We start from the raw sequence: 57,671 nt of genomic DNA, 5'->3' as shown, positions 1-57,671 counted from the left end.
GCACGAGAGGCCTGGCGCCCGTTGCCACGATGACAGCATCAGGGGCAAACTCCTTCACATCTTCCACCGTCGCCTCTTTGTCAAACAAGAACTCGACCCCCGCCTTTTTAGCCCTGTAATTCAGGTGGACGAGCCACTTCGTCATCTCCTGCTTGCCGGGTGATACGACCGCCATGTTAAGCTGGCCCCCGATTGTATCGTCAGCTTCCCAGACGGTGACGCTGTGCCCCCGCTCCGCAGCGGTGACAGCCGCATACATTCCTCCGGGGCCCGCCCCGATAATCAGCGTCTTCTTCGGCTTTTGGGCCGGTACCGCCGGATAATCATACTCCCTGCCCACGAGGGGATTGATATGGCAGCGGCACTGCGGGCTCTGGGCCGATCTGGTGATACAGCTGCCGCCGCAGCTTCCACAGGGGGTGATATCATCAAAGCGGTTCTCGTAAGCCTTGTTGCACAGGTCCGGATCCGCAAGCAGCGGCCGTCCTATGGATACGCCGTCCACGATTCCCCTCTCCACGATATCGGCCGCATACCTGATATCGTTGATCTTCCCTACCGCATAGACGGGTATGCCGACCACTTTCTTGATTTCAGCAGCCTCATAGATGTTCATGCCGATGCGTTTGCTCTGGCTTGGAATGATGTATTCCAGCCCTTCATACTGGGTCCCTCCGGACACTTCCAGCAGATTCACGCCCGCCGCCTCAAACTTCGGTGCCAGATAGAGCATATCTTCCAGAGAGTTTCCTCCCTCGGCCCGTTCGTCCCCCGAGATTCTCAGGAACACCGGATAATCTGCGCTGACATTTCTTCTGACCTCTTCTATCACTTCGATGATGAACCTGGCCCGGTTGTCAAGACAGCCTCCGTACTCATCCATACGTTTGTTGCGAAGCGGAGACAGAAAAGCCCCGGGAAGCATATATGCATGCGCACAGTGCAGGGAGATGCCCCCGCATCCGGCTTCTTCCGCACGCCGTGCAGCCGCTCCGAACTGCCGTATGACCGTATGTATCTCATCAATGCTTATGGAACGGCTCACATGGCAGTTGGCATTCGTATTCACAGACGGGCCAAGCGGCGGTATCTTCCGGAACCCGCAGATAGATTCCGGACCTGGATGGATAATCTGCGGAATGAGCGTACTGCCGGCAGCGCTTACCCTGTCTGCAAATTCCTTAAACTGAGGCACAAGGCTGTCTGAGTCAAGGCATGTCGTATTACCGATGTACTGGTAATTACGGTCTACCGTAACAGCGTCTATGACGACATAACCCGTTCCGCCTTCCGCCCGGCGGACAAATATGTCCGCCAGCTTCTTCGGCACCGTACCGTCTTCCGCCTCGTAATCCATGCTCATAGGAGCCATGCCTACCCGGTTCTTAAGGGTCAGGGAACCGACCTTAAGCGGGGAAAATAGTTTGGAATCTTTCATATCCATGTAAAAATACCTCTTTTCTTTAATTCTTCTGATGTATTCTCGGCAGCATCCGAACTGCGACAATACCTGCTGCTACGCAGCCAAGCTCGATGATGGTAAGCGTCTTGATTGATGACACTGCCGCCAGCAAAGTAGCCGCCCCCTCGCTGGCTCCTCCGGCAACGGCCTCCGTCATGCGGCTTGTCACGCCGTTCGTGAACAGTGGCACGAATACGGCGACGCCAAACGGCGCCGATATGTCACGGAACAGTCCATATGTACCAGTGCCTGAACCGGCGACCTCGTTCGACAGTCCCGACAGTGCCACCTTCATGAAGATAGTCGCATTGCCTCCCAGTCCGACACCAAGAATACCAAGCGCTGCCGCAAATGCGGCAACCGAAGACCCCTCTGTAAAGAAATACATGATGCCGCAGCCGATACCTGTCAGCAGCAGGGAGAAGGTAAGAACGGTCCTTGGCTCCTTCTTGTCTGCCATCGGCCCTATAATCACGGAACCTAACGACATGCCGATGTACATGATAGAGATTGCAAAGCTGGATATGATGACATTATCCGGCTGCGTATAGCGTACGAATACGATGACATTCGTCATGTTTGCCTGCATAAGGCCCTGGGTCAGGAAAAGTATGATGACCGGCAGGATAAATGCCTTGCGTGCCATGAACGTTCCATTGAATATAGGGTTGCCCGCTTTCCTCTCCACAAAGATAAGGCAGAGCAGAGATACCGCTGCAACAGCCGCAACGCAGATAAACTGCACGGAGCCCCATCCGATATTCTGTCCGAAGGACGGTACGCACAGAAGCAAGCTGAAGAATATGAGGACAAGAACAGAACCGACACGGTCAAAGTCCGTCAGTTTCCTCTTCTGGAACGCTGTCTTCTTAATCATAAACATACAGATGAAAAATACGGCCGCACAGAGCGTCACGCATACCCACATCATCACACGCCAGCCAGCCGCATTCATGATGAGGCCGCCGCACGTAGGTCCGATGACGACAGCACCGCTTGATATGAGCATATAGACCGCAAAGCCTTTTCCCGTCTCCTCCGGCGGATACTCTGTGACGATGTATGCCATGACTACCGGCGAGATTGCGGCAGTTCCGATACCTACGATAAACCGTGCCGCCAGCATGAAGGCCAGCGAAGTGGCAACTGCAGTCAGAGCATTTCCTGCCGTGAATATCAGGATGCCGAGCAGCAATGTCGTGCGCCGTCCAAGAACGTCGCCAAGCTTGCCCAGGATAGGCGCGCAGGCTGCGGTGGACATCGCCAGTGCCAGTGAAATCCATGTCGTATTACTGTAATCAATCCCGATATCCGCGACAAATGCCGGGCCCAGAACGGCTGTAAATCCACCGATAAGGCTGACAAGAAGTGCGGCTACCGCATATGGGATAAAACCCTTCTTATAGTTCGATTTGGTTGCAGTATTCATAATCTCTCTCCTTTAGCATATATGACCAGTATGTAGTACCACTGGGGACCGGTGCTATTCATCCTTCATATGAGGAATCACTTCCTTCAGACGGTAGCGCTTTATCGTCGTGTCCCTGTCAAATTCATTCGTGATGCCTTTTGCATACAATCCGTCTATCTCCTCGTCCGTATATCCCAAATCTCTCAGGATATCTCTGTTATCCATGCCGAACAGCGGAGCCCCTCTCCAAATTTTGGAAGGATTGTTCTTGAACTTATTGATAAGCCCGAGTCCAGTGACATGCCCAAGCATCGGGTCATCCCATTCCGTAATCGTCTCGCGCGCCTTCCAGTGCGGATCGCTGATACAGTCCTCCAGCTCATACACTCTCTGGCATGGAATCTGGTTCTCCTGCATGACAGCCTCGACTTCTTCCATCGTGTGTTCTGCGACATAGGCTTCCATCGCTGCTTCCATACGGCGTCCTACCGGAGAATCAATCAGCCAGCCCGTGAATCCCTCCGGGAAGTCCGGATCCCCTGAACCTGGCACCGGCAGACCGATAATCGGAAAGCCCCGCTTACACACTTCCGCCCCTGTCATGCCGATGAATATGGTCCTATTATCCTTGCATGTATAGAAGCTGAAAAGCGCTGCCTGCCCGTCTTTATTGCCGGTCCTTGGTACTTTGACGCCATCCGTTGCATACTGCATCACCCGTCCGTCCATTATGCGGGCAAGCGCCTCGTACTGGGCGATATCTACAGATTCTCCTTTTCCGGTCAGAATCGTGCTCACATAGCATGCCAGCATCGCCCAGCACGTAGTCAGGCCACACGCAAAGTCGCTCAGGTACGGGTTGATCTTCAGCGCCTCTGTCGTCCCGTTCAGAGACATGTATCCGCTGAACGCCTGCCCAACCGCGTCATAAGAAGCACGTGTCACATAGCTTGGGTCGCCTGTCTGCCCGTACCCTGATACGTGTACGATAGCAATCTTAGGATTGACTTTCCAGATCTCTTCATCGGAAAGTCCAAGCCGGTCATACTGCCCGCCTTTGGAAGATTCCACCCATATATCCGCCCATTGAATCAGCTTCAGGAATATGTCTCGGCCTTCCTCGGATTTGATGTCAGCTACCATAGAAAGCTGATTCCTATGATTTTGAGGATAACCATACCAGCCCCGCTGGTTGTCAGGTTTCTTGGGACCTTCAAAGTGGATGACGGTGGCACCACATTCAGCTAGGAGGCCTCCGCCCAGAGGTCCTGCTATGTTAGACCCGCTATCAAGTATTTTCAGCCCTGCAAGGGCGCCAAATTTTGGAAAATCTTTTAATCCAGCCATCTTTTTATCTCTCCTTTTCTTTGATTATTTCGTTTTATGCATGTTCATCGTTATATTGATCTTCGGGTCACGGAAAAAGTGTTCTTCGTATACGCGCAGATATCCCGTCTCGAGAATGTACCATTTCCCGTCCACCTTCTCATACTTATCCGTATAGAACGCTCCGCCGTTGACTCCTGCTCCTGCATATTTGCTTCCTTCGGTAAAGATAAGCTTATCTTCCAGATACCATTTTCCGGTCGCGGTAGTATCGCTGTCTATCGTAATTTCCGGCGTATGCCCCATGTGCATGCTGATCTCCTCTTTCGGCATTGTTTTCTTGAAATAATCTGTGACCTCCTTGGGCCCGTGAAACACGAGCTTGCCATCGGAGTAAGAGGTCACGATGTTTGGAGATAATGTCGTCTCCAATTCATCCCAAAATTTGCCGTCAAGGCAGCGGAAATACTGGCCTTTCAATTTTTTGATCTCTTCAATATCTTTTAATCTCTGAATCTCTTTTTCCATTGCTTCTAATCTTTCTTCTATACTCATATCGGTCATCCTTTCTTTTTTCATTCTTGCTATGGCTTTGGCCGTTACAGTTACAGTGACATTGCCGTTTCATATCCTTCGAAGGCGGCTTCTCTTGCGTCTCTGGCAGCCGCGGCATCTCCGATGACCTGCACCGGAATGCCGGACGCCTCGCACTTCGTTTTCAGTTCCTCGCATGGACGAGATGTGATTCCAGTGCAGATGACCACTGCATCGCATTCCAGCGTCCCCTGGCTTACCTCCTTTGTCTTCCTGTCGGTGATCTCGTAATTTACCTTTCCCGCCTCCAGGCTTGTCACTAGCGCTCCTGACATCTTGGCAATCTTGTAATGCTTGAATTCCGGGTTCATGAACATCCTTCTGAGCATATTCAGTCCGGTTCCAACACCCTTCTTCTCCATGGCAGTGACCTGGACCCCTCTGGACGCGAGCAGCTCTGCAACTTCCACTCCTACGAGTCCGCAACCGATTACCGCCACATGGCCGGAAGGCTTGGCTTCTCCTCTGAGCACTTCATACTGGGAATATACATTCGGACCGTCGATGCCTGGAATGGCCGGCGCTACATACTCTGAACCGGTGGCGATGATGACATGGTCCGGAGCAAATTCCTCTATCAGTTCCGGAGTCACAGCCGTATTCAGGTGGAACTCGATGCCGAGACGTCCAATCTCCTCTGCTTCCCATTTTGCAGCGGCGGCCCAGTCCTGTTTCATCGGTGAGACACCTGCCAGCGTGAACTGCCCTGCAAGCGCACCTGAAGCTTCAAAGATAACCGGCTCATGGCCCCGTTTCTTGAGAACCTCTGCGGCAAGGAGTCCTGCCATCCCTCCTCCTGCAATCATCACCTTCTTCGGCGCATCCGTCTTCGGAAGCCCCTTATACTCCAGGCAGAGCATAGGATTCCTCGTACATGTGATGTGCCTCATCTTCGGATTGATAACGGCATCGTAACATCCCTGGTCGCAGCCGATACAGTGTCGTATCAGTTCTTCCCTCCCTTCTCGTACTTTTGTCACCCACTCGGGGTCAACGAGCTGCGCACGCCCGATGGCTACAAGGTCAAACTTGCCTTCCTCAATCACTTTATTCGCCATCTCTCCGGTATTGATGCGTCCGACGCCGACTACAGGAATCTTGATCTGCTTCTTTATATTGTAGATATTCTCTATATTGAAGCCATGGGGCAGGTTGAATGGAGGGACCTCATATACGGTTGCAAAGGACATGGCGTTTCCACGTGAGATATCTGCCACGTCTACACCAAGATCCGCACTCCTGTTGATGAACTCGACAATCTCTTCCTCTGTCATGACTTGTTCCATCAGCTCATCGATACAGCCGACACGCATGAAGAACGGCATATCATCCGGTATGTTCTCACGAATCGCCTTGATGACTTCAAAGCAGAACCTGCTGCGGTTCTCAAAGTTACCGCCATACTCGTCGGTCCGCTTGTTCATTCCCGGGCTCAGGAATTCATGAGGCAGATAGCTGTGGGCCGCATGGAACTCCACCGCGTCAAATCCGGCCTGTACGGCAAGCCTTGCCCCGCGTCCAAATTCTTTCACGATTTCATGGATGCGCTCTACCGTGAGCGTATCCGGAGACTCCAATGCATTCGTCTCATCGAAGAACATCTGAGGGCTGAACCCTCCGTGCCACAGCTGGATTCCCATCTTTCCGCCCACTTCATGTACCGCGTCGGTCAGCTTCTTCAGCTGACTGACATGATGGTCATTGTAGAGTCCCATGTACATGTAGGCATGAGGCGCAGGACATAAAGCGACACATTCGAATATGTTGAGTGCGCATCCGGCTTTTGCCCTTGCAACATGGTAGGCAATCATGTCGTCCCCTACATCGTGCTTGTTTTTTGTCATCTTCGTGTTCATGCCAGGCAATATGATTCTGTTCTTAAGCTCCAGCCCCCTGACCTTGAACGGTGAAAATAGTGCTTCGTAACCCATTTTTTAACCTCCTGATATATATGAATTGTTTTAGCAACCTGTGTAATTACCACAGAGGCACTGTTCCCTATCCATGCATTCACACAGTATCCTCTTGCGGTCTGCCTTTCCATTGTCCCCTCTTTTAATCGTCTTGACATACTCGAATGTCCCCGGTATCTTATACGGAGACAGATACTGTCCAAGAAATGACCTGAGCTCCTCTGCAGGAATCTCATCAGCCGCTTCTATCACGGCGTGCAGCCGTCTGCCCCATTCTTCATCCGGGATTCCGATAACAACCGCGTCTATCACTTTGCCGTGTCTTACGAGCGCGGCCTCCACTTCTGCCGCATATACATTTTCCCCGCCGATGACGAGCATATCGCTGCGGCGGTCGGAGAAGTACAGATACCCGTCTTCGTCCACATATCCGATATCCCCTACGCTCCGGAAGCCTCCTTCGCTTACCTTGAGCGGTTCATGATTCATATATTCTGTGATGAAGCATTCCCCCGGAGAAGTCATATAGATATCCCCCAGTTCATAAGGCGGCAGTTCCTTACCGCTTTCATCCCGGATAGATATCTGCCCGCCTCCCACCGGAAGTCCGACGCTTCCCGGGTGTTTTAGCCAGTCATCACCCCGGATGCACGTCATCCCGATTACTTCCGTCATGGAGTACATCTCGTACACTTTTTCCGGTGCCAGCAGTTCTATCCATTTCCGCTTCAGATAAGGTGCACAGTACCCTCCCGTATGGTTCAATACTTTAATCGATTCAAAATCCTCTTTCCCTATGCCGGGCAGCTTGCTGATCCGGTTCATAAGTGTCGGAACCATCTGTATGTATTCTATCTTGTATTCTCTAATCAGCTTTACGATGTTGTCGGGGCAGAGGTTGCGCGTTATCACGAGCGTGTTTCCGGCAAAGAGTCCGTTGAATGCAATCGAATGGGGAGCACCGTGGAACAGCGGCCCTACGAGCAGCTGCCGCATCTCAAAGTCCATACCCGACATCTCAAAAAAGCTCTGGAGCATGCTGTCTGTCATTCCGCTTGGCATATTCTGCCGGATGAACTTCAGCTTCCCGCTCGTCCCCCCGGACAGGGATATCATATTCGGATCAGCCTTCACATCGGGAAGCGTCTTCTCGGAAAACGGTTCCATCACTTTGTACATCTCCCTGGAGCCTACGCAGAACTTTGCATCAGGTACGTCGAAGTCGGCGAAGGCTCCGGACAGGGATATGACTTCACATATCTCTGCAAGCTCCGATTCTGCTGTCTTGCTCGAGATGGGCATATAGCAGCCTCCTGCTTTCCAGACAGCGTACGCGGCTATGATATGCTCGATTGTGTTCGGAAACGCCACCATCACCACAGAGCCTTCTTTAATGCCATGTTCCTTCAGCATCCAGGCAAGCTGATTGGAACGGGTATGCAGCTGCTTCCATGTAATCTCCGAGACTGACCGGTCCTTGTCTATGTAGATAATGGCAGTTGTATAAGCTTTGTGCTTTGAGATATACTGAAGCTGCTTCCCGGGTGTGACAAAATCCGATGTCCCCAGATTAAACTTGTTAAAAAAATCACCCATCAAGTTCATATTTCTCTCTCCTTTGGAGCAAGGTTTTGTTGATTATGACTCTATATATTTAACCCCTCCTCATTTCATTATCTATATCCTCTTAAACCCTTGCCCCTCCTTTGATATAACTTTAACATTTTCATACTGCATGACATTGGATAATAGCGTGATGAATTACAACCTCCAAGATTCACTTTTCCCAATAAAATCTAACTCAACTACGGACAAACCATGTTATAATACTATTAAATTCGCAATTAATCTCCAATTATGCGGCATCTATCAGTAAAATATACTTAAAAAAGGAGAGAAACCGATGAATGAAGCCATAAAACCGAAAGCAATCTGCGGCAGGCCTGTCCATTCTTTTTTTTCAGGGAAGGACAAGTATCTGCGTCTCCAGAAGCACTGCATCAGCGATATTACACCCCCTATATCGGAGAATGAATCTACTTTCATATTAGTTACGGACGGTGGCGGGACGATAACCATCAATGGCGTCACTTTCCCTATGAAACGTGGTTCTTTCGTCTGGCTGCAGTCATATCACACCTTTACTATCAAGGCGGAATCTGTTCAGCCCCTGAAGCTCAACGTATGTGTATATGATTATCCGCTGTCCTCTTTCCTGACTTTTCATGAACCTGCACCTGACACGGTAGACGCAATCATAGATGCACCCCCTATCATCACTCTGGACGGAAACCGGCTGGATAAGATTGAAGGGTTATTTGATGAATTTGAAGAGGAAGATTCCTGCTTTGACCCCGGAAGCTCTCTGATCAAAGTGGCGATACTCGGACAATTTGCCAACTTTTTTATCCATCAGAGCCTGAAGCACCATCGTCCGGATTCCCCGCCCGAGCGTCCGCTTGGCTGGAAAGCCGCCCTATACATAAGCGCACATTTCGCGGAGGACATAACTGCCCAGGGTGTCGCCTCCCACTTCGGCTCGACCGCAGCAGCGCTGAACAGAGAACTGCGGACAATCAGCGGCTACAGCTTCGCCCAGTTCCTCAACCGTGTGAGGGTGAATATTGCCTCTATCGCGCTGCTATATGACGGCATGTCTCTCTCCTATGTGGCCGCCCACAGCGGTTTTCCATCTGATGTGGCATTCTACCGAATCTTTAAAAAATATATGGGGACGACACCTATCGAATACAGGAAGCTGCTGCTCAATGACGGACAGGGCGTGTATCGTGGAATGATTATGAGCACTACGCTGATGGAAGTGCTCAACTACTCTTATTCAAGTTATTCGGAACCGGTAGATATTAAGGAGACCTCCAAAAAGCTATTCATATCAGAAAGCGTAATCCGGGACCTAGTCTATGAAAATTTCAGTTCCCATTACAAGGACCTGGCCATACTGACGCGTATCAGGCATGCGGAGGCTCTCCTTCTCACAACAGGCCTGCCTATCGTGGATATCGCGGTGAATGTCGGCTTTAACTGCAGCCGCTCCTTTACAAGAACGTTCAAGAGAATATACGGTATGGCTCCCAGTGAATATAGAGAAAGGAACCGTGGAGGGAGAAATCAAAATGGGAAAGAAAAATAATATCAACTACCTGCCACTGTTCGCCAGTTCGCCTTATTATTCTAAAAAAGAATTCCAGTTTCCAATAACAGCGGTGAACAAAATAGTGGCTGATACAAGCGTCCTTAAGAACAACAGCGGCATCACCCTTCTGTATGTGAGAGGCGGACAGGGTAAGATTATAATAAATACAAGGGAATACCCTGTCCAAAGAGGCCTGCTTATGGTACTTGGGACATACCACTACTATCAGGTACAGCCGGGCGAGATACCGCTGGAGATTACAAAGTGCCGGCTGAGCTATGACACCTTCCTGTATATGGCGGCAAACCCCTATTACCGGCTATACGAGCTCAGGCTCAATGTGGATCCTATCTCCTGCCTTCTTGAAGGGAGGATGCTGATCCGCACCGAACAGGTTCTTGATGAACTCGTCGCCGTTACCGCAAAACATAAGCACCAGGGTGGGGAGACAGAATTCTTCCTCTGTATGAAGCTGATGGGAATTATGCAGAAGACGCACAATAATGACCTGTGGAAGAAATGAGAATCAAGATATGTTTTCCGTACGTAAAAGCCCCGCGGCCCGGTAATCACCGTGCCGCGGGGCTTTTGTGTTCCGTTATGAAACCGCCGCTCTCTTACAGAAGCTTCAGAAGCCAGGTGACACCCGATATGACACCGTTCAGGTCATCGCATTCTTCTTCCTGGCTCTTTACATAACCTTCAAACATTCGTCTTTTATCCGGATATCGTTCGGACAGTTCCTCCGCCCTTCTTCGAATCATCCTGTTGTTGTAATCGTTTGTCTCATCGGCTTCTGGGCTATCCTGGTACGTCAGTTCTGCAACCAGCTCGACGCCTGCCTCCTGGAAGATGTCCTTCCACTGCGCCTTTGTCAGATACTCATAATTCTGGTATCTCACATCTTTCTGTTCGCCCTCCAGGAAAGCCTCGTCTATCAGGATATATCCATTGCTTCGGACGACCTTCTTCAGCTTGCCTAATGTCTCTGCCGGATTGCCCAATACGTCGCCGACCGCGCCCAGAACCGCAATGTCATATCCAGACAGGCTGCTGACGGACACATTGATATCCTGTACTGCAAATTCACACAGATGCGCTACGCCGAATTCCTTCGCCTTTTCTCTGGCTACTTCTATGAACTCCGGGAGCAGATCGATTCCCTTCGCTCTGACGCCCAGTTCCCTGCACAGAGATACGGTTACCGCACCTTTTCCACAGCCCAGGTCGATCACTTGCGTCTCGCTGCTGGTCTTTATATTTTCCTTGACCAGCCGAATCATATCGGTGGGGCTGCTTCCGAGCTCCCACAGATCCTGCAGCAGATACGGCAGATACGGAATCAGTTCCGTCGTCTCTGCCGTCAGCGCTCCAGCCAGCTTCTGTTCTGTAATGCTATTATCTATACTCATACGTCTTATCCTCCATCTTATATGTTGTCAGTGTCGTTAAAAGTTATACTTATCGAACTGCTAATGTTCAATAAGGCATACTGTTATGCCATGGAGGACCTCGTGCCCGTGCCCGCCTCTAGCAGGGAGGTCTAATAACAGCCATATTTTCACCACCTTTTCTCAATTATCATGCATATCCTCATCCTGCATGCCCACTTGTCTCAGTGCCATCTCCTGCATACTGCCTTAGCCAGAACATGAGGCCCGCAGGCTGTCTGCAGTTAGTGTCGCCCCGCTCTTAATCATATCTGCCGGCGTTCCGGTAAATACGACCTCCCCTCCGCAGTTCCCCCCATCGGGGCCGATGTCGATGATCCAGTCCGCCTGCTTCATCACATCCAGATTGTGTTCGATGACCACGAGGGTATTTCCGCGGGACACAATCAGATCGAACAGCTTCAGCAGATTCTGGATATCGGACATATGAAGCCCTGTCGTCGGTTCATCCATCACGATAATGCTGCCTTTTTTACCCAGGTTCTTAGCCAGCTTGATTCTCTGGCGTTCACCGCCGGACAAGGTGCTAAGAGGCTGGCCTAACGTCAGGTACGACAGCCCTACCTGCTGCATCACTTTCAGCCGTTTCCTGATCTTAACGTCCTCGAACACTTCCAGTGCCTGTGAAGCCGTCAGAGCCAGCAGTTCCACGATATTTTTCCCTTTGTAGGTACAGGCAAGCGCTTCTTCGTTATAGCGCACGCCGCCGCATGTCTCACACTCTGTAACGACAGGATCCATGAAAGCAAGTTCTGTCACGATCACTCCCCTGCCGCCGCACACCGGGCAGGCGCCTTTGGAATTGAAGCTGAATAGCCCCTCCTCCTTGCCGCTTTCTTGTGCCAGCAGCTTACGTATCTCATCAAAGAAACCAAGGAAGGACGCCGGGGTGGAACGGTTCGTCGCTGTAATCGGTCCCTGATCCACCATCACGACACCGCTTTCGTACTGTCTGGCAAATACCTTTGATATCAGGGTGCTCTTTCCCGAACCGGCCACGCCGGTTACAACAGTCATGATGCCAAGCGGTATATCCACGTCCACATTCCTTAGATTGTGCAGGCAGGCTCCACGGACCGGCAGGCTGCCCGCCCTCCGGCGGGGAGTCTGCTTGACTGGAAGAGACTGGCGCATCGCATTCCCCGTCAGGGTTTTGGATTCCAGCAATTCCGGATAAGTGCCGGCAAATACAATCTCTCCGCCTTCTTGTCCTGCATGTGGCCCAACGTCAATCACATAGTCTGCGATTGATATGACATCCTTGTCGTGTTCCACCACAAGGACCGTATTTCCTTTATCACGAAGCTGCCGAAGCAGATTGTTCATACGGTAGACGTCGCGGGGGTGCATCCCTGCACTCGGCTCATCAAAGATATAGGTCATCCCGGTCAGGCTGCTGCCCATGTACCGCACAAGCTTGAGCCGCTGCGCCTCTCCTCCGGACAGCGAAGGGGTCTCGCGGTTGAGGTGGAGGTAGGGAAGCCCGATCTCTATCATTCTGTCCAGCCCTTCCACAAGCGTCTGTACCAGTACGCCTACAGTAGGATCAGCTATCTCGGAAAGGACTTTCCTGAGCTGTGTCAGTTCCATCCCGCACATGTCCGCAATAGAATAGCCGTCTATCGTACAGCTTAATGCTGCTTCGTTCAGCCTCTTGCCGTGGCAGTCGGTGCACTCGATCTCAGCAATCAGGTTCTGAGATTTCTCCCGGGTGTGCCTGCTCTTGCTGCTGATATCCCTGTTCAACAGTGTTTTCGTGTATTTATGATATATGCCGGTCACTTTGGGATGTTCCGGATCTCCCTTTCCATCTCGGGCGCCGTAAAGCAGCAGATTGTATTCCTCGTCTGTATACTCCTTTACCGGCTTGTCCAGATCGAACAGCCCCGACTGGGCATACTGCTTCCAGTACCAGGAACCTGGCTTATACAGGGAATCTTTAATACATCCCTCGTTCCATGATTTTTCCACATCTAGTATAGCTGACATATCGACTTTGGTAATCTTGCCGAGTCCGGAACACGTCTTGCACATTCCGTTCGGATCGTTAAAGGAAAAGTAGGAGGCTGTCCCTGCATAAGGCTTTCCGATTCTTGAAAACAGCAGCCGGAGGCTGGAATACAGGCCGCTGATCGTTCCTACCGTAGAACGGGCATTCCCTCCCAGAGGGGATTGGTCCACGACGACAGCGGCCGTCAGGTTGTCAATCTGTTCTACTGCCGGCTTCGGGTACTTGGGAAGCCTTGACCGCACGAATGCCGGATAAGTGGCATTCATCTGCCGCTGCGACTCTGCCGCGATCGTGTCAAATACGATACTCGATTTGCCGGAGCCGGATACCCCGGTGAATACTGTAATCTTCTCCTTTGGTATATGGAATGTAACATGCTTCAGATTATTCTGAGTAAGACCTCGCACGATAATATCCGTCGTCTGCCTCACTGGATTTTCCATTGCTATTTTCTCCTTTGGTCTTATTTATGCATCTTTTATTTATTATAGCACAGAAAGAGACGCCATTCCTGACATTTCTTGCAATGTTTTGTCTTTCCTCCTTGAGATAATCATACTTAATACTAAAAACACATAAGCCAGCGCATGAGGCGCTGGCTCGGTAATAAAGTAATATAAAAATTAAAACTTATAGTCTAATGTAAATGAAGTATGTATCTTTCACAAATGGCTCCCTGAACTCTTTCACAATCATCTGCACTTACATTTTTAATCAAATCGTCGCATTTAATGATATTATATGACCAATCTATCGTACGCTCCCTATGATTATAAAGATATGAAAGCAGCAGGAAATCAAAAAAATTATCAAAAATTGAAATGCTGAAAGCATTTTCAGTTGCTACAAGAAAACATCTGTCAAACAGCAGAAGCGCTTTAATGCATTCAATTGTATCTGTGGTTTCAATACATTGTTTAGGGCTATCGCGTGCGTGTATCATACGTTCTGTCAAACATCCAATCTTACGCAGGCTGTATCATAGCACAGATGATTCATACGACCATACCTTATGTGATATGGGGAATTCTGATATCATTTATCGCTCTGCTGGTGGCAAGCGCAGTCACAAAGAATCATTACAATAAACAGCACATAGAAAATTAAAGGAGGGTACGCAGCATGGCACTTTTACTTACATATAATCAGGTCAAGGATTTAATCGATATGCAGGATGTGGTTGAATCAGTTGAAAAGACATTTGCGGGATTTGGGGAAAATAAGGTCATAAACCCGACAAAAGTTACGTTGAATCTAGGCGAGTCCGGAGGCTGGCCGCCCTATGAAGGTTTTTTCAATGCAATGCCTGCCTACATTGGATATCAGGATAATGCGGGAATCAAGTGGGTCGGCGGCCTGCTTGGCCATCGGAAAGAGGCTGCATTACCTTTTATATGCGGAATGATTCTTCTTGCTGATCCAAAACTCAGCATTTTCCGTGCTGTTATGGATGGCAAGTACATTACCAATCTTCGTACCGGAGCCCAGACCGCAGTATCCTTAAAATACCTGTTTAAGAATCGAAGGAATATCAGAATCGGTTTGTTTGGCGCAGGAATGCAGGGGCATACGCAGACATTGGCAATCTCAAAAGTATTTAATATCGAAGAACTGCGTGTTTATGATATTTATCGTCCGGCAACGGAAAAATTTGCAGAAAATATGAAAGATGTAGTGAAAGGAAGGATCGTTGTCTGCGACAAGGTGGAAGATGCTGTTGATGCGGACGCGCTAGTTACGGTTACACAAGCACATGAGCCTTTCTTAACCGCAGATATGCTCAAACCGGGGACTGTGATATTTCCTATGGGTTCTTACAGGGAAGTTACAGACGGACTGATTCTAAGCTGTGATGATATCATTGTCGACCATCTCGGGCAGGCATTTCATCGTGGAGCGCTAAGCGCTCTGGCTGCTGAAGGAAAGATATCTGAACATGATATTTCAGCTACAATCGGAGACCTTGTTACAGGAAAAAAAGAAATAAAAGATATTGAAAATAAAAAGGTACTCTGCCTTCCGATTGGCATGGGATGCTTAGATGTGGCTGCCGCTTATGTCGTATACGAGCGTGCGAAAGAGCGTCATATCGGATTTGATTTTGATTTTAGCGGTGAAAGCTACGTTGATGATCTGCCTGAAAAGATGATTACCAATAGATATTAAGATTTTATTCATTCAAAGACTGTACCCACCGTTCATGGTTGGTACAGTCTTTAAACTTTGCTTTTAGCTATGCTACACAATTCATCTGACTAACCATGTCTATCGCATATTCCGAATATATCTCTAAACTATCAAGTACAACAATCTGCACGCCATCAGCCCTCAATGCTTCCAATATACCTGGCAAACAACGTGCCTCATTCACAGTCTTACATTGGTACGCTAGACATCCCTGTTTGTCGAATATTTTTGCCACTATATAAATTTTATTATCTCCCACTAAACTCACCTTCCCAATATTCCAGACGTTCTATAAAATCTTGTTCACTGCAGATTATCTTTGCAGCATACTCCTCATACAGTAGTTTTCCTATTTCAACTTGTTTATATTTGTAGATATATCTATGGCTCCAAATAACAAATAGGTAAGCTTCTCCACACCACAACTGTATTTCTATCGGATATGCCAGATTATCTCTCTGGTAATATAGGTGAATGGCATGATAACCATCATCAACCCTTTTTCCGTTACGCAAATCAACAACTCTAAAATAATCTGGATATTCTTTAGAGTATTCCTCAAACTTCAGTCTATTTGAACCTGAAACCAATCAGATTCCTTTTATCAATACATCAATATAACTCGCACGATATCCCTCTATATCCTCTAATATATTTTGTAACGGTGTTTCTCGTATAGAAATCTGCTTTAAACTTCTCCCTAATCCTTTAATTAACGATATTCTTAGAACTTTCCTACTTTAGCGCTCTCCTCAATCAAAACCATGAAGGCTGGTTTTTCAAGGATTTTAGTGCCATTTGTGAGTTGTATGTGTGCTACTATCCACGTCTGACGACAACTCACGACACCTTACTTTCCACCATATATGGTTTATTATGATTTCTCAATCATCATAATAGAATATTTCATATGCATTCTATCCAATTCCTGAACAGAAAGCATAAGATTCACTTTACTGAAAAAAGGTAACCTATCTTCAATATCTCCTGTTTTCTCATCAATGATTGCATAAACAACTTCATATTCACTTGATTCTGGTTTTTTGTGATAATCAAATACATCTTCTCCAAATTTGCTTTTCACTTTATCCCAGACTTGTTTTCTAAACTCCTGGTCACTTGTAAAAGCTTGTGCCGAAACTCTTCCTTGAGCGAATAAATGACTAAGTTGTGATGATCTACATTTGTTTTTTACATGCACAAACTGCTTATCCCTTGTAAATATATCACATGCTTCAATATGTTTAGGACCATTCAATACAGACACAAGCCTTTTATCCATCAAATAATAATCTTGCTGCTTAGCAACTTCTAAGTTATATTCCCCTTCATTCATCCCCTTGGGACATTTAGGCAAACTTAAATTCGAAATTGGAATGCTAGAAATAAACTCTGTCACTCTAGAATAAAAAGAATTATTGACTTCGTACCAAGTACCTGCATTCAAAATATATGTTTTATCATCATAATACATTTGCGCAATAAGCGCTGAATATACATTACAAATAGCAAATGGATTTTCTCCATTATTCATCCCATATAATTTATCCCTTTTAAGTTTCTTAAATAAATTACTGTTATCATTAATGGAATCAAAATATTCAACGTAATTAATTTCCATTGAATACACATTTGCATCAGTAGTATCTTTTCTTATTCCTGAAAAACAAAAACCTAAAAGGTCATTCCAATTCACTGTGTCAGGTGATGCTATTTGAATTTTAGAATAATCTTTCTTTTTTATAATCTCTGATAATGCAAAGTCCAGTTCTTCCCTTAATACAGAATCCTTTATGGCACGAACATTATCAATCCAATCAAAGCCCTTATCTTTATATGTATTGCTATTATACGCATTCAAATATGATTCTAATTTGATTTTCAATTCATCAGCATCCATACAAACTGATACAACAAATGAGTCTTTTCCACTAACTGTTTTTCCTATATCCTCATTCTGTGGAATACCCGTAACAGCCATCATTATATCATTCGTGACATTTAAGCCAAATTCCTCTTGACTGGTACTATGACTGCTCTGTCTTTGTGTATTAACAACCATATCTTCAATTGTTGCAGCATTTACACTTCTTATTTTCTCTGGACTTATAACATTTAATGCAGTTTTGAAACCAAAATTCTTCTCAATAGCTTCTTCTTTTAAAAATGCTCTCCCATATCCAAAAGATAATGCTAGGATTCTTTCTTGTAGTTTAACCAACATTAGCGCTTTATTAGATGTATTATCATCCAATTCGATATCTTCACTGGAATATTTTTGTAGAAATTCTTTCCATCTAGGAGGTTTATTACTACTATTTGCAATACAAATAACACCATCAAGATTATATTCATCTTTTAATGTCATCATTTTAATAGCACTCCTGTTTTTCAGACAACTATTATAATCTTTTATGTAGTCTTTCATTAAAAATATTGTTAAATTTTGTGTCTTCGCTTCATCTAACATATTGTTTTCCTCTACCCCCCCCCCCCTCATTTAATCTTTTGTATGATATCTAGTAATCTATTTTTCGTTTATGATATGCTATGTCATTGATTCTATATGTACACGCATCTACGCACTCAAACAAAGAAGGCTCAAATATTGCAGTATTATTTCCACCAGCATTCATTACGCTATTATACTCTACCCCTGCATATTCTGTTTCACCATTATACTTTATACTCTTTATGAAATCAGATATATATTGTGTTGGTAAATAGTCCAGCGTACTATCGCTTCTACGCAACGTTTTACCTAGTTCTTCATTTATTTTCATTAAATGTTCCTTATTTATAGCGTGCTCCATAAAATCCAATTCGCCTACAAACGGATTTATTTTATTTATACGCTTCAAATCTACCACTACTATATCTTTTTTCAGTTCGAAAGTACCTACAGAAACATAGTCAAAAGCACTAGCTCTTACCTCATGGATTGTAGTTTCAACACTATCGCTTAAATATAAGCAACTAATTCCTAATGCATTTACACGCCCTTCTGATGCCTTGCTAGAAGGAGGTGCGCCCATTTCCGAAGGTAGAAGTCCCTTTTCCGAAGATATTCTACTCCTATAAAAACGACTTCCTTTTTTGTACGTTTTTCTAATATAAGAACAAAATTTTTCCAGTATTTCTAAATTAATATAGTTGGTGTGAAAACGGTTTTGATTCTTCAATGCATCTACAAAAGCATTCCATGTATGTGTCTTTAATAGAGAGTGCCCATTTAAGTATTCTTCATCATATAATTGTTCTAAACCTATAGGCTGATCAAATAACTCTGGCATATGTTGATACTTCTCTTTACAAATACTTGTTATTATCTTATAAATATCAGCTTCAGAGGTACTTTTGAAAATATTCCAATTTTTCAACAATTCGCTTTTAATTAGTTTCATCTCTGCCCGTGGAAAATAATCTGGTAATAATCTACTAGGTGTAAAAATACTTACAAATTCATCAAATAACCCACTTAAATCATCAAATCTATCCGTATCATATGTATATACATTTTTGCTCTTACAAATTTGGCATTCTCCCAGTACATCATAATTACGGATGATAGAGATAATCTCTTCATCACAAAAACATCTTTCGCAAAAAATCATACCTATTCCTCGTCTAAAAATCTACTAATTAATTCAATATGATGCATGATGGATAGTTTTTTCACAGTTCCCAATCCCGGATAAGCCTCACGATAATACAAATCCTCAAATTCTTTTATAGCTTTTGTATCTAACTTTTGAACCTTATTCCAATTGACCAATTTTTCTACTGCTTCTTTGAATTTTCCGGCCGGGTCTTTTATATCGTCATTTGTATCTGAAACAAAATGTTTAAGACGTAAACTTTTATCATCTGCAAAATATACAATATGTATGGCAACAGCATATGGAGCAAATCCCGAGTCACTATACTCATCCCCTACTACCGAATAGTCAGCAAAACCAACATATCCATCGTCTAGGTAAAATAAATGATCTTCCGAGAATGGTTCATCTACTTTTTGGGCATAATCAATATTACGAGCCATTTTAGTAAATTTATCATCAAGCATAACTCGATTTTGACGGATTTTTCGGCGAAACCCGCTTTCATCTGGAATTAAATTAAATTTGCTACCCATTCCTTCGAATTCAGTAGCATATAAAGAAATTGAATCTTTATCGTTACAAATAGTCATCATCCTATCACTATATTTGGCAATAAAATTTTCCATTTCATTTCGAGAATTTAAACTTAATCGAAATACATACAACAAGGAATTATTTGCAGATATCTCATTATTAAAAGCTTCTACCAAGTTTTTATTTTTTTCATCATCAAGGTCGGAATCAAATGTACCCACTAAAGGATTATTTATAAGCGCCAACAGATGCCCTTTACTTCCATATATACTAATCGTTTTACATAATGTAGATGAGAGTTTTACTGGTTCTATAATCGGAATAATACTTTTACTTAATAAACCTTCTTCACACAGTTCTCTGAGTGCTATCAGCTCAAACTGTCTACCTCTTAATATAGGAAAATACATCAGACACCTCCATATTGTTTATCTAAAAAATTGTTAAGTTTTAGATATTCATTTTCTTTTAAGTCCATAAAATATGATAAGAACTTTAGTTCATAAGGTATTTTTTGAAACAACTCTTTTGCTATATGATTTCTTTTTTTCAGTTCCTTCATAAACATAGCGTACATCTTCTCACTATTTATTTTTAAAAACATTTCTTTGCATGCGCTGTAATATTGAAATTGAGATACTTGTGGAAGAATACCAAATGCATCTAAAATAATATTTTCATATTCGACTTTTCTTAATATTTTAAAAATTATTTCTTTATCTATATCATTATCATATTTTTCCGGTTTTTTTATTGTACTCAAACAACCGTTTTGCTTCAAAACATATATTCCAACAGGCTTTCCAAGCAATTCAATTTTCTTCTCTAATGCTTTTACTTGTTCCATACATGTTACTACAGCCACATAATCAAATGCTTTATAATAATCATCAACTTGACTGTTCAGCCTGTCAAAATTATCCAATTCGGTTTTAATCTCATAAACTACTGCTTTACCATTTATTAATACAAAGTCTGCTTTTGATTTTGCAACTGGAATTTCCGTAAGTGCGGTAGTCGTATTAACACTATGGACTCCTAAAAGTAATTTGTTTAATAACGTATTTTTATAAAAATATTCGTTTCTATAATTTGCTCCAAGTTTACAATATATCTCACTTATTAATTCAGAATTACTCTTATTTATATCTGAGTCAATATACCTTCTGATAACTGATGTATATGTTTTATCATTTTCTTTGTCAATCAAATGGCGAAAAGTATTTCTAGAAAAAAAACGATTTAATATCATAAAATTATTCGAACTCATTACTTTTCACCTCCATCTAAATCAATCAATATTAAAATTGCTATCTCTTTAAATATTACAATATTCCTATATCCTCAAAAAAATCAGCAAAATCAACCTTAAATATCTTTTGCAATACCACTAAATCCGTAACCTTTATATTTCGTTCACCAAGTTCTATCTTAGCGTAAGTAGACCTAGACATATTGCTTCCCATCAATTGCATTTTTGCTGCTAATTCATATTGCGACAGTCCACTAGCTTTTCTTAGTTTTAGTAAATTCTTACCGAAATTTGCATCCTGCAAAATCATTGTCATATTGCCCTCCATCTTAGTTCCTGATTAGGCACATTTTTCTTGATTATACTTCAACACTCATGCTATAACGGTACACAAACAGGAACCAAAGGAGGAAAACTTGAAAAAACAAGAATTTAAGACTCATTTGAAACGAAAGATTTATGAATTACGTCAGTATACCTTACGCAAACTCTTTAAAAATGATTCAGATTAACAAGAATACTGCAAAGAAATGACTGCTACTGAAAGGGTATATAAAACACTAGATTTACCACAGGAGCAACGAAAAATTATTAATAAATACATTTTCCTTAGCTGGTATGGTAAGTGCGGAATATTGAACATTCAGTTATTTAACCGGAATCCTTGATAGCAAAAAAATCACTGATTTGGTTAAGTTAAAAGAAATAGTCCCACGAGATAATTCATTATTCAGAACAGAAGGAATCGTTTAAAACATTATTCTAAAACGCTGTAACTACATTTCTTAAACTTCTGGCAATGCCTTTTTCTATGGCATTCAAGACATACCTTTATCACTAAAGCAAAATCTGTCAACATGGACGAGTATATTTTGAAACTAATCATCGGACATACAATTACCGACATTACAGAAAAATATATACCAACTGCAAAATGGAACAGCTGCAGTCCGAAATAAAAAAAATCAAAAGATAAAGAGATGTACCAGTAAATACCGATACACCTCTAATATACTTTCTATCATAATTCTAATTTGTGAGTTGTTTATATGAGTTACTTGCGAGTTCTATGTGAGTTACACACCGATTCTCACGACATTTCAACACATTTCACAAAGTCTATACTCCTTATAAGAACTGGATTTCTTAGAACTTTCCTGCTTTTGCGCTCTCTTCAATCCCTACCGCAACGGCTACTGTCATTCCGACCATAGGATTGTTGCCTGCCCCGATAAGCCCCATCATCTCTACGTGGGCCGGTACGGAAGAAGATCCTGCAAACTGTGCGTCAGAATGCATTCTGCCAAGCGTATCTGTCATACCGTAAGAAGCCGGGCCGGCAGCCATGTTATCCGGATGAAGCGTACGTCCTGTACCGCCGCCGGATGCGACTGAGAAGTATTTCTTGCCCTGCTCGATACATTCTTTCTTATATGTACCTGCAACCGGGTGCTGGAAGCGTGTCGGGTTTGTAGAGTTGCCTGTGATAGATACGTCAACACCCTCTTTGTGCATGATTGCGACACCTTCCCGCACGTCATTGGCTCCGTAGCAGTTCACTTTGGAACGAAGTCCGTCAGAATATGCAATCCTCTGTACTTCTTTCAGCTCACCTGTGCTGTAGTCATAATCGGTCTGCACATATGTAAATCCGTTGATTCTGGAGATAATCTTAGCCGCGTCTTTTCCAAGTCCGTTCAAGATGACACGAAGCGGTTTCTGGCGGACCTTGTTCGCCTTCTCAGCGATACCGATGGCTCCTTCTGCAGCTGCAAATGATTCATGGCCTGCAAGGAATGCGAAGCAGTCCGTGTCTTCTTCCAGGAGCATCTTTCCTAAGTTGCCGTGCCCGAGTCCAACCTTACGCTGGTCAGCAACCGAACCTGGGATACAGAATGCCTGAAGCCCCTCTCCGATTGCCGCAGCCGCCTCTGCAGCTGTCTTGCAGCCTTTCTTGATTGCGATTGCTGCACCTGTGATATACGCCCAGCACGCATTTTCAAAACAGATCGGCTGGATTCCCTTCACCTGGTTATATACATCAAGCCCGGCATCTTTTGTAATCTTTTCCGCTTCTTCAATTGAAGCAATGCCATAGCTGTTTAATACTTCATTGATTTTATCAATTCTTCTTTCATATGATTCAAATAAAGCCATTTACTTGTCCTCCTGATTTCATCTCTGTTACCTATATGTACTAGTGATAAGCGGTTATCACTCCTTACGTGGGTCTATAATCTTGGCTGCTTCTGCTACTCGTCCATACTGGCCTTTTGCTTTTTCCCATGCATCGTTCGGGGTGTCGCCAGCTTTGATAAAGTCTGTAAGCTTGCCAAGGCTTACGAACTGGTAGCCGATAATCTCATCGTTGTCATCCAACGCGATTCCAGTTACATATCCTTCTGCCATTTCAAGGTAACGAGGACCTTTTGCCAATGTACCGTACATTGTGCCGACCTGGGAACGGAGTCCTTTTCCAAGGTCTTCAAGGCCTGCGCCGACTGGAAGTCCGTCCTCCGAGAAGGCGCTCTGTGTTCTTCCGTATACGATCTGCAGGAACAGTTCTCTCATAGCTGTATTGATTGCATCACAGACAAGGTCCGTGTTCAACGCTTCTAAAATAGTCTTGCCCGGAAGGATTTCAGACGCCATAGCAGCGGAATGTGTCATTCCTGAACATCCGATAGTCTCTACGAGCGCTTCCTGGATAATGCCTTCCTTTACATTCAATGTCAGCTTGCATGTACCCTGCTGAGGAGCACACCAGCCTACACCGTGTGTCAGACCAGAGATATCTTTCACTTCTTTTGCCTGTACCCATTTTGCTTCTTCCGGAATCGGAGCTGGTCCGTGATTTGCACCTTGAGCCACTGGACACATCATTTCTACTTCATGTGAATAAATCATTTTAAAACTCCTTTCAAATATGCATCGTTATATCTTTAACACCACACTGGGTCTATTTTCTCATAATTTTCGACATTCGTCAATTCACAAATTGCCTAATCAATCTCGCCCCAGAAGGCGCTATTTGTCTTATATTCCCTAATGTCACTGAAATCAAACGGCGCCGTGACCCAGGCGTAGCCGAGGTCGTCCGGGTCGTCTGCCTTATAGTTGAAATCGAACCCTATCTCGATTCCATCCGCATCAGCAAAAAAGTTGGCCACATACACGCCGCCTTGGCTGTCGCCTTTGAGCGCGCTCTCCATCTGCTTCCGGCTCAGTTCAGATAGAAACGTATCGTCGTCCGCCTCATCCTTCATCCCTTCCAGCCATTCGTTCATAAAAGCCGCATCCGTATTCACGATATCTTTCACTTCATAGACCGTGCCGTCCCGGAGGCTTATGTTCCTGGCCCTCAGATCCACATAATATGTACTGCTGTCCCCCTGGTAGCTGTAATCCTGGAATATGACGCTGACGAACTCATTGTTGATATAGCTGATCTTGTACTCTACATAACTGACGAGCGCCGGATATTCGGAGGCCAGAACGCCTTCTTTCACACTCTCCGACGGATTCGTATATATCTTATCCACTGTCTCCATGGCACAGTCTTTCAGCGCACCGTTGACCTTTGTACCGAGTTCTTCGTCAAGACCGTTGATCTGGGGATATTTGACCTGGAAATCTACTACCATGGATGTCTTCTCATCGTCTGTATAAGCATACACCTGTTCCTCTGTCTCGTATTTCAAATCGCCGGCCTCATATGCCGGGACGGACTCCAGACCGGACAGCGCTTCTCCATCTCCATAGCTGCCATCATAGTCATCCCAGTTATGCTCTCCCCTGCCATAGCCGTCATAATCATGATTGCCATAATCATCCCCATAATCATGTCTGTCCCTGTCGTCATAGGGCTCTTCATACACGTCGGAATGGCGTTCCCGTATATAGCTGCCGATTCCTCTTACAGCGATAGAAATGCCGAATATGAGAACAGCCAGGAGCAGTACGCTCCCAATGGCTATCCCCACAATCAGAGGCGTCCGGCTCTTTCCCGCGGACGGATATGCAGATCTGTCAATCGCAAGTTCCATAGGGAGGAACCGTATGCCGTTGACAACCTGTTCTTCTCCTGCCGCCTGAAAGCCCAGGCTTTCGTAATGCGCGACTGCACCCGGGGCCGCATTCACGGTAGCCTTATCCACTTTAAGCACGGTTGCACAGTACGCTGCAGCCGCCTCACAGAGGCTTCTTCCGATACCTCTTCCCTGGCTGTTCCGGCATACGAAGAACAGGCTGATATGACCGTCCTTCCGGAAAGCCATGGTTCCTTTCAGCTCATTATCCTCGAACGCGCCGAAGAAGAGAAGCTCTCCTCTGCGGAACATCGGACATATATTATCGTACTTAATAAAACTCCGGAACTCTTCCACGCCTTCCGGGGTATATGACGGCGCTACTTCTTCTGCGAACACTTCCCATACGAGATGAAGTGCCGTCAGAAGCTCCTGCTCCTTCAGAATCCTGATATCCATGAGCCGTACCTCCTTATGAATGGTATTTAAGCAGTTCCTCCCGCAGCAGTGTCAGCGCCCGGACGACAGAATAATCCCGGTTCTTATCACGGCTGCCGGTAAAATAGAATTCCTCCACACGTACATTCCCTTTTACACAGCATCCTACATAGACAAGGCCTACCGGCTTGTCTTTCGTCCCGCCACCGGGTCCCGCGATACCGGTTACGCTGAGCGCCGCATCCGCGCCTGCTGCCTTTGCCGCTCCCGCCGCCATCTCATATGCTGTCTGCGGGCTCACGGCACCGAACTCCATGAGCGTCTCCCGCTTTACATCAAGAATCCGTTCTTTGGCGTCATTGGAATAGGTGATATATCCCTCTTTGTAGACGGCTGACGCCCCTGCCACATTCAGAAGCCGGCCCGCCAGCAGACCTCCGGTACATGACTCTGCCGTCGTCACGAGAAGGTTCTTCTCTTTCAGAAGCTCGACAATGGCTTCTTCCAGCGTCACCTCCTCTTCTGTCGTATATATCTTATCTCCAAACCGTTTGAACAGTTCGTCGACCATCGGCTTCATCAGCTCTTCAGCCTCTTCCCCGCTCTTCGCCCGCGCCGTCACACGGAAGTGGACTTCCCCTGTCTTGGCGTATGGGGCCAGCGTAGGATTCGTCTGCGTGTCCATGAGGTCAGAGACCATCGTCTCCGCCTTGCTCTCTCCGATGGAACAGATTTTAACCATCTTGGAATAGATGCCCTCCGGCTGAAGCTTATTGAGATAGGAAGCAATGTCCCGTTCGAACATGGGCTTGATTTCATTTGGAGGTCCCGGCAGCAGTATGGCGGCCTTTCCATCCTCCTCGATAATCAGCCCGGGCGCCGTGCCGTTATGATTGTCCACTACGATGGCGCCTTCCGGAACCATTGCCTGTTTCCAGTTGTTCGACGTAATCTGGCCGCTGTGTACCTGACGGAAATATTCTTGTATACGCTCTTTCGTATGGGCATCTTCTTTTATCTCCCGTCCAAATACCTTTGCGGCTACTTCTTTTGTAATATCATCCTTCGTCGGTCCGAGGCCGCCGCTTAGGATGACGATATCCGAGCGGGAAAGTGCAAGCCTGATTGCCTCTTCAAGCCTTTCCTCATTATCACCGACCGCACTCTGATGGTAGCAGGACAGCCCGAGCAGCGCACATTTTTCCGCAAGATACGCCGCGTTTGTATTTACGATATTGCCAAGCAGGATTTCCGTCCCTACCGATATCAGTTCTACTGTCATGTTTACATGCCTCCCTGTGTTAATACTTCCTTGTTCTTTGCAACATAATCGACCAGTGACACTACGGTCAATACTAAGGATACCCATATAAGCACAGTTCCAATCATGTCAAACACCCCTCCGAGATCCGCGATGAGCAGGATGATCATGAACATCTGGGACACGGTCTTGAACTTCCCCCAGTAGCTTGCGGCAATGACGATGCCGCTGTCGGACGCGACAAGCCGGAAGCCGCTGATGATGAACTCACGGGCGATGATTACGATTACAATCCACGCGTCCAGCTTGCCGAGCGGGATGAGACATATCATCGCTGAGCAGACAAGCAGCTTGTCCGCCAGAGGGTCCATAAACTTTCCGAAGTTCGTCACAAGGTTCCTCGCCCTCGCAATCTTTCCGTCCAGCAAATCAGTGAGGCTTGCGACGCAGAAAAGTACAAGCGCAATCCACTTGTTGGCGGCCCCTCCTATATCTGTCAGCAAAAACAGGACAAAAAACGGAACCATAATTATTCTGAGTACAGTCAGCTTATTTGGTAAATTCATGATATCAGCTCTCCTATCAAATCATATTCTGAGGCCCCGGTCACTTCCGCCATGGCAAAGTCTCCGGACATCAGTTCTTCTTCCGTATTGATAAATATAAGCCCGTCAACACCCGGGGCATCCTTATACGTCCTTCCGACGTATGCATTCTCATCGGCAACCTTGCCCTCTATCATGACGAGCACCTTCCTGCCAACCATCGCGTCCGCCTGTTCAAAGACGATATCCTGCTGAAGCTCCATCAGTTCGGCCTGGCGGTCCGCCTTCCTCTCTTCCGGAATCTGATCCGGCATTACAGCGGCAGGCGTATCTTCTTCCGGCGAATAGGTAAATACCCCGAGCCGTTCAAATTCCATCTCATCTACAAATTCCATCAATTCCTCATGCTGTGCATCCGTCTCTCCGGGAAATCCTGTGATGAGCGTCGTCCTGAGCGTGATATCAGGGATTTCCTCCCTCAGCTTTTCGATGATCTCCACTAGCTGCTTCTTGCTCGTACGCCTTCCCATCCGTCTTAATATCTCATCGTTGGCATGCTGGATAGGAAGATCCAGATAATGGCAGATTTTCTTTTCTTCCTTTATAACCTGTATGAGCTCATCATAGATTTCTTCCGGATAGCAGTACAGTATCCGGATCCACCGCAGCCCCTCAATCGTGCACAGTTCCCTGATCAGGCGGTGGAGTGACTTTTCGCCGTATATGTCCTTTCCGTAAAGCGTCGTCTCCTGGGCTACGAGAATAAGCTCTTTCACCCCCTGTCCGGCCAGCTCTTCCGCCTCTCTCACCAGACGTTCCATCGGGACGCTGCGGAAATTGCCCCTTATCTTCGGGATGATGCAGTAGGTGCAGTGCTTGTCGCACCCTTCGGCTATCTTAAGGTATGCGTAATGCCCGCCGGTCGAAACGAGACGCTTCGCGTCTACAAGCGGAAGGGCGTCTATGTCTTCCATCTCCATACACGGATGTCCGGCCAGCGCTTCCTTCACGGCTTCTGCTATCTTATCGTAAGAAGCTGTACCTAGTACCGCGTCCACTTCCGGTATCTCCTCTACGATCTCCTTCTGGTAACGCTGTGCTAGACAGCCGGTGACGATAAGCGCCTTCAGCCTTCCCGTCTCCTTATACTCCGCCGCTTCAAGTATCGCCTGGATGCTCTCCTCTTTTGCGTCATGGATGAAGCAGCACGTATTTACGACGATGACATCCGCCTCCGTCTCATCGTCCACGATCTGATAGCCCTCTCTGTCAAGAAGCCCCAGCATCACTTCTGAATCTACGAGGTTCTTATCACAGCCGAGGGAAATAAACAATATGTTCATAGGTAAGGTCTCCTCATTTATAGTCAGAAAGGCAGATACCGCCCGGGCACCTGCCTCATCTATCTCTTTCCTTAGTTGTCTTCCTCTTCACCGACTACGGTGATCTTGCCGCAATTCAGCTCGTCAATCGCGACAGAGAGAGGTTTCTCTCCATTCTTCATATTTACAAGCGGTATGGAGCCGTCGATGATCTCTCTTGCCCGCTTAGCTGTGGCCATGACGATAGAATATCGGCTGTTGACAATCTTTGTCTCGCCTTCTTCTACATCTTTGTTGACCACTTTCATTAAATCTGTGTAAGATGGATGTAACATACACTATTCTCCTTTCAACTCTTCCTTCATATGCTCTATAAATGCTGCATTACGGGAACTTCTCATATGTTCCCCTCTGATAATCTCATGTACATCTTCCACGCATATGTCCAGCTTGTCGTTCACGATAAGATAATCATACTTATCCATGCCTTCCGCCTCTTCACCGGCACGTCTCAGACGGGACTCGATGACCTCCATCGTCTCTGTGCCTCTTCCGACGAGGCGTCTCTTAAGCTCCTCCACAGACGGCGGCGTGACGAACAGAAGCAAGGTGTCCGGCATCTTCTCCTTCACCTTGAGCGCTCCTTGTATCTCAATCTCGAGTATCACGTCTTTCCCGGCCTTAAGCTGTTCTTCTACATATGCCTTCGGTGTTCCGTAATAGTTATTTACGTAACTAGCATACTCTATCAACTCGTCTTGTGCAATCATTTTTTCAAATTCTTCTTTTGTTTTGAAGAAATATTCCCGCCCGTCGGCTTCGCCCGGACGCGGGGCTCTCGTAGTCGCTGAAACAGACAGGGCATAGCAGCTATACTTCTTCAGCAGCTCTTTCATAATCGTCCCCTTGCCGGCCCCGGAAAAACCGGACACCACGGTGAGGATTCCTTTCTTATTCATAGATTACTACCTCTCTATTCGATATTCTGAATCTGCTCACGGACTTTTTCTATCTCTGTCTTAAGATCGATGGCACGGTTGGAGACCTCCAGGTCATTCGCTTTCGAGAGGATTGTATTCGCCTCACGGTTCATCTCCTGGGCTATGAAGTCCAGCTTGCGCCCGATACCTGCCTCTTCTGACTTAAGCGTCTCCTTCATGTGTTCGATATGGCTTTTCAATCTGACTATTTCTTCGTCCGTACATATCTTATCCGCAAAGATAACGACCTCAGCAGCGATACGGCCTTCGTCCATCTGGGCATCCTCCAGCAGCTCCTTAACCTTCTCCTCCAGCTTCTGCCGGTATGCAGCTACGATCTCAGGAGAGCGTTCCTCTATGTATGCGACAAGCCCAAGCATACCGTCCAGCTTGCTTACGATATCTTGCTTCAGATTCTCCCCTTCCAGCGTGCGGGTCTCTACGAACTGCCTTATGGCACCGTCAAGCGCCTGACAAAGTCCATTCCACAATTCCTCTTCATCGACAGCCTGCTCCTCCATGGAAAGCACTTCCGGATAACGTGATAATGTAGATACGCGTATGTCATTCTCCAGCGAGAAAGCCTCCTCCATCTGCTTGAAATATGTGAGGTATTCGCCTGCCAGCGTCTCATTATACTTCAGGGCAACCTGGCTCTCCGAAGAATCTTCATATGTGATAAACAGGTCTACCTTGCCCCTCAGTATCGATTTCTTGAGGAGGCTGCGTATGGAAGTCTCAAAAAAATTCAGTTTCTTCGGCATCCGGATATTCATGTCCAGATAGCGGTGGTTCACACCTTTCATCTCGACGGCGAATCTGCGCTCCCCTTCCATAATCTCACAGCGCCCGAAACCTGTCATACTCTTAATCATGATATAAACCTCTTTTTATATATTCGTCGTATTGTCCTCTGCTAGAACCTCGTAACAATCACCGTTTATTATAATCTATTTGCAAAATTACGTCAATTGTTTCCTTGCCTGTATTTGCCAAGTCCTGTATAATCATCTTAGTGTCTGCCTGCGGGGCAGCGAATCCCCGTACCGCAGAAGCATAACCGATGAAGGAAAGGAAGGATTGACATGGCTTTTGACGGAATAACGATTGCCGCTTTAGTGAAGGAACTGGATGAGAACCTGACAGACGGGCGCATAGCCAAGATAGCCCAGCCGGAAAGCGACGAACTGCTGCTCACGGTTAAGACGCCGGCAGGACAGCGAAGGCTTTACATCTCTGCCAGCGCTTCTCTTCCACTCATATATCTTACTGCCGAAAATAAACCGAGCCCCATGACCGCCCCCGGCTTCTGCATGCTGCTCAGGAAGCATATCGGAGGGGGGAGGATAACCGCCATATGGCAGCCAAAGCTGGAGCGCATCATCCATATTGATATCGAGCATCTGGACGAACTCGGCGACCTGTGCAAAAAGACGCTCATAGTAGAAATCATGGGAAAGCACAGCAACATCATCTTCTGCGACGACAAAGGCATGATAATAGACAGCATCAAGCATGTGTCCGCCCAGATGAGTTCCGTGCGTGAAGTATTGCCGGGACGCCCGTATTTTATACCGGACACGATGGAAAAGCAGGATCCTCTGGATACGGATAAGAGCTCCTTTGCCACCTTATTAAAGAGCAGGCCGGCGCCAATCGGAAAGGCGCTCTATCTATGCTTTACCGGTATCAGCCCCGTTGCGGCGGAAGAAGTGTGCCATCTGGCCGGACTGGACTCGTCCATGACCGCCAGAGACTTGTCGGATGATATGATGACACACCTGTACAGGCAGTTCAGCTATTATTTCGAGCAAGTGCAGAATAAGACCTTTGCACCGGCCATCTATTACAGCGGCAGTGACCCGAAGGACTTCTCCGCCCTTTTGCTCAGCCATTACGGAGCATACCGGCGGCAGGAATACTCCTCTGTCTCTGAACTGCTCGGTACCTATTATGCAGCCAAAAATGCGATGACCCGTATCCGGCAGAAGTCTGCGGATCTGCGACACGTCGTCCAGACCGCGCTGGAGCGCAGCCGCAAAAAGTATGACCTGCAGCAGCGGCAGTTAAGAGATACGGAAAGCCGGGATAAGTTCAAAGTATACGGCGAGCTGATCAACACGTACGGTTATCATCTGCCGGAGGACGCTTCTGAGCTTACCGCCCTCAATTACTACACGAACGAAGATGTGACCATTCCGCTGGATAAGAATCTCACCCCTCAGGAAAATGCCCAGAGGTATTTTAACAAGTACAATAAGCAGAAGCGTACGTTTGAAGCTTTGAGCGGCCTCATAAAGGAGACCGCCGATGACATAAGATACCTGGAATCTATCAGCAATTCCCTCGATATCGCGCAAAATGAGGACGACCTGCTGCAGATCAAGGAAGAGCTGACCCAGTCCGGTTATATACGAAGAAAATATACGAAAAAGAAAATCAGGCTGACAAGCAAGCCCCTGCACTACCTCTCAAGCGACGGCTTCCACATGTATGTAGGGAAAAACAATCTTCAGAACGATGAGCTGACCTTCCACTTTGCGGACGGAAACGACTGGTGGTTCCATGCCAAAGGCGCCCCAGGCTCCCATGTCATCGTGAAAAGCGGGGGAAATGAGCTTCCCGACACTACGTTTGAAGAGGCCGGCAGGCTGGCTGCGTATTACTCCAAAAACCGCGGAAGCGACAAGGTGGAGATTGATTATATAGAAAAGAAACATGTCAAAAAGCCAAATGGAGCAAAGCCGGGCTTCGTAATATATTACACGAACTATTCCCTTGTGATAGATTCCGATATCTCTGCGATTGAGGAAGTGGATTAAATAAGGTCAGAACGTTCATGCATTTTTTCTCTGATGTACGGAGAGGCCGACATAAAACAGGAACCATCCGATACAATGAGCCAAAAGAATGAAAATATCTTTTACCACCGCCGCCCCGCTGCCGGTCGATACGTCCATTATTCCCTCGAATGTCGCCTGCGAGGGGACAAGGTAGCAGACTGCTGAAAGAAGCGGCTGACGGATTCCCACAAGAAAACGTAAGATTGGTACAGCCATAAAGAAAATCATAACAATCTTGATATAAACCACGCCAACCATCAGCCCGCTGGATGTTCTTCCGATGAATAAGCCTATCAGTGCGGCCACAAATGCGGAAAGGACAATGAGCACCAGCATAAGAGCCGCATTTTTTAAAGTTAGCCGGAAGCAGATACAAACCGTAATAACGGAGGACAGGCACCCGCAGATAAAGCCGACAGAGAGCTTCTGCAAGATATATTGGCTGTGGGATATTGGCAATATCTCGTTGATATATGCAACGCCGTCCTCCTTTTCAGAAATCATGTTCATAGCGTTAAAGGTGCATCCCATAAACATTGCGACAATCAATGTAACAGCAATAAACATATCTTGAAATCCAGCCATCACATCGGGCCGTTCTAATATGTGGACCTCTGTCTGCCCGGTGCCATGTCGCTGTTCGTATAGGTCCGGGAGCGTATCCGCCGTTTGGCGGAATATATCCAGCTCGTCGCCGGATAGCATCGTTTTGATGCCGCTTCCATCCGCCTCCACACCGATTAGATTTGTAGACGGCTCTATGACTGCCTCAGTCAGTTCTTCCATCGTTTGATATACCGTCACCGGGCCATACCGTTCCAGCCATGAAACTGTTTGCGTCGGCAAACCGCCTTGCAGAACTCCAAAATGTAACTCCCCCAGCGTAGTGAAGTCAATTGCGCCGACAAAGTTTAAAGCGGCCGCAACGACAATGGGCAATAAAAAGGTCATCAGGCAAAACTTGTCACGCAGCACGCTTTTCAACTGATAGCGTAATCCTTTCATATTCAGCTCTCCTTTCCCATTTCCCTGCGGAACGCGCACTGTACGCCCGCGAATAATACCGCAATTGCAGCCAGACACCCCAGATAGTAGACATAGCTATCCGTGGGAGTTCCAAAGTAAGCATTTTTCAGGCCCATATACATATGATAGAACGGATGATATTGTATCCAATCCAGCTTTACCGCTGTATTAGCAGACAAAAACACCGGGGTAGCCACAAAAATCGCAATCAGAAGATAGCCCAATGTAAACTGTCGGAAATCTTTCAAAAGCAGGGCGCAGGCCAGCCCGGTCAAGGCCATGACCAAGGACAGGAGCGCCGTTTGCAACAGCACCGCTGGCAATATGGCTGCGGTCTCCAATAGTCCAACATTCAGCACGGTGAGAAGTACCGCAAAGACAAGATCCGACAGCAGAAAGATTGCCAGCTTAGACAGGACAAACAGATTCTTACGCAAGGGCACAATAGCATGGACACGGATAACACCCATGTCTTTTTCCTTGAACAGCACAGCCGCAATCCCTAAAAATCCAACAGCCGCAATTTCAAAAAACAGCAGTTCACAGGTAATCTCTTTCCTCGCCTTTTGTTCCGGCGTATTAGAGCCAATCACCTCGGCGCTGTAATTCCCTGACGGCTGCAGGAGAGAAAGCGCGTAGTCAATACGGTGACGGTCTGCATGTTCCGATGCCTCATAGAGTATAAGCTGTGGCTCCCCGGTGCTGGCATCTATGCCCACGCCATCGGTATCTTTGAGCAAGATCGTGTCAAGCGCTTCTTTTGATGAGACTCTCTGAACCAGCGTAGATACTGTTGTCTGCGTTCCGACAGGGTCATATAGGTACACATTGTAAGCTTTCGCTTCCATGAATTTGATATATCCAAAGTTCACGTACAGGGTGTAAAGGGCTAAAAAGCCCAATGACATGAGGAAAAATTTCCCGTAAACCATCATCCGGCAATCTTTTTTGAACAGGGAACAAAGGCTTTTCCACATCAAGACAGCCCCCTTCCCGTATATTTGATAAACATATCCTCCAGCGTCGGCTCCTGTGAATGGACGCTGATAATCTCGTCATGTGCAAAGGGAATGCCCGCCTCTAATTCCGAGGCCTCAATCATCTGTTCTTCTCTCCTCCCCCGGTACAGATAGTCAATCCTCACGCGGTGATTGCTGTTCTGCTCTTTCAGGCTTTTGGGCGTATCCAGTGCCATGATATTGCCATTGGACAGAAAGGCCACCCTGTCACACAGCAGATCGGCATCCAGCATATTGTGGGTAGTCAAAAATACCGTTGTTCCTTTCCTGCGTTCTTCCTCAATGATTCTGCGGAATAAAACAGCACCGGACGGGTCAAGCCCACTGGTCGGTTCGTCCAGGAACAGCAGCCTGGGATTGCTGATCAGCGCCCGCGCCATGCTTGCCCGCTGCCGCATACCCTTTGAGTAGGACGAAACAGGCTTTTTCAAGAAATCCGGCTTAAATTCCAATTCATCCAATACATCCTCGATGCTGCGCACCTGCTCTTTCGGATAGAAAGAAGAAAAATATCTGAGATTGTCAACTGCGCTCAAATTGGCATACAGATATGGAAACTCAAACAATACTCCAATTTTCTGAAAAAACTCCTGCGTATGTGCCGCAGAAATGTCCTGCCCGAACAGGGATACCTTGCCAGCCTGCCCTTTCAAGATTCCGGTCAGGATTTTTTGGGTCGTTGACTTCCCGGAGCCGTTCGGTCCCAGAAAGCCAAAGATTTCTCCATCTTCCACGGAAAAGTTCAGACCTTGCAGCACTTGTTTGTCTTTGCCGTAGGAATACGTCAAATCTTTTACTTCAATCATTCATCCTCACCCCATTTCCCGTGCTGTTCCTTTTTCTTCTCCTGTTCCCGCTTGTTCCACCACTTCACGAACTTGATCTTCAACGGGACAGAGATTGCCAGCACCGCTACAATCACCAGGCACCAGTACCACTCCAAACCTAAAAATGTCATAGGATTCCCTCCTTTATCTGCGAGAGCCGACTGCCCTCTTCTTGAGATGAATTTACGAAAATTAGGTGAAGTCGGTGTGAGCCCGGTGTGAAGCTGGCGTGAAATCCAATAAACAGAAATGGCCCTGCCTTTTAAGTAAAAGCAGAGCCGTTTATAAATACATTTTTAATTGACGGATGGAATAGAAAAATAGAATTGGACCCCATCCGAACAATTTTTCACGCCGAAATCAAATTTCTGCATGGACAGAATTTGCGCGACGATGGCAAGACCCAGACCGGAGCCACTGTATTTGGAATTGCTGTCCCGGTAAAATTTTGTCCACAGTTTTGGCAGGTTCTCCTCGGGAATGGGAGGACTCTGATTATAGATGGAAAAATATAGTGTCCCCGCCTGCTCCATCAAGGTCAGCTTCAAAATACCGTCTGAAATGACATTCTTTTTTGCGTTGACAATCAGATTATCTAGCACCTGCTCCATACGGGACTTATCCGTATAGACATAGACCTTGTGCTCTGGCAGTTCGTAATGCAATTCATAGCAGGCATCCGGCACATCAATCAGCAGCCGCCCGGCGACGGTCTCCAGAAATTCCACGAAGTCAAACCGTTCCGGGTTAAGCCGCGAAGTTCCGGTTTCCAATGCGGATAAATCTAAAAGTGTTGTGATCAGTCCGCTCATTCGTTCTGTTTCCGTTATGATTATCTCCGAATACTTCTGCTTCTTGCCCTCGTCAGGTTCGTCCTGTAATCCCTCGGCGTAGGCGCGGATAACGCCAAGCGGTGTTTTCATCTCATGGGAAAGCTGGTCTGCCAGTTCTTTGCGCTCGGCCAGCAGCTGCCGCTCCTGCTTCACATCTTGTTCAAGCCGCATATTAGCTGCTTCTAGTCGTGCAAGGGCCTCTTGCAGATTATCAGCCATCGTATTGATGCTGAAAGCCAGTTCCCCAAATTCGTCATTGGTGGCAATAGCGCAAGGGACGGAAAAATCCAGCTCCGCCATCTTCCGGGCCGCTTGATTGAGCTTTGAAATGGGCTTTGAAATAAATCGCCCCATTAGGAAATCGACAGCAAGAACAGTGGCAAGTACAAAAAGGAACCAGACGGCAAATGAAACATCAGGATCCATTTCCAGCCTTGTTGCAAGGATGTATGAAAGGATAAGCAGCATACCGGCCAGCTTAGATACCATCAGTATCTTTTTACGGACTGTCCGCAGTGAAAAATTATCATTTAATTTCATACTGTTACCTCGAATTTATAGCCGGAGCGGATGAGGGTAACGATATGTTTCCCTTCGTTGCCTAGTTTCTGCCGCAAGGTTTTGATATGGGTGTCTACTGTCCGGGTGGTTCCCCCGAAGTCATATCCCCATATTCTGTTCAGCAGCTGGTCGCGGGTGAATATCTGTCCCGGGTTTGCCATGAAGAGATACAGCAGTTCATATTCCTTGTGGGTTAGAGCAATCTCCTTTCCGTCTATGAATACTTTGTGGGAGGACGGCACTACCGTTATCTTTCCGAAGTTCAATGCGTCAAGAGGGGCAGAGGAAGAACGGCGGAGCAGGGCGTTTGCCTTAGCAAGCAATACTTTGGGGCTGAAAGGTTTTGTCATGTAGTCGTCGGCCCCATATTCATAGCCTTTCAGCTTATCGTTTTCACCACTTTTGGCCGTCAGCATGATAATAGGCATATTGCTCATTTCCCGTGCCATTTTGCAGACGGAAAAGCCGTCCAGATGGGGCATCATTACGTCCAGTATCATAAAATCCATCGGATTGTTTTTCAATACCATCAAGGCGTCCACACCATCGTCCGCGGTGAAGCAGGTATGTCCGCCCCGCTGCATATACGTGGCAATGATGTCCTGCATATTCTTTTCATCTTCAACAATCAATATATTCGCCATTGAAAATCACTCCTTTCCGCCTTACCGTTACTTATAGCGTCAATCTTACGGCTTTTTTGCTGCTATAGGGATTAGCCGAATTGTAATATCTCGCCCGGAGATACTGGTTTCCGGTCAGGGCGTCTGTGTACCCTTTGTGAAATGTATATGGGTTGTCCATTTCTGCACTTGCCGATGCCTCCCCATATACATCATAGTTATAAGATAACACATTCGTTCCCTGTCTGCCAGTCAGGTTTGCAACCGAACCTCTGCCGTCGTACATGTCCTTGATGTTTCCTGATGTTCCACGTTCTATCAACGACCCTGCGTATAAGAATCTACATCATTGCTATTTCTTGCTCTGTATCTTTTTGCACGAAATCTGTGCCATCCTTTATATTACACCAAACAATCCATTGCTTGAAAGAAAAATACCTTAAACAAGCGTCTAATGCCACTTTTGAGAAACTAATCTAGACCATGCCTGATAACAAATAATCCTCTTTTACAAAACTACACTAAAAAGGCGTACCCGTTAAGAACAAGCCACTTCCGTGGTGTATACATTCTTGACGGGTACGCCCCTTTTATTGTTTAGAGAAGACAAAAGGATATAAGTATAAGTCTACTAATAGAGATCTTGCAAGAAAGAATCACTCAATCCAAGTGTCCTTTTCGCTATCTCAAGTTACGAATCCATCCGTCCAGTTATCCTGATTCACTTCATATGCATCAATATAAAAACAATCATCTGAAAATCGACAGAATCCTTTTTTCATCTTAAATTTCTCTTTAACTTCCTCTGCTTTTTCTCGAGAGCTATATATACCAATAATTTTTGTCTCCTCTGCTTTTATATCTTCGTAAATCTCATATTCATAACTATGTTGAAGTAAGTATACTTTCATCTTGCCACACTCCTCTGTTAAAACTATATTTATATAAAAAATTTACTAACTTGATGACATATTATATATAAATATAATTATTTAATATATACCAGAATCATTTAATTTCTTCCATCTGATCCTCTCTGCTGCTATCCATGTTCCTCTACTCGAATTAATATCCTCTGTTTTTAAGTTTTCCCATTCACTCCAATAAAAGGTCATATTGACTTTAATTAACGAGGCTCCATAAATTATAGCGTCATACTCTTCATCACGTGGCTCTAAATTTAGTTTTTTAATTTTATCAAATTGTACTTGTATTGTACGACAATCTGACATTTGGCTTTGAAAAATAATTTCAACTGTTCGATTCACGTTAATCGGTTGCATCGCTCTATTAACGTCAACATAGCACCCACTAACATAATTCATTTCTTTTATACAACTATCATGAAAATAACAAAATTCTTCCATCAACTCTTTTATATCTTCTTCAGTTTCTATCTCTTTGTAATTCATATCTTGCCTCCTTATTTTCTAACAGCATTATCACCACTCCAGTCCCAGTCATGTCTATGAGGGACTTTATCGGAACCATTATCTGTATGGTTATAATCTATACCTTGCTTACCGTATAGGACTTCCTGCTGCTCTTTACCTTTGGCTTCGGCTTGATTCCATAGTATGCCTTGACCTTGTCGGCTGTTCTGGCAAGCTTTACTATTCAACACCCATGTTATCATCAATTGGAATTACATTTATCTCTGGCTCTCCTTGTGAAATTACTTCAATTACATAATTCAAAGTAATAATTAAGTAATGTTCAAGATTCAGGACATCATACATTTCACCACTTATTTTTTTTACTTCATTTCCAAACTCTCCATCTACTATCTTGTAAATTGTATTTGAAAAATTGTCCTTTTTATACTTAACGATTTGTTCTTCATCAAATATACCTTCTTGCAATAATATTCCCTCATCAAACATTCTTACCGCTGATGCTAAACCAAAATCCATCTTAACAGAATATTCATTACTTTCCAGCAGAATGATTAATCCCTCTTCTTCTCCGTTTTTTAATTCTGCCAAATACTTTCCTTTTGGTATGTATCCTTTATTAATTACTTTCCAATTTTCCATCGTACCTCCACTATTAATATCTAATTTTTATTTTATTATTTCCGGGCAACTGTATTTCAACTGTTGGGCCTCCCGTTTCACTACCGGGTCGATAAATAACAGAATTGCCATCACTATCTATCCCTTGTTTACCTGGACCGTATTTTGTATTTATATCTTTTACATCTTTTAAATCCAAGTTATTAAAATCTTCTTGGGCTTTTTGGTCACCCCCACCTTTTTCATAATTCTTACTTTTGCCTTTTTTCTCTGTTGTATCCTTTGCTCCCTCTAAAAGTTTATCACGTTCTTTCTGGGCTTTTGTTTTCTCTTTAGCTCCACTATCTCCCTTACTCTTCTCCGCCTCTTCCCATTTCTTCTGTGCCTTTTCTACGTCCTCTTCAGACTCGCCTGCCTCTATCGGATTCATCCACCAGACGGTTACGGCTACCACTCCTCCAACTATCACATGTGCGGACCCTGACGCCCGTACGGCCCCGCTCACGACTGCTGCCTTCCCGGAGTTCCACAGCAGATTCCCGACTGCTGATCCGACCAGTACGCCCGCACTTGCCCCGCCTTTCTGCTTCTTGGCTTTCTCCGCTGTCGTGCAGCTCTTTGCCTCATACCTGGCCACCAGCTTGCTGCCTATCCGTACCACGTTGCGCACCGCTTCGCCAAGCCCCATCTGGCTGCTGCGCCCACGGTTCTTCAGATATGCCGAATAGCCTCCGTATTCCGGTCCGGCATAGATGCTTCCGTATCCGCTCTTCCTGTTCTGTGCCTTGCCCACCGTATAGGACTTCCTGCTGCTCTTTACCTTTGGCTTCGGCTTGATTCCATAGTATGCCTTGACCTTGTCGGCTGTTTTGGCAATCTTTTTTGCCACGTTGCTCAGGAAGCCGTGGCCGCTTGGGTCTTTCATGTTCACCGGGTCGTTTCCAGCATAGGTGTACCGGTTCTGCGTCACAGGCTCCAGCAGCTTTCCAAGCTCGCTGTCTTCTGTCAGGAAGCTGCCTGTCTGGGGATTGTAATATCTCGCCCGGAGATACTGGTTTCCGGTCAGGGCATCTGTGTACTCTCCGTTAAATGTATATGGGTTGTCCGTCTCTGCGCTTGCCGATGCCTCCCCATATACATCATAGCTATAAGATAACATATTCGTGCCCTGTCTGCCAGTCAGGTTTGCGACCGATCCTCTGCCATCGTACATGTAATACTCCGTCTTATTTTCTTTCTCCCTGCTCAGACGCTGGCTCCCATACTCGTATACTGCTTTGATGTTTCCTGATGTTCCATACTCTATCAACGACTCCGCGTATTCACGATTCACGTCATTGATATACATGGTCGCCTCATATGTATCCCAGTCTCTTTCCTCTATGCCATAGGGTATCAGTACTGTATCGTACAATTCCTCCTTCCTTTCTTCCCCTGTCTCTGGCAATGTGTCTGTCTTTTCAGGCTCCGGCAGCACTTTTACCGGGTTCTTTACAATTCCTTCTTCATCCGGTTCATCGCCGAGAATATGGACATGCACCCAGCCTGAAATTTTATCCCAATAGCGATGGAGAGCGTCACTGACAGAGAAATCTGTGACAGAGAATCCCTGGGACAGGTTCTGGAAGAAGCCGTAGCAGAATCCAACCTTCTCTTCGCTTTCGGATTCACCGTCCGCCAGATTCAACCTCTTGCCAGAGCGCCCTGATTCAGCGTCCTTGCCCTCCTCCGGGACGTCATTATCCATTTCCTTTTCACTTCCTATGCTGCCCTTTTTAAAGACCGGCTCATTTTCTGACACTATTTTGCGGTTCACGACAAAGATCCGGTTACCGTCTCCGTCATAAAGAGCTGATTGGAGCAGGCTTCTGTTATCTTTTACAGCGCGCAGGCGGTTCTCTGTGTCGTAGCTGTAAGTCAGAATCTCTTCATCCGGTCCAAGTTCCCGTATCAGGTTCCCGTCCATATCATACTCATATGTCGTTATTCCTGCCTTACTGTCACGACTATCCAGAAGCTGGTTCACCGGGCTGAAACGGTTCTCTTTTACAGACTGTTCCAGATGCTTGCCGGCATTCTCTGCACTACGGGTGATACGCACTTTATTTCCTGCCTTATCATATCCATACGTTATCGTTTCGCTCACCGCACCAGAAGCGACTGCACTTTGAAGTTCTCCCCTTTCATTATATCCGTACTCCCACTTTGTCGTGTTGCCGTCCTGCCGGATAATTTCTATCAATATGTTACCACTCAAATCATACATATAGCTATATGCAGATATGACTTTTCCATTGACGTCAAGATTTTCTATACCCGTCAACTGATTCAGCTCATCATAAGTCACGACAGATTCCGTACCGTTTGGACGTTTTATATGAGTCATACAGCCTGACGCGTCATACTTGTATGATGTCTTCTCCCCACTGCGGTCTGTGACAGCAGTAAGGCAATCCAGCTTATCATACGTGTAAGCCACGCTGCTGCCATCGGGATATATGATTTCATTGATATTCCCATAATCGTCATAATGGTATAGGATGATACTTTCGTCTCCACCTTTCACACCGGTAATCCTGCCTGCATCATCATATGTATACACAGAGCTTCCTGCCAGATTCTTCATACTTACCCTTCTGCCATCCTGGTCATAGGCAAAAAGAACTTCTCCTTCATCTTCCTCAGAATATTCTTTCATTGTCAGTTCATCCAGCTTGTTATACTCATACTGTATCGTCCGGCCGGATGCTCTCTTCACCTGTGATAATCTGCCGTTATCATCGTACTTATATGATTCTTTCTGTCCAAGCGCATTCGTCTGAGACGTCATCTGGTCGAGAAGATTATAAGCATATCTGGTGGTATACCCATTGCCGTCCGTGCGGGATACAAGATTATCCCGTCCGTCATACACATACCGAACAGATGCTGCTTCTTCTGTTCCCACACCGACTGCTGCCTCTATGAGACGGTCAGATCGGTCGTAAGCATAAGCGGCTTTCCTCCCGCTTCCGTCCGTCAGCCCGGTCAGATTCCCATTGCCGTCATAAGCAAGCCTTACTTCTCCCCCTTTTGCATCGATGATTTCCGTCAGATTACTGTTTTTATCGTATTCATAACCTGTCTTATGGCCTGCAGCATCCGTCTCTTCCTCGATACGGTTCATGGCATCATATAGATAGTCCGTCGTCTCGCCAAGAGGGTTCGTCTCTGAAGTTTTGTTCCCCGCCTTGTCATACGTATAAGTCGTAATGCGTCTGTCTTTTTTTCCAGCACTTGGATTCTTTCCTCCATATTCCTCCATGTGCTTCAGATTTCCCGCCGCATCATACGCAAGTTCCGTAACCTTTCCGGCTGGTTCTGTTACTTTCCGGATTCTGTCCAAGGCGTCATATTCATATCCGGTCGTATTTCCGAGCGGCGTCACGATGCTGTTCAGGTTACCATGCTCGTCATACGTGTAGGATGTCTTCTGATTCAGAGGATTGCTTGTCTGGGTCAGACGGTGCATCTTATCATAAGCATACTTTACGGTTCTGCCGGATTGGTCGGCCTCACGAACCAGATTGCCGGACCGGTCGTATGTATAAGTCTTCTCCCCGTTCTCCGGCGCCTTCATCTGCGTTATCCGTCCGAGCGCATCGTATGCATAGCCATAGACTGCCTTCCCTGGAAGTGTCCGCTTCACGAGCTGGTCATAGCGGTCATATTCAAAAGTAGTCACATCTCCTTCCGGCGTCCTTTCTTCCAGCACATTTCCATGTGTATCATACTTATAAGTATAGCTCCCTCCCTCCGGCATCGTCTTTTCCGTAACACGGCCCATACAGTCATAGGCATAGGATGTGACGGCCCCCTCCATATCCGTATAGGACGAAAGGCTGCCCGTGCTGTCGTATAAATAGGACGTTCTGCCTCCCTCGGCTGACACAGAGGCCAGAATCCGTCCAATCTCATCATATTCCATCGTAGTAAGATTACCGTTGGCATCTGTCTGCCCGATGACATGCCCGGCCGCGTCATAATCGTATATCTCCGTGCCTCCCTTTGCATCTGTAACGGTCAGCAGATTTCCCGTTTTATCATACGTATAGCTTGTCTCCCCGCCTGACGGATCCTTCTCTGTTAAGAGCCTCCCCGCCTCGTCATACGCATACTCTTCAACGCGCCCTCCTTCTTCTTTCCTGATAAGCTGGCTTTTTTTATCATATGTGTATAAGATGGACTTTCCTTCGGCATCTGTTATGGAGCTTACGTTGCCCATGACATCATAGGTATAGGATGTCTCATTGCCATCGGATTCCGTCAGCCTGACAAGGTTGCCGTATTTATCATAGGTATAAGCCGTCGTCTGTCCAAGCGCATCCGTCTCTGTGAGGATATGGCCGGCCACATCGTATGTATATTCGCTTTTGCCTCCGTTGTTGTCCCATTGCTTCGTCACATTGCCGTTTACATCATAGGCGTACTCTACGGTTAGTCCTTCACTGTCCTCTTCCTTTACAATTTGGTTCAACCTGTTATATGTATATAACGTCCTGCCTCCGTCTGGCGCTACTATGGACGTATAATTGCCATTGGCATCATATGTTATCTCATAACTGCTGCCGGCAGCATTCGTCACTTTAACCGGCAGGCCCTGCACGTTGTATTCATATGCAGTTTTTCTCCCTGAGGCGTCTGTGACGGCCGTCAGTTCTTCGTTCTCGTTATAATCGTAGACCGTTCGGTACCCGAGACTGTCTGTGACAGCAGATAGACGGTTGTAAACGTTATATTCTGTCTTTATCGTATTTCCTTTGCCGTCCGTCTCAGAGGTGAGATTCCCGTTGCCGTCATAACTCCAGATTGTCTCCGCCCCCGTGGCATCTGTCTTCTTAACGGGACGGCCTGCTCCGTCATACTCGTAGTGCGTCTCATTGCCAAGCAGATCTGTCTCACACACGATGTTGCCTGCTCCGTCATAGTCATATCTTTCCGTACCACCATTCGGATAATGGATCCTTGTCAGGCGGCCTGTAGCATCATAATCGAAGGAAGCTGTCACACCTTCCTTGTCTATCTCTGTAAGATTGCCTGCCGCGTCATAAGAGCTCTTGATTACGAGACCATTCACTTCCGTACGCTTTATCTCCTGGCCGAACGCATCGTATTCATATGTCTCTTTCGTACCGTCCGGATATTGCTGTACGAGAAGCCTGCCATCCGACGAATATTCATATGTAATAGATGCGCCGCTTTCATCCGTGTCGGATGCTTTTTTACCGGATACGTAATCATATGTGTAATACATGCTGCTGCCCTTAGCATCTGTCTCTTTTATGACATTGCCAATTGCATCATACTCATACGTAATCGTATTTCCCGCCCCATCACTTTCGCTTGTCAGCCGGTTCCTGCTGTCATATGTCTTGTCCGCCACCTTACCTTTTGCATCCGTTTCCCTGATACAGTTGCCGTTTCCATCATATGCATACGAAAACGAACTTCCTTCTCCATCACTTCCGGATACGAGATTGCCGAGACCGTCATATACGAAAGTTGTCATATTCCCATTGGCATCTTCCGAGGCGATTGCCTGTCCATTTGCATCCAGCATATAAGTTACGGTATTTCCCGCGCCGTCTGTCTCCCGGATTATCCGCCCCTCAACGTCATAACCTGTCAGCACAGTATGCCCGTTCCCGTCAGTCTTTCCAGTCACTTGCCCCATAGCATTATAGGTAAATGACGTCCTGCTGCCAAGCGGATCTGTTATGCTTTTAAGCCACGCCCCTTCATAAGCATAACGGGTCGTATTCCCAATTGCATCTGTCCGGGAAGTGATACGGCCTCTGCTGTCATAGGTACAAGATTCCACTTCTGTGCCTGCCTTCTTGACCGTTGTCAGATTGCCAGCTTTGTCATAACTGTATTCCGTCTTTGTTCCGCCGTAATCCGTCTCACTGAGCAGATGTTGCTTCCCATCATACATATACGTTCTGACAGTTCCGTCATAGAGCGTCTCTTTCGTTATATTCCCGTCGGCATCGTATGCGTAGCTAACCGCATGCCCCATTTCGTCAGTCTCCTGCACGAGCCGGTTCTCGTCATATACTTTTTTCTCTTTTGTCCCATCTGCATGGAGAACAGACGTAGTGCGGAACTGGTCGTCATACGTATAGACTGTTCTATTTCCGTTGCCATCTACAGCGACCGTCTTCCCTTCATCATAGGTGAGAACCACTTCATATCCGTTGGCATCCTTCTGTCGGATGACCCGGCCCTCGCTGTCATAAACATTAGTGGTAATGCAATTATCTTTTCCGTCATACCATGCAGTCATGCAGTGCATATCATCGTACTCATAACGTGTAACCGACCCGCATGCGTCCGTGTAACGAATGAGGTTGTCATCATCGTCATAAGCGTAGGACAGTTTTCCCCCGTTTGGAAGCGCAATTTGAGCCACCTTGCCGTCCTCTGTCATTGCGAATCCGTATACGCTCCCGGCCGGAGACGTCACAGCGGTAAGATTATAGTTCTTATCGTAGGACAGTACAGTAGCATTGCCCTTTTCATCCGTTAACTTTGTCATGCTGCCAAAGCAGTCGAACCGCCGCACTACGTTATCTGTATCTGTTATCTCATATTCGTATACCGGATACTTGACTTTACCTGTACCAAAGTCATACTCTTTCTCTCTTGTCTTAATTCGCTTTAAATCGTAATCATAGCCTTCCGGACAACTATAGACTCCTTCCTCTGTCTCCGCAAAATACAGGGAGCTGCCGTCTCCCCGTGTATATATAAGCGTACCGTCCTCCATTTTGGACAGATATTCGCCGTAAGAGAACTGCCATCCCCGTCCGAACGGGCTTATATATGAGGCACCTTTGGAGTTATAATTCCTTTCTACGGAAAACTCTCCTGCAAAGTCCGGAACAGATGCATCCGTATGTGTCAGATAAAAATTACCTGTATTCAGATTCACAGGTTCAAATCCGAATTCACAATGAAGCCCTCTTCCCATAAGCTGAGCATCTATCTGTGCCTTTGCTTTGTCATCCAGAGGCGGAGGATTGTAAGGCTTCTCGGCGTTCTTCTTTGGATTGCGGATGAACAGCGTATTGTTAGCCGTAAGCAGCATATCCTGTACCCGATTGTCAAAACTAATCTGGCTGAGGGGTATCCCATAATAGCTTGCGATTTTCGGCAACGTGTCATACTGCTTCACCTTATATACTGTGAATCTGTCAGATGATGATTTTTGTCCTGTCTTTCCGTTCTTTGCAGCAGAAGCCTCTATCTGGTACAAGACATTATAGTCCGGATCCACAAATGGATATACCGTCTGCCAGTTCCCCTGCTTGTCCCGGTATCTTGTGGTAGTCTTTGAAAAAGCTCCTTCGAACGCTTCACTGTTCGGATATCGCTTTGTATGTCCCGCCGATACATTGGCACCATACTTTTTAGAAGTATCATTCAATTGGTACGTAACTACGGATTCCGGTGTCGCAAGCCCGTCTGCAAACACACCCTGGAAGGCCAGTCTGCCACTCATGTCACAATCAATCATGGAGCGCAGGTTCACCGTCGTCTTATCAAGGGAGTACGCTGGGTCTACGGGATTCGGATATACCCAGTTAATCTCGATATAAGGCTTCTTGTCAGGCGTAAATGTAGGCTGGACGGAACTGTTGGAGTCCGGGGTGAAAAATGCCGCTCCCCACTGTGTCTCGTCCTGCGCCATCACCATCAGGCCGTACGAAGGCGCGATACCTGTCGACCAGTCGTTCACACTTTGGCGGATATCAAAGCTCTTCCAACCATTTCCTGCTCTTACCGTGGCATTTTCTCCGGCAATTTCCCTGCCGATACCGACAGAATTCTCCCATGAGATTGACGCAGGGGTCCAGTTCTGTTTCAGCCGGTAACAGGCATAAGTTGCAGAACTTGCATAGGCAGAATACTCATACATGTGAAGATACGCACTCTGTACAACCGCCTCCTCCGGTATGAGCTTCTTCATATTATAGTTGAGCTGGAAGAACATCCGTGTCTTGCCCAGATCACCACCCTTTACTCCCGTCACCGCTTCACTGGCATATCCTACGTATCCAAACGCAGAAGCTGCATATTTACCTGTCTTGCTCGTAGTTGTCACGACGGACAGCTTTTCAGCAGGAATTGTGATGGTAGGGTCTATCTTGACCGGATATACTCTTTCTTCAGATGCCAGCCATTCTTCATCTCCTGTCACTGTAAGGACATACCGTCCGCCGGTCTCCTCAAGCTCCATTACGATTCCTGCACTTCCAGACCCTGACGCATCAGTCATTAACGGCGCCGTAAGGTAAAAAAGCACTTCCCTGTCCGGCGCTTTAACTCCTCGTTTCCAGACAGCTATTACGTTGTTTTCCAGAGCAGCTTCATATTCTTCTGTGGAGAAAGCATAGGAAAAACTATGACATGCTTCTTTTTCTCTCAGAATAATATCTTCCTTTACACTGTCACCTCTTACGGTATACTGTATATCTACGTTCTCCGACACATCATTGTATAAGACTGCATTCCCCAGTACAGACGGCCTGCTATAGTCTCCATCCTGCGGAAGAAGCTCTAACTGTTCTCCATTCCCCGCCGTAAGTACAATCCCATTGTTCTCTGTCATTTTAGCCGGAAGCATGATATTCATACTGTTTGCTTTGTTCGTATAGTATGTGGTATCTGTTCGTTCTGTACCCCGGCTGCGGCGGCTCTGCTGTTTTTCTATGAGGGTATTGTCAATCTCCTTAAGCTCTCCCTTTTCATTCCGGTACAAATTCGGTTCCGTCGTGCTGATAAACTTGTAGCTGCCTGTATCCGTCTGAAAGACTTTTCCATATTCAAACATTTCTACCGGGGCGCCGTAACGGGCTTCCAGTTCATCCATCCGTTCATCTTCCAGTTCAGGCTGACGGATGACATCCTGTCCCATCTTTTCATTGCCAGGAAGTGTTTCCTCTGCTTTTCCTGCTTCGGTGTCCGCTTCCGCTTTTCTTTCGGCATACACGTCCGGATTGTCCGGATTTTTATCGTTATCCCTTGCATCACCGGCCCTGTTCTCTTCGATATATTCCTGCTGCTGCCTCTTAATCTCTTCCTTCTGCTGTTCCTCTTTCCACTCAGCCATCTCCTCCTCTGCTTTATCCCGAATCTCTCCGGCAAGTACGAGCACATCCCCGGACAGGACAAGTGATAGAATCATTGCTATAGCCAGGAGGCGCCTCATACATCTTCGGACACTACAATTGCTCAGCTGCTTCATCACCCGCGCCTCCTTTCCTAAATTCACGGTAGACATACCGCCACAGGGCATATGTCACAGCTGCGGAAAGTACAATCCTGAAAGCCAGTGCTGCCAGACTCGTCCCCATCCATTTCAACGCCACCTGTACTATCGTATATACTGCACAGGCCGCAGACGCTTTCGGCATGACAGCTCTAAGTCCCCTCTCGATGCCGGTAATGATATAGAGAAGCAGAATCAATGCACCTGCACGGATTGGCACCTGTATAATCATGCACATGACATCTGACACCGCCTTAATCTGTGCGTTTTCCAGACTGGTCAACCGTCCCATCGCCCATGTGAGCCCGCCAGCCGGCAGGCTCAGCAGAAGCTGGAGAACAAGATAACCTCCTCCCAGGAAACAAAGTCCTCTGGCAGAATCTTTGACAGCTCTCTTCGGCAATACTATAAATACCGCTGCTCCCATGAGTCCGGCTCCTGCCAGATACAGGCTGACGACGATTAAGCCGGAAGACAGAGCAGACTCGCTGTCTGCTATCCGGCTCAGCAGACCATAGGCCATGCAGTGGTTTCCCACACTCCAGAGCAGTAGCCCTGCTGTCATACATAGTTTTTTCTTATTCATGATGCATTTCCTCCTCATACCGTCATGTTATGGATGCAGGCGTTTGTATTCCTGTAATGCATAGCTGTCCGTCATCCCGGCTATAAAGTCCGTTATATTGCGTACGAGTATCTTTCTCTTCTCAAACCGTACGAATTCGTCTTCAGGCAGGTCTATCTCATCCTCCAGCCCTATCTCACCTTCAACGATAGATTGTATCTCTTCCTTCACGATACCAATATTGCCAGTCCCAAGATGGATGGCACTCTCTCTGACCGAGGCATCCTCATGCTGCAGCATATGGCTGTATATCCTCTGCAGCGTCCCCTTGTGGAGCAGCCGCGGATTCCGATAGTAATCCTGAAATAGCGCATAGATGATCTTGTTCCCGGTGTGGTCGAATCTTGCAACTTCCGCACTGGATATCACCCTCCTGTTGATGATCTGTTCCAGATATCTGCACACGTCCCAGTCGGCTTTTGACAGCGTGACGATCTCTTTGTCGATGCTGCCGTCTGCCGGCCTTTCATACTCCTCCATCCTATCCCTGCTGTAGCAGATCGCACCATTGATAAAGTAGTGGACTATCGCCGATACCATCCTGCCTGCCATCAATTCTCTGTCCGATATGTATGTACGTTCGTATGTATCGAACATGGCCTTCTCTTCCCGCAGCTCTTCCCGTATCGCATGATACTTATCCAGATCCAGATGTGCAATCAGCTCTTCCACCGTAATCAGCCCTGAGGAGATTGCATCGTCAACGTCATGCCCTCTCTGGGCAATCTCGTCCGCCAGTGCTACCGCCTGTCCTTCGAGGGTGGAACAGATATAATATCCTTTCTTCCTGCTTGTGAAGCGCTCTTCCAGTTTCAGGTGCGCAACGGTCTCTTTATCGGCAAAGTCGCTGATGCTTATCTCTTCTTTCAGCTTCGTATGCTTCAATACCCCTTCCATCACCTGGCAGCTGATGTTCAATCCTTCATGGGCCACATATTTCTCTTCCAGTTTGTTTAAGACACGCAGCCCCTGGTAATTATGCTTGAATCCGCCGAAACAGCCTGTCCTGCAAGCTATTCCATCATCCGGGAACTCGATGCACGGAAGCGTTCCGGATAAGATCGCCTGCAGCGTCCTCTCTCCCTGATGTCCGAACGGCGTATGCCCGAGGTCGTGCCCGAGCGCTATCGCCTCCGTCAGGTCCAGATTCAGACCAAGCGCATACGCAATGGCTTTGGCAATCTGGTTTACTTCCAACGTGTGTGTCATCCGTGTGCGGTAGTGGTCACCTTTTTGGGCACCGAATATCTGCGCTTTGTCCACCAGCCTGCGGAACGCCTTGCTGTTGACGATCCGTTCCCTGTCCCTCTGGAATGCCGCCCGGTCTCTGTCCGCCTTAATGCGATACCTCCTGACACATTCGTTCTGATGGCAGGCCAGCTCGTGCAGCTCATAAGGCATCTCCTCTTCAGTACCGTCCTGCACGAATTCTTCCTCTTCCTTCTCTCCCTTTGCCTTTCCACTGTTAATCAGCAGATCTTCAAAAGCCCGGATCAATTCTGTAAAATGGTTGATCATGACATAACTGCAGCTTTCATAGTCAGCTTTCAGGTCCAGGTCTAACTTGTCCAAAAGGTTATGAATCATGTTCGAATCTTCAAGATGCAGGAGCATCTTATATGTTATCGTCATGCTTTCCTCTTTGGAATCCACCTCGCAGTAGCCCGCATACAGCTCCTGATTACAGAATCTCCCGTTCTCTTCCTCGTAGCAGATCATGGCCACGATCCCTTCCGTACCATCACGTTCCCCATCGTACTTATCTTTAAAATTCTCGTAGTTCAGCCCATACAGCGTATATTCATTTTCCCTTTCTCTTTCATAGCTTTCCTCTGCCTTATTCAGAATCGCAGCAGCCCCTTTCTTGTTATCCGCATTCTTCTTCAGCTTGATTACATACAACGTGTTCTTCATCTTTCTCCTCCTTTTTCGTCCGCAGAATGTCGAGCTTCGTCCTCTAATATAAAAAAAGCCACAGAACTCGAAGTCCTGTGACATTTTTTACCCTCTTATATTGTCGAAATCTGTACCATTTCATACTAATACCGCCTGCGTGCTTTTACCTATTATAGCATTTAACACATGATACATCCACCATAATATTATAATCAGCTACGCATCCATCTTATTTTGCTTCTTCTTACAGACGCTCGATAACATGCGGTGCCGTCTCTGCCTGAATCCTCTTCCACAGGCTTTTGACAAAAGAGAAGCTTGCCCATACCGCAAATGCATATCCGATGACCAGATCCTTTATGACCCCGCCGCGGACTTCTTCCACGCCGAGGAAGTCCGGAATCATCTGGAATGCTTCTGTCGGCGTGATCCAATAGTCAGCCTTGAGCTCCCGGTAAATGGTTATGCCTAAGGACGCACATTCGGCCGCCGCTATTGCCAGCAATGAGAATATGACACAGAGGATGATTCCCTTCTTCGATACGGTGCCCCCTGCCTTTTCATATCCCTTTACGCTTCCATATACGATCGCATATCCTGCAAGGCCGGCGATAAAGCCGAACTGGCCGATCACAATCCAAAGGGCAGAGCCGAGGACTGCTCCTAAGAGAGCTCCGAGTACGCCAAGCGGAAGATGCTCTCTTCTTCTCCTGCTGCCATCGGTCTGAATCATACCTTCTGCAATCCCGGCATAGCAGCTGCTGCACAGTGGTTCGCTGTGGCTGTCGACCGCGGATATGTCAAGCTGTTCCGTGGACCCACAGACGGCACAGCAGCTATATATCTGCAAGTCCGCACATTTTGCCGTTATATCTTCTAGCAGATGCGTCAGGTTATCCCTGTCCCACTCCTCTTGCGACGCTATATTTACAGTGATGGCATTCTTCATGTTGTATCCTGCATAGTTCACGAAAGGATAGGTCTCTTCCAGGGATTTCACATATGCCAGAAACTGATCCTTATATGTACTCCTCTCCACATCAAGGTATAGCGTTATCTTGTACTGCGCACTCTGCTCCAGCGGAATCACGATTACGGCCGCTCCATTGACAAAGCCGTGTATCACATTATGGGGCCGGCTGACCGCAAGACCGTCCGGCACTACCTTGTCCAGATTCATGTTCTCATCCTCCTGTATTATATGCTGCCTTTATCCAGCTCCTACCGCCTCATCCCGAGCAGATAATCCACGAACTGCTGGGCGGTCCTTCCTGACAGACCGCCGTGGCTCAGCTCCCACCTGTTTGCTTCAAGCAGCAGCTCATCCTCCGGCATATCGATTCCATTACGAAGTGCTATCTGCCTTACGATCTCCTGGAATTCCTTCTTCTCCGGACGGCCGAAGTAGATTGTCACTCCGAATCTGGCCACAAGAGACAGCTTCTCCTGCACCGTATCGTTCGTGTGCAGCTCTTCATCCCGGTCCGCCTTATCCTTGAATGTCTCACGGATCAGATGCCTCCGGTTTGAGGTGGCGTATATGAGCACGTTATCCGGCTTGCGCTCCAGACCTCCTTCGATGACGGCTTTCAGATACTTATACTCTATCTCAAATTCTTCAAAGGAGAGGTCGTCCATATAGATGATGAACTTATAATTGCGGTTCTTTATCTGTGCGATGACGTCATTCAGGTCCTGGAACTGATGCTTGTATATCTCTATCATCCTCAGGCCCTGGTCATAATACTGGTTGAGGATGGCCTTGATGGATGAGGACTTGCCGGTGCCCGCGTCTCCATATAGGAGGCAGTTGTTGGCACGCCGTCCTTCCACGAATGCCTGCGTATTATCTGTCAGCTTCTTTTTAGCGATATCATACCCGACAAGGTCATCCAGATAGACATGGGCAATCTTTGTAATCGGCACAATCTCGGCGCCTTCCGCCGTATGTTCGACGCGGAATGCTTTGTGAAGGCCAAGCTTGCCTACGCCGAACTCCTTGTAGAACTGGGTTACCGTATGTTTGAATTCCCTGCTGCCGGAGACATCGGCCAGCGCTTTTCCCAGACCGCATATGCGGCTGCTGATTCTCGTGTTGAACACATTCCCATGTTCTTCGCCAAGTCCTCTGTAATCCCTTACGAATGCCAGGCAGCCTGCTCCCAGCTCCTTTTCCAGCAATGTGAAGTCATAGTCGAACAGCTCTTTGAATATCGCAAAGTCATGCAGGGCCGCATCGTTGATGCTGCCTTCTACTTCGCCGACAATCTCACAGGACGTGCTGTACGCGTTTTCATCGCTGGCAAGCAGATACGTGAGGTAATCATGCCACAGGTTGCCCTCGAAGCCATGGCTGGCAGCCAGCTCCAGGAGCGCATTCACCACATCGAACAGAAGGCTTCTCATATCTTCTTTGTTGTAATATTCATTGTCATAATTCTCCATAAGGAACGTCATATCATCAAGAATCTGCTGCTGTTCCATATGTTTGTAGAGGATCAATTCATTTGTTCTCATCTCTTTCCTGCTCCTTGCCTAATAATTGCCGAGGATCTTGAGGCTCCGGCTTTCTTCCCTCAGTCCACGGATTGCATTCTTAACCGCTCCGTCGCTTAAGCTGCCCTCAAAATCTACGAAAAAGCGGTATTCCCACGAACGCCCCTCTACCGGTCTTGACTCGATCTTCGTCATATTCAGGTCATTATAGATAAAATGAGACAGCAGATGATACAAGGAACCGCTCTCATGCGCAACCTCAAAGCAGATGCTGATCTTATCCGCATCTTTGCGGAATATCTTCTGGTTCGTTACGACGATGAATCTTGTAAAATTATTTTTCTCATCATTGATTCCGTCCACCAGGACAGAAAGGCCGTGTACCTTAGCCGCATACGCGCTGCAAACCGCAGCCTGCGTCCGGTCCGCGTCCTCCAGGATCTTTTTGGCCGCGATTGCCGTATTCACGACACTGATCTGCTGCCAGTCGGCATGGTCATCCAGGAAACGGGACGTCTGCATGAGCGCCTCTGCCTTGGAATAGACACGCTGTATATCCGCAAGCTCCGTCCCTGGCAGTCCCGCCAACGTGTGTGTTACCGGAAGGATCGTCTCCCCTACGATATAATTCTCGAATTCCACGAGCAGATCATACATCTCGTTCACCGCTCCCGCCGAAGAGTTCTCAATCGGAAGCACGGCGTAGTCGGCAGAGCCTTCTTCTATCGCCTCCATGGCATCCCGGAACGTCCTCACATGAAAGCAGTTGCAGCCTTCTCCAAAATATTGCTGCATGGCTGCCTGCCCGTACGCACCCTCCACGCCCTGGAATACGACACGCGCCGTGCTCTTGTCAAGAGACGCAACCTCTATGAACGGCAGGCGGCCAAGTGCGCCCGCCTTCACAAGCTGCTGGTACTGCAGCTTCCTGCTCATGGACATGAGCTGCTGATAGAGCTCCTGTATCCCTTTCTTATTGAAGTCGCTGCTGACCTTGGCGGCCACGTCTGCCAGCTTGTTCTTTTCCCTCTGACGGTCGAATACCTTCTTTCCTTTCTCGATCTTATACTCGCCGACCTGTTCGCATATGTTCATGCGTCTTTCATACAGTTCCACAATCTGTGCGTCTATCTCATCCAGCTGTTCCCTCAGTTCTGTCAACTCTGCCATATCCATCTATCTCCTTCTTGCAAACTAATCTGTATTATAATACATTTTGTGCATAAAATCTACTGCCCTTTGGCATACTTACAACGTATGAAACATAATTTTCTCTCCTGTGGAACGGCGGGCTGGTGTATGGAGATCCTATTCACCGGCCTCCATTCCTATAAAGAAAAGAATCCCACGCTGATGGGCAGCACGTCGATCTGGATGTTCCCGATATACGGGATGGCCAGTTTCCTCTCGCCCGTCTGCAAAGTCCTGAAAGGCAAAAGCCCGGTCCTTAGAGGAGGTGTATACACATGCTGTATCTTTATCGGAGAATATATCACCGGGTCTGTTTTGCGCAGGATCGATGCCTGTCCGTGGGATTACAGCAAGGCTCCTATGAACATCAACGGCCTCGTCCGCCTCGATTATGCGCCTTTCTGGTTCGGCGCCGGACTGCTGTTTGAAAAAATCCTGTCCAGAAGTTGAAAATCTTTCGTATTTATTATATGATATATGAAAGATTTTCAATATGGGAGGATTATGATATGAATACCAAGGAATGCATCATGACACGAAGAAGCATCCGCAGGTTCAAGCCGGAACGTGTGGAACATTCTCTGTTAGAATCTCTTATATCTACCGCATCCTATTCGCCGTCCTGGAAGAATAGCCAGATTACCCGTTATATCGCAGTCGAAGATCCTTCAATTCTTGATACTATCGCCACTCATTTTACCCCGGAATTTAATTCCAAGATTGTAAAGCAGGCACCAATGCTTATTGCAGTTACTTTTGTAAAAGGTATCTGTGGTTTTGAGCGCGACGGTTCTTATACGACAGATAAGGAAGACCGCTGGCAGATGTTCGATACAGGTATCGCATGCCAGTCCTTCTGTCTAGCCGCTCATGAGGCGGGGCTTGGAACGGTGATTATGGGAATCTGGGACGGTCACGGTATCAGCGGACTGCTGCATATACCTCAGGAGGAGGAGCTTGCCGCCTTGATTGCCGTCGGCTGGCCTGATATCGAACCGGCTGTACCCAGAAGAAAATCTGTGGAAGAATTATTGACATATGTATAAGGAGGTTTTTATGAGACATTTGATGAGTCCACTGGATTTCTCAGTGGAAGAGTTGGATAAACTGATGGATGTGGCTAATGATATAGAGGCCAATCCGGAAAAATATGCGCATGCATGTGAGGGGAAGAAGCTTGCCACTTTGTTCTATGAGCCAAGCACAAGGACAAGGCTGAGCCATGAGGCTGCCATGCTGAATCTGGGCGGCAGCATCCTGGGGTTCTCTACCGCCGATTCCAGCTCTGCCGCTAAGGGGGAAAGCGTGTCAGATACGATCCGTACCATATCATGTTATGCTGACATATGCGCCATGCGCCATCCGAAGGAAGGCGCGCCTATGGTAGCGTGCCGCCACTCTTCCATCCCTGTAATCAACGCAGGAGACGGGGGACACCAGCACCCGACCCAGACGTTGACAGACCTGCTTACCATCCGCTCTTTAAAGGGGCATCTCTCCGGCATGACCATCGGGCTCTGCGGGGATCTGAAGTTCGGACGCACCGTCCACTCGCTTATCCATGCACTTGTCCGATATACGGGAATCAGATTCATCCTGATATCCCCGGAAGAGCTGAGGCTGCCTGGCTACATACGCAATGATGTTCTGGATGCCAAAGATGTACCGTATGAAGAAGTGGTCCGTCTTGAAGATGCTCTTCCCAAACTGGATATCTTGTACATGACACGTGTACAGAAGGAGCGCTTCTTCAATGAGGAAGACTATGTCCGTATGAAGGATTTCTACATCCTGGATGCGAAGAAGATGGAGCTGGCTCCGGACAATATGTTCGTCCTCCATCCGCTTCCGAGAGTGAACGAAATCTCTGTAGAAGTAGACAGCGACCCAAGGGCCGCTTATTTCAGACAGATGCAGTATGGCGTCTACGTGCGGATGGCTCTCATACTTACATTACTGGAAATTGAAGTTTAGGAGGAATTGTAATGGTTGAAAATACATTAAATGTAGGCAGCATATCGGAAGGTTTCGTACTGGACCATATCCAGGCGGGAAGAAGCATGGATATCTATAAGCACCTGAAGCTGGATAAGCTGGACTGCTGTGTCGCTATCATCAAGAATGCGCGCAGCAGCAAGATGGGGAGGAAAGATATCATCAAGATCGAATGTCCGATAGATTTCATAGATCTGGATATCCTCGGCTTTATAGATCACAATATCACGATCAATATCATCAAGGATCAGAAGATCGTGGACAAGAAAGCATTAAAGCTTCCGAAAGAGATTACAAACGTCATCCGATGCAAGAATCCGCGCTGTATCACTTCCATCGAGCAGGAGCTGGACCACATCTTTGTCCTGACAGACCCGGAAAAGGAAATCTACCGATGCAAATACTGCGAAGAGAAATACGACGAGCGTTAGAAATGTGGGTTTAAGTAAACTAGACGCCGATGGGGAGGTATGGGCATCTGCTCCGATGCGTCCGGGAACTGCGACTATCACACAGATTCCTAACCCTGTGGACTGTTCGCCGATAGCGGCTCTCATCCCACAAGCCAAGGAATCTGGTGAGGATTCTCCGTCCCTCCCGCTTATACCTTCGCATCTGTCCCATACCTCCCCATCGGCTATCTACTTTACTGGCATGGGCGGGGGCGACTGTGTAACACGATTGGCTGATGGAAGTGCTTTGTTTGTGTAAGTATAGTGATAGAGGGCTAAGCAAGCTAAGCCCTTTGTCGAAAAGAAATCCTAATACAAGAAGAGCCGGAACCAGGCAGGGGATGTTATCTCAACATCCCCGTACCTGATTCCGGCTCTTCTTGCAGCAACGGCGTGTACGCCTCGCCGCAAATGTTAACAACGAACAAACTCGCCAGCCTGATTCATCTGGACTAGCAAAACTCTTATCATTCATCTGCTCTTTG

The 57,671-nt window shown here is 46.9% G+C and carries 49 protein-coding genes (1 of these 49 running past the window's edge); 9 read left to right on the top strand and 40 right to left on the bottom strand.

The genetic code is table 11. The annotated features are described in order from the left end of the window. The 6 genes in view from HJV72_RS00240 to baiB are tightly spaced (at most 54 nt apart) and all read right to left on the bottom strand, a layout consistent with a single transcriptional unit that may run on beyond the window. On the bottom strand, nt 1-1,444 hold the 5' portion of the coding sequence (locus tag HJV72_RS00240; protein WP_208067767.1) for an NAD(P)/FAD-dependent oxidoreductase. 542 nt of this gene lie to the left of the window's left edge; only the first 1,444 of its 1,986 coding nucleotides appear in the window; the start codon lies at nt 1,442-1,444; its stop codon lies off the left edge, out of view. 19 nt (nt 1,445-1,463) lie between these two features. Next, a complete protein-coding gene (locus HJV72_RS00235) occupies nt 1,464-2,891 on the bottom strand; it encodes an MFS transporter (protein ID WP_208067765.1) in 1,428 nt (475 codons plus the stop codon). A gap of 54 nt (nt 2,892-2,945) precedes the next feature. Further along, on the bottom strand, nt 2,946-4,220 hold the full coding sequence (gene baiF, locus HJV72_RS00230; protein ID WP_208067763.1) for a bile acid CoA-transferase BaiF: 1,275 nt from the start codon (nt 4,218-4,220) through the stop codon (nt 2,946-2,948). Between the two features lie 24 nt (nt 4,221-4,244). Continuing rightward, complete coding sequence (gene baiE / locus HJV72_RS00225) at nt 4,245-4,754, bottom strand: bile acid 7alpha-dehydratase (protein ID WP_208067761.1); 510 nt, start codon at nt 4,752-4,754, stop codon at nt 4,245-4,247. 50 nt (nt 4,755-4,804) lie between these two features. After that, a complete protein-coding gene (gene baiCD, locus HJV72_RS00220) occupies nt 4,805-6,724 on the bottom strand; it encodes a bile acid Fe-S flavoenzyme BaiCD (RefSeq protein WP_208067760.1) in 1,920 nt (639 codons plus the stop codon). A gap of 30 nt (nt 6,725-6,754) precedes the next feature. After that, a complete protein-coding gene (baiB, locus tag HJV72_RS00215) occupies nt 6,755-8,311 on the bottom strand; it encodes a bile acid--CoA ligase BaiB (RefSeq protein WP_208067758.1) in 1,557 nt (518 codons plus the stop codon). A 298-nt stretch (nt 8,312-8,609) separates the two neighbouring features. Between baiB and HJV72_RS00210 the strand changes: the two genes are divergently transcribed. Then, nucleotides 8,610-9,857, top strand: coding sequence for a helix-turn-helix transcriptional regulator (locus tag HJV72_RS00210; protein WP_208067756.1), 1,248 nt, complete (start codon nt 8,610-8,612; stop codon nt 9,855-9,857). Further along, nucleotides 9,841-10,383: a hypothetical protein gene (locus HJV72_RS00205; protein ID WP_208067754.1), complete on the top strand. Its 543-nt coding sequence runs from the start codon at nt 9,841-9,843 to the stop codon at nt 10,381-10,383. The genes HJV72_RS00210 and HJV72_RS00205 overlap by 17 nt, the downstream gene beginning before the upstream one ends. Nucleotides 10,384-10,477: 94 nt before the next feature. Here HJV72_RS00205 and HJV72_RS00200 read toward each other — a convergent pair whose 3' ends face one another. Next, entirely contained in the window at nt 10,478-11,272 is a 795-nt protein-coding gene (locus HJV72_RS00200) for a methyltransferase domain-containing protein (protein WP_208067752.1), read from the bottom strand. 228 nt (nt 11,273-11,500) lie between these two features. Next, nucleotides 11,501-13,765 (bottom strand): ATP-binding cassette domain-containing protein, encoded by a 2,265-nt coding sequence (locus tag HJV72_RS00195; protein WP_208067750.1) that lies wholly within the window; start codon nt 13,763-13,765, stop codon nt 11,501-11,503. 679 nt (nt 13,766-14,444) lie between these two features. Here HJV72_RS00195 and HJV72_RS00190 point away from each other — a divergent pair. Then, nucleotides 14,445-15,488: an ornithine cyclodeaminase family protein gene (locus tag HJV72_RS00190; protein WP_208067748.1), complete on the top strand. Its 1,044-nt coding sequence runs from the start codon at nt 14,445-14,447 to the stop codon at nt 15,486-15,488. A 67-nt stretch (nt 15,489-15,555) separates the two neighbouring features. Here HJV72_RS00190 and HJV72_RS20270 read toward each other — a convergent pair whose 3' ends face one another. From HJV72_RS20270 to HJV72_RS00115, 16 genes are all read right to left on the bottom strand, one after another. Beyond that, nucleotides 15,556-15,744, bottom strand: a complete 189-nt coding sequence (locus tag HJV72_RS20270) for a DUF6718 family protein (RefSeq protein ID WP_334299330.1) — start codon at nt 15,742-15,744, stop codon at nt 15,556-15,558. A 13-nt stretch (nt 15,745-15,757) separates the two neighbouring features. Then, nucleotides 15,758-16,099, bottom strand: coding sequence for a hypothetical protein (locus tag HJV72_RS00185; protein ID WP_208067747.1), 342 nt, complete (start codon nt 16,097-16,099; stop codon nt 15,758-15,760). A 284-nt stretch (nt 16,100-16,383) separates the two neighbouring features. Next, on the bottom strand, nt 16,384-17,979 hold the full coding sequence (locus HJV72_RS00180) for a TIGR04141 family sporadically distributed protein (protein ID WP_208067745.1): 1,596 nt from the start codon (nt 17,977-17,979) through the stop codon (nt 16,384-16,386). Nucleotides 17,980-18,028: 49 nt separating this feature from the next. After that, entirely contained in the window at nt 18,029-19,123 is a 1,095-nt protein-coding gene (locus HJV72_RS00175) for an RES family NAD+ phosphorylase (protein ID WP_208067743.1), read from the bottom strand. A 2-nt stretch (nt 19,124-19,125) separates the two neighbouring features. After that, nucleotides 19,126-20,055, bottom strand: coding sequence for a sce7725 family protein (locus HJV72_RS00170; protein ID WP_208067741.1), 930 nt, complete (start codon nt 20,053-20,055; stop codon nt 19,126-19,128). Further along, entirely contained in the window at nt 20,055-20,855 is an 801-nt protein-coding gene (locus HJV72_RS00165; RefSeq protein WP_243765468.1) for a sce7726 family protein, read from the bottom strand. The genes HJV72_RS00170 and HJV72_RS00165 overlap by 1 nt, the downstream gene beginning before the upstream one ends. Before the next feature lie 115 nt (nt 20,856-20,970). Next, nucleotides 20,971-21,213 carry a helix-turn-helix domain-containing protein gene (locus tag HJV72_RS00160; RefSeq protein WP_208067737.1) on the bottom strand — a complete coding sequence of 81 codons (243 nt, stop codon included), beginning with the start codon at nt 21,211-21,213 and terminating at the stop codon, nt 20,971-20,973. Between the two features lie 830 nt (nt 21,214-22,043). Continuing rightward, entirely contained in the window at nt 22,044-23,054 is a 1,011-nt protein-coding gene (locus tag HJV72_RS00155) for a GGGtGRT protein (RefSeq protein ID WP_066575387.1), read from the bottom strand. A gap of 57 nt (nt 23,055-23,111) precedes the next feature. Next, on the bottom strand, nt 23,112-23,804 hold the full coding sequence (locus HJV72_RS00150) for an iron-sulfur cluster assembly scaffold protein (protein ID WP_049728234.1): 693 nt from the start codon (nt 23,802-23,804) through the stop codon (nt 23,112-23,114). A 95-nt stretch (nt 23,805-23,899) separates the two neighbouring features. Further along, a complete protein-coding gene (locus HJV72_RS00145; RefSeq protein WP_208067735.1) occupies nt 23,900-25,384 on the bottom strand; it encodes a GNAT family N-acetyltransferase in 1,485 nt (494 codons plus the stop codon). Nucleotides 25,385-25,397: 13 nt separating this feature from the next. Next, on the bottom strand, nt 25,398-26,645 hold the full coding sequence (locus tag HJV72_RS00140) for a competence/damage-inducible protein A (protein WP_208067733.1): 1,248 nt from the start codon (nt 26,643-26,645) through the stop codon (nt 25,398-25,400). Nucleotides 26,646-26,647: 2 nt separating this feature from the next. After that, on the bottom strand, nt 26,648-27,190 hold the full coding sequence (gene pgsA, locus HJV72_RS00135; protein ID WP_208067731.1) for a CDP-diacylglycerol--glycerol-3-phosphate 3-phosphatidyltransferase: 543 nt from the start codon (nt 27,188-27,190) through the stop codon (nt 26,648-26,650). Beyond that, a complete protein-coding gene (gene rimO / locus HJV72_RS00130) occupies nt 27,187-28,512 on the bottom strand; it encodes a 30S ribosomal protein S12 methylthiotransferase RimO (RefSeq protein ID WP_208067729.1) in 1,326 nt (441 codons plus the stop codon). Before rimO ends, pgsA begins: the two co-directional genes overlap by 4 nt. Nucleotides 28,513-28,583: 71 nt before the next feature. Continuing rightward, nucleotides 28,584-28,826, bottom strand: a complete 243-nt coding sequence (gene rpoZ / locus HJV72_RS00125) for a DNA-directed RNA polymerase subunit omega (RefSeq protein ID WP_066575373.1) — start codon at nt 28,824-28,826, stop codon at nt 28,584-28,586. A 3-nt stretch (nt 28,827-28,829) separates the two neighbouring features. After that, nucleotides 28,830-29,450: a guanylate kinase gene (gene gmk, locus HJV72_RS00120; RefSeq protein ID WP_208067727.1), complete on the bottom strand. Its 621-nt coding sequence runs from the start codon at nt 29,448-29,450 to the stop codon at nt 28,830-28,832. 14 nt (nt 29,451-29,464) lie between these two features. Beyond that, the gene (locus tag HJV72_RS00115) at nt 29,465-30,346 is read right to left on the bottom strand and encodes a YicC/YloC family endoribonuclease (protein WP_066575363.1); all 882 of its coding nucleotides are present in this window, start codon (nt 30,344-30,346) and stop codon (nt 29,465-29,467) included. 210 nt (nt 30,347-30,556) lie between these two features. On the opposite strand from HJV72_RS00115, the gene HJV72_RS00110 reads away from it, so the two are divergent. Then, nucleotides 30,557-32,293 (top strand): Rqc2 family fibronectin-binding protein, encoded by a 1,737-nt coding sequence (locus HJV72_RS00110; RefSeq protein WP_208067725.1) that lies wholly within the window; start codon nt 30,557-30,559, stop codon nt 32,291-32,293. A gap of 15 nt (nt 32,294-32,308) precedes the next feature. On the opposite strand, the gene HJV72_RS00105 is transcribed toward HJV72_RS00110, so the two are convergent. From HJV72_RS00105 to HJV72_RS00030, 16 genes are all read right to left on the bottom strand, one after another. Next, entirely contained in the window at nt 32,309-33,319 is a 1,011-nt protein-coding gene (locus HJV72_RS00105; RefSeq protein WP_208067724.1) for an ABC transporter permease, read from the bottom strand. A 2-nt stretch (nt 33,320-33,321) separates the two neighbouring features. Further along, nucleotides 33,322-34,317, bottom strand: coding sequence for an ABC transporter permease (locus HJV72_RS00100; RefSeq protein WP_208067721.1), 996 nt, complete (start codon nt 34,315-34,317; stop codon nt 33,322-33,324). After that, nucleotides 34,317-35,165, bottom strand: a complete 849-nt coding sequence (locus HJV72_RS00095; RefSeq protein WP_208067719.1) for an ABC transporter ATP-binding protein — start codon at nt 35,163-35,165, stop codon at nt 34,317-34,319. The genes HJV72_RS00100 and HJV72_RS00095 overlap by 1 nt, the downstream gene beginning before the upstream one ends. After that, the gene (locus HJV72_RS00090) at nt 35,162-35,317 is read right to left on the bottom strand and encodes a hypothetical protein (protein WP_202906669.1); all 156 of its coding nucleotides are present in this window, start codon (nt 35,315-35,317) and stop codon (nt 35,162-35,164) included. Before HJV72_RS00090 ends, HJV72_RS00095 begins: the two co-directional genes overlap by 4 nt. A 165-nt stretch (nt 35,318-35,482) precedes the next feature. Then, the gene (locus HJV72_RS00085) at nt 35,483-36,559 is read right to left on the bottom strand and encodes a HAMP domain-containing sensor histidine kinase (RefSeq protein ID WP_208067717.1); all 1,077 of its coding nucleotides are present in this window, start codon (nt 36,557-36,559) and stop codon (nt 35,483-35,485) included. Further along, nucleotides 36,556-37,224, bottom strand: coding sequence for a response regulator transcription factor (locus HJV72_RS00080; protein WP_208067715.1), 669 nt, complete (start codon nt 37,222-37,224; stop codon nt 36,556-36,558). Before HJV72_RS00080 ends, HJV72_RS00085 begins: the two co-directional genes overlap by 4 nt. Before the next feature lie 31 nt (nt 37,225-37,255). Next, nucleotides 37,256-37,525, bottom strand: coding sequence for a hypothetical protein (locus HJV72_RS00075; protein ID WP_208067713.1), 270 nt, complete (start codon nt 37,523-37,525; stop codon nt 37,256-37,258). A 364-nt stretch (nt 37,526-37,889) separates the two neighbouring features. Further along, complete coding sequence (locus HJV72_RS00070; RefSeq protein ID WP_208067711.1) at nt 37,890-38,114, bottom strand: DUF7336 domain-containing protein; 225 nt, start codon at nt 38,112-38,114, stop codon at nt 37,890-37,892. An 81-nt stretch (nt 38,115-38,195) separates the two neighbouring features. Further along, entirely contained in the window at nt 38,196-38,615 is a 420-nt protein-coding gene (locus tag HJV72_RS00065; protein WP_208067709.1) for a hypothetical protein, read from the bottom strand. A gap of 201 nt (nt 38,616-38,816) precedes the next feature. Beyond that, nucleotides 38,817-39,239: a hypothetical protein gene (locus HJV72_RS00060; RefSeq protein WP_208067707.1), complete on the bottom strand. Its 423-nt coding sequence runs from the start codon at nt 39,237-39,239 to the stop codon at nt 38,817-38,819. A 13-nt stretch (nt 39,240-39,252) separates the two neighbouring features. Then, nucleotides 39,253-48,507, bottom strand: coding sequence for an RHS repeat-associated core domain-containing protein (locus HJV72_RS00055; RefSeq protein WP_208067705.1), 9,255 nt, complete (start codon nt 48,505-48,507; stop codon nt 39,253-39,255). Further along, complete coding sequence (locus HJV72_RS00050; RefSeq protein WP_208067704.1) at nt 48,485-49,117, bottom strand: hypothetical protein; 633 nt, start codon at nt 49,115-49,117, stop codon at nt 48,485-48,487. The genes HJV72_RS00055 and HJV72_RS00050 overlap by 23 nt, the downstream gene beginning before the upstream one ends. A gap of 27 nt (nt 49,118-49,144) precedes the next feature. Further along, the gene (locus tag HJV72_RS00045; RefSeq protein ID WP_208067703.1) at nt 49,145-51,070 is read right to left on the bottom strand and encodes a deoxyguanosinetriphosphate triphosphohydrolase family protein; all 1,926 of its coding nucleotides are present in this window, start codon (nt 51,068-51,070) and stop codon (nt 49,145-49,147) included. Between the two features lie 226 nt (nt 51,071-51,296). Beyond that, nucleotides 51,297-52,232, bottom strand: a complete 936-nt coding sequence (locus HJV72_RS00040) for a hypothetical protein (RefSeq protein WP_208067702.1) — start codon at nt 52,230-52,232, stop codon at nt 51,297-51,299. Nucleotides 52,233-52,273: 41 nt separating this feature from the next. Beyond that, a complete protein-coding gene (locus HJV72_RS00035; RefSeq protein ID WP_208067701.1) occupies nt 52,274-53,569 on the bottom strand; it encodes an ATP-binding protein in 1,296 nt (431 codons plus the stop codon). 18 nt (nt 53,570-53,587) lie between these two features. After that, a complete protein-coding gene (locus tag HJV72_RS00030) occupies nt 53,588-54,718 on the bottom strand; it encodes a bifunctional chorismate mutase/prephenate dehydratase (protein WP_066575333.1) in 1,131 nt (376 codons plus the stop codon). Between the two features lie 87 nt (nt 54,719-54,805). On the opposite strand from HJV72_RS00030, the gene HJV72_RS00025 reads away from it, so the two are divergent. Genes HJV72_RS00025 through HJV72_RS00005 form a run of 5 tightly spaced genes read left to right on the top strand, consistent with a single transcriptional unit; the run spans nt 54,806 to nt 57,445 of the window. Further along, nucleotides 54,806-55,189, top strand: a complete 384-nt coding sequence (locus HJV72_RS00025; RefSeq protein WP_208067700.1) for a putative ABC transporter permease — start codon at nt 54,806-54,808, stop codon at nt 55,187-55,189. Between the two features lie 59 nt (nt 55,190-55,248). Further along, a complete protein-coding gene (locus tag HJV72_RS00020) occupies nt 55,249-55,785 on the top strand; it encodes a nitroreductase family protein (RefSeq protein WP_208067699.1) in 537 nt (178 codons plus the stop codon). Between the two features lie 10 nt (nt 55,786-55,795). Then, complete coding sequence (pyrB, locus tag HJV72_RS00015; protein WP_066575321.1) at nt 55,796-56,713, top strand: aspartate carbamoyltransferase; 918 nt, start codon at nt 55,796-55,798, stop codon at nt 56,711-56,713. Nucleotides 56,714-56,724: 11 nt separating this feature from the next. Continuing rightward, a complete protein-coding gene (locus HJV72_RS00010) occupies nt 56,725-57,165 on the top strand; it encodes an aspartate carbamoyltransferase regulatory subunit (protein WP_066575319.1) in 441 nt (146 codons plus the stop codon). A gap of 4 nt (nt 57,166-57,169) precedes the next feature. Continuing rightward, nucleotides 57,170-57,445 carry a hypothetical protein gene (locus HJV72_RS00005; RefSeq protein WP_208067698.1) on the top strand — a complete coding sequence of 92 codons (276 nt, stop codon included), beginning with the start codon at nt 57,170-57,172 and terminating at the stop codon, nt 57,443-57,445. Nucleotides 57,446-57,671: the final 226 nt, after the last annotated feature.

The organism is Extibacter sp. GGCC_0201 (assembly GCF_017566055.1).
Taxonomy (GTDB): domain Bacteria; phylum Bacillota; class Clostridia; order Lachnospirales; family Lachnospiraceae; genus Extibacter.
Note: the sequence above shows the minus strand (reverse complement) of the source record. Positions and strands in the feature narration are given on the sequence as shown.

Bases quoted from the DNA above. Each gene is read 5' to 3' on its own strand.
- HJV72_RS00145 (WP_208067735.1), bottom strand. From the start codon at position 25,384: ATGGATATCAGGATTCTGAAGGAGCAGGAGCTTCTGACGGCACTTCAT.
- HJV72_RS00140 (WP_208067733.1), bottom strand. From the start codon at position 26,645: ATGACAGTAGAACTGATATCGGTAGGGACGGAAATCCTGCTTGGCAAT.
- HJV72_RS00190 (WP_208067748.1), top strand. From the start codon at position 14,445: ATGGCACTTTTACTTACATATAATCAGGTCAAGGATTTAATCGATATG.
- HJV72_RS00010 (WP_066575319.1), top strand. From the start codon at position 56,725: ATGGTTGAAAATACATTAAATGTAGGCAGCATATCGGAAGGTTTCGTA.
- HJV72_RS00045 (WP_208067703.1), bottom strand. From the start codon at position 51,070: ATGAAGAACACGTTGTATGTAATCAAGCTGAAGAAGAATGCGGATAAC.
- HJV72_RS00200 (WP_208067752.1), bottom strand. From the start codon at position 11,272: ATGAGTATAGATAATAGCATTACAGAACAGAAGCTGGCTGGAGCGCTG.
- HJV72_RS00095 (WP_208067719.1), bottom strand. From the start codon at position 35,165: ATGATTGAAGTAAAAGATTTGACGTATTCCTACGGCAAAGACAAACAA.
- HJV72_RS00040 (WP_208067702.1), bottom strand. From the start codon at position 52,232: ATGAATCTGGACAAGGTAGTGCCGGACGGTCTTGCGGTCAGCCGGCCC.
- rpoZ (WP_066575373.1), bottom strand. From the start codon at position 28,826: ATGTTACATCCATCTTACACAGATTTAATGAAAGTGGTCAACAAAGAT.
- pyrB (WP_066575321.1), top strand. From the start codon at position 55,796: ATGAGACATTTGATGAGTCCACTGGATTTCTCAGTGGAAGAGTTGGAT.
- HJV72_RS00170 (WP_208067741.1), bottom strand. From the start codon at position 20,055: ATGTATTTTCCTATATTAAGAGGTAGACAGTTTGAGCTGATAGCACTC.
- HJV72_RS00150 (WP_049728234.1), bottom strand. From the start codon at position 23,804: ATGATTTATTCACATGAAGTAGAAATGATGTGTCCAGTGGCTCAAGGT.
- gmk (WP_208067727.1), bottom strand. From the start codon at position 29,450: ATGAATAAGAAAGGAATCCTCACCGTGGTGTCCGGTTTTTCCGGGGCC.
- HJV72_RS00090 (WP_202906669.1), bottom strand. From the start codon at position 35,317: ATGACATTTTTAGGTTTGGAGTGGTACTGGTGCCTGGTGATTGTAGCG.
- HJV72_RS00155 (WP_066575387.1), bottom strand. From the start codon at position 23,054: ATGGCTTTATTTGAATCATATGAAAGAAGAATTGATAAAATCAATGAA.
- HJV72_RS00110 (WP_208067725.1), top strand. From the start codon at position 30,557: ATGGCTTTTGACGGAATAACGATTGCCGCTTTAGTGAAGGAACTGGAT.
- HJV72_RS00115 (WP_066575363.1), bottom strand. From the start codon at position 30,346: ATGATTAAGAGTATGACAGGTTTCGGGCGCTGTGAGATTATGGAAGGG.
- HJV72_RS00035 (WP_208067701.1), bottom strand. From the start codon at position 53,569: ATGAGAACAAATGAATTGATCCTCTACAAACATATGGAACAGCAGCAG.
- baiE (WP_208067761.1), bottom strand. From the start codon at position 4,754: ATGAGTATAGAAGAAAGATTAGAAGCAATGGAAAAAGAGATTCAGAGA.
- HJV72_RS00175 (WP_208067743.1), bottom strand. From the start codon at position 19,123: ATGATTTTTTGCGAAAGATGTTTTTGTGATGAAGAGATTATCTCTATC.
- HJV72_RS00100 (WP_208067721.1), bottom strand. From the start codon at position 34,317: ATGTGGAAAAGCCTTTGTTCCCTGTTCAAAAAAGATTGCCGGATGATG.
- baiCD (WP_208067760.1), bottom strand. From the start codon at position 6,724: ATGGGTTACGAAGCACTATTTTCACCGTTCAAGGTCAGGGGGCTGGAG.
- HJV72_RS00235 (WP_208067765.1), bottom strand. From the start codon at position 2,891: ATGAATACTGCAACCAAATCGAACTATAAGAAGGGTTTTATCCCATAT.
- baiB (WP_208067758.1), bottom strand. From the start codon at position 8,311: ATGAACTTGATGGGTGATTTTTTTAACAAGTTTAATCTGGGGACATCG.
- HJV72_RS00025 (WP_208067700.1), top strand. From the start codon at position 54,806: ATGAAACATAATTTTCTCTCCTGTGGAACGGCGGGCTGGTGTATGGAG.
- rimO (WP_208067729.1), bottom strand. From the start codon at position 28,512: ATGAACATATTGTTTATTTCCCTCGGCTGTGATAAGAACCTCGTAGAT.
- HJV72_RS00055 (WP_208067705.1), bottom strand. From the start codon at position 48,507: ATGAAGCAGCTGAGCAATTGTAGTGTCCGAAGATGTATGAGGCGCCTC.
- HJV72_RS00020 (WP_208067699.1), top strand. From the start codon at position 55,249: ATGAATACCAAGGAATGCATCATGACACGAAGAAGCATCCGCAGGTTC.
- HJV72_RS00080 (WP_208067715.1), bottom strand. From the start codon at position 37,224: ATGGCGAATATATTGATTGTTGAAGATGAAAAGAATATGCAGGACATC.
- HJV72_RS00195 (WP_208067750.1), bottom strand. From the start codon at position 13,765: ATGGAAAATCCAGTGAGGCAGACGACGGATATTATCGTGCGAGGTCTT.
- HJV72_RS00210 (WP_208067756.1), top strand. From the start codon at position 8,610: ATGAATGAAGCCATAAAACCGAAAGCAATCTGCGGCAGGCCTGTCCAT.
- HJV72_RS00050 (WP_208067704.1), bottom strand. From the start codon at position 49,117: ATGAATAAGAAAAAACTATGTATGACAGCAGGGCTACTGCTCTGGAGT.
- pgsA (WP_208067731.1), bottom strand. From the start codon at position 27,190: ATGAATTTACCAAATAAGCTGACTGTACTCAGAATAATTATGGTTCCG.
- HJV72_RS00205 (WP_208067754.1), top strand. From the start codon at position 9,841: ATGGGAAAGAAAAATAATATCAACTACCTGCCACTGTTCGCCAGTTCG.
- HJV72_RS00105 (WP_208067724.1), bottom strand. From the start codon at position 33,319: ATGAAAGGATTACGCTATCAGTTGAAAAGCGTGCTGCGTGACAAGTTT.
- HJV72_RS00085 (WP_208067717.1), bottom strand. From the start codon at position 36,559: ATGAAATTAAATGATAATTTTTCACTGCGGACAGTCCGTAAAAAGATA.
- HJV72_RS00070 (WP_208067711.1), bottom strand. From the start codon at position 38,114: ATGAAAGTATACTTACTTCAACATAGTTATGAATATGAGATTTACGAA.
- HJV72_RS00030 (WP_066575333.1), bottom strand. From the start codon at position 54,718: ATGGCAGAGTTGACAGAACTGAGGGAACAGCTGGATGAGATAGACGCA.
- HJV72_RS00060 (WP_208067707.1), bottom strand. From the start codon at position 39,239: ATGGAAAATTGGAAAGTAATTAATAAAGGATACATACCAAAAGGAAAG.
- baiF (WP_208067763.1), bottom strand. From the start codon at position 4,220: ATGGCTGGATTAAAAGATTTTCCAAAATTTGGCGCCCTTGCAGGGCTG.
- HJV72_RS00065 (WP_208067709.1), bottom strand. From the start codon at position 38,615: ATGAATTACAAAGAGATAGAAACTGAAGAAGATATAAAAGAGTTGATG.
- HJV72_RS00180 (WP_208067745.1), bottom strand. From the start codon at position 17,979: ATGTTAGATGAAGCGAAGACACAAAATTTAACAATATTTTTAATGAAA.
- HJV72_RS00160 (WP_208067737.1), bottom strand. From the start codon at position 21,213: ATGACAATGATTTTGCAGGATGCAAATTTCGGTAAGAATTTACTAAAA.